This window comes from Candidatus Eisenbacteria bacterium (assembly GCA_035577985.1).
Taxonomy (GTDB): domain Bacteria; phylum Desulfobacterota; class Binatia; order DP-6; family DP-6; genus DATJZY01.
The window spans coordinates 1-57,671 of the sequence record DATJZY010000035.1 but is presented as its reverse complement, the minus strand read 5'-3'; the positions used below and the strand labels follow the sequence as shown (position 1 = coordinate 57,671).

The 57,671-nt window shown below is 71.4% G+C and carries 45 protein-coding genes (1 of these 45 running past the window's edge); 17 read left to right on the top strand and 28 right to left on the bottom strand.

The features are described from left to right. Positions 1-3,998 carry the 5' portion of an MG2 domain-containing protein gene (locus tag VMS22_05715; protein ID HXJ33521.1) on the bottom strand. 1,624 nt of this gene lie to the left of the window's left edge, so the window shows 3,998 of its 5,622 coding nt (coding positions 1-3,998); the start codon lies at positions 3,996-3,998; its stop codon lies off the left edge, out of view. A 63-nt stretch (positions 3,999-4,061) separates the two neighbouring features. On the opposite strand from VMS22_05715, the gene VMS22_05710 reads away from it, so the two are divergent. Next, positions 4,062-4,823: a methyltransferase domain-containing protein gene (locus VMS22_05710; protein ID HXJ33520.1), complete on the top strand. Its 762-nt coding sequence runs from the start codon at positions 4,062-4,064 to the stop codon at positions 4,821-4,823. Between the two features lie 5 nt (positions 4,824-4,828). On the opposite strand, the gene VMS22_05705 is transcribed toward VMS22_05710, so the two are convergent. From VMS22_05705 to VMS22_05660, 10 genes are read right to left on the bottom strand one after another with little or no spacing between them, the layout of a single operon-like run. After that, entirely contained in the window at positions 4,829-5,818 is a 990-nt protein-coding gene (locus VMS22_05705; protein ID HXJ33519.1) for a site-2 protease family protein, read from the bottom strand. Continuing rightward, the gene (locus VMS22_05700) at positions 5,815-6,573 is read right to left on the bottom strand and encodes a hypothetical protein (protein ID HXJ33518.1); all 759 of its coding nucleotides are present in this window, start codon (positions 6,571-6,573) and stop codon (positions 5,815-5,817) included. The genes VMS22_05705 and VMS22_05700 overlap by 4 nt, the downstream gene beginning before the upstream one ends. 48 nt (positions 6,574-6,621) lie before the next feature. After that, complete coding sequence (locus tag VMS22_05695) at positions 6,622-9,360, bottom strand: hypothetical protein (GenBank protein ID HXJ33517.1); 2,739 nt, start codon at positions 9,358-9,360, stop codon at positions 6,622-6,624. Between the two features lie 58 nt (positions 9,361-9,418). Further along, positions 9,419-10,522, bottom strand: a complete 1,104-nt coding sequence (locus VMS22_05690) for a chemotaxis response regulator protein-glutamate methylesterase (protein ID HXJ33516.1) — start codon at positions 10,520-10,522, stop codon at positions 9,419-9,421. Positions 10,523-10,533: 11 nt separating this feature from the next. After that, positions 10,534-11,076 (bottom strand): chemotaxis protein CheD, encoded by a 543-nt coding sequence (locus tag VMS22_05685; protein HXJ33515.1) that lies wholly within the window; start codon positions 11,074-11,076, stop codon positions 10,534-10,536. Continuing rightward, positions 11,073-11,447: a response regulator gene (locus tag VMS22_05680; protein ID HXJ33514.1), complete on the bottom strand. Its 375-nt coding sequence runs from the start codon at positions 11,445-11,447 to the stop codon at positions 11,073-11,075. The genes VMS22_05685 and VMS22_05680 overlap by 4 nt, the downstream gene beginning before the upstream one ends. 19 nt (positions 11,448-11,466) lie before the next feature. After that, positions 11,467-12,333, bottom strand: a complete 867-nt coding sequence (locus VMS22_05675) for a protein-glutamate O-methyltransferase CheR (GenBank protein ID HXJ33513.1) — start codon at positions 12,331-12,333, stop codon at positions 11,467-11,469. A 16-nt stretch (positions 12,334-12,349) separates the two neighbouring features. Then, positions 12,350-12,844: a chemotaxis protein CheW gene (locus VMS22_05670; GenBank protein HXJ33512.1), complete on the bottom strand. Its 495-nt coding sequence runs from the start codon at positions 12,842-12,844 to the stop codon at positions 12,350-12,352. Positions 12,845-12,851: 7 nt separating this feature from the next. After that, a complete protein-coding gene (locus VMS22_05665) occupies positions 12,852-14,555 on the bottom strand; it encodes a methyl-accepting chemotaxis protein (protein ID HXJ33511.1) in 1,704 nt (567 codons plus the stop codon). 13 nt (positions 14,556-14,568) lie between these two features. Then, positions 14,569-16,212: a chemotaxis protein CheA gene (locus VMS22_05660; GenBank protein HXJ33510.1), complete on the bottom strand. Its 1,644-nt coding sequence runs from the start codon at positions 16,210-16,212 to the stop codon at positions 14,569-14,571. A 193-nt stretch (positions 16,213-16,405) separates the two neighbouring features. On the opposite strand from VMS22_05660, the gene VMS22_05655 reads away from it, so the two are divergent. Beyond that, positions 16,406-16,861 (top strand): chemotaxis protein CheX, encoded by a 456-nt coding sequence (locus VMS22_05655; GenBank protein HXJ33509.1) that lies wholly within the window; start codon positions 16,406-16,408, stop codon positions 16,859-16,861. 10 nt (positions 16,862-16,871) lie between these two features. Further along, positions 16,872-17,246 carry a response regulator gene (locus tag VMS22_05650; GenBank protein ID HXJ33508.1) on the top strand — a complete coding sequence of 125 codons (375 nt, stop codon included), beginning with the start codon at positions 16,872-16,874 and terminating at the stop codon, positions 17,244-17,246. Positions 17,247-17,259: 13 nt separating this feature from the next. On the opposite strand, the gene VMS22_05645 is transcribed toward VMS22_05650, so the two are convergent. Continuing rightward, complete coding sequence (locus VMS22_05645) at positions 17,260-18,033, bottom strand: methyltransferase domain-containing protein (protein ID HXJ33507.1); 774 nt, start codon at positions 18,031-18,033, stop codon at positions 17,260-17,262. Between the two features lie 2 nt (positions 18,034-18,035). Continuing rightward, positions 18,036-19,268, bottom strand: a complete 1,233-nt coding sequence (locus VMS22_05640; protein ID HXJ33506.1) for an LL-diaminopimelate aminotransferase — start codon at positions 19,266-19,268, stop codon at positions 18,036-18,038. Between VMS22_05640 and VMS22_05635 the strand changes: the two genes are divergently transcribed. Further along, on the top strand, positions 19,267-20,439 hold the full coding sequence (locus VMS22_05635; protein ID HXJ33505.1) for an adenylate/guanylate cyclase domain-containing protein: 1,173 nt from the start codon (positions 19,267-19,269) through the stop codon (positions 20,437-20,439). The two genes, VMS22_05640 and VMS22_05635, sit on opposite strands and share 2 nt — an antisense overlap. A 206-nt stretch (positions 20,440-20,645) precedes the next feature. On the opposite strand, the gene VMS22_05630 is transcribed toward VMS22_05635, so the two are convergent. Continuing rightward, positions 20,646-21,698, bottom strand: a complete 1,053-nt coding sequence (locus VMS22_05630; protein ID HXJ33504.1) for a zinc-dependent alcohol dehydrogenase family protein — start codon at positions 21,696-21,698, stop codon at positions 20,646-20,648. A gap of 70 nt (positions 21,699-21,768) precedes the next feature. Between VMS22_05630 and VMS22_05625 the strand changes: the two genes are divergently transcribed. Both VMS22_05625 and VMS22_05620 read left to right on the top strand, forming a co-directional pair. Beyond that, positions 21,769-23,574, top strand: a complete 1,806-nt coding sequence (locus VMS22_05625; protein ID HXJ33503.1) for a hypothetical protein — start codon at positions 21,769-21,771, stop codon at positions 23,572-23,574. After that, positions 23,571-24,029, top strand: a complete 459-nt coding sequence (locus tag VMS22_05620; protein HXJ33502.1) for a GNAT family N-acetyltransferase — start codon at positions 23,571-23,573, stop codon at positions 24,027-24,029. The genes VMS22_05625 and VMS22_05620 overlap by 4 nt, the downstream gene beginning before the upstream one ends. 130 nt (positions 24,030-24,159) lie before the next feature. On the opposite strand, the gene VMS22_05615 is transcribed toward VMS22_05620, so the two are convergent. From VMS22_05615 to VMS22_05605, 3 genes are read right to left on the bottom strand one after another with little or no spacing between them, the layout of a single operon-like run. After that, complete coding sequence (locus VMS22_05615) at positions 24,160-24,732, bottom strand: NAD(P)H-dependent oxidoreductase (protein ID HXJ33501.1); 573 nt, start codon at positions 24,730-24,732, stop codon at positions 24,160-24,162. Between the two features lies 1 nt (position 24,733). Then, the gene (locus VMS22_05610) at positions 24,734-25,786 is read right to left on the bottom strand and encodes an acyl-CoA dehydrogenase family protein (GenBank protein HXJ33500.1); all 1,053 of its coding nucleotides are present in this window, start codon (positions 25,784-25,786) and stop codon (positions 24,734-24,736) included. Between the two features lie 19 nt (positions 25,787-25,805). Next, on the bottom strand, positions 25,806-26,984 hold the full coding sequence (locus tag VMS22_05605) for an acyl-CoA dehydrogenase family protein (GenBank protein HXJ33499.1): 1,179 nt from the start codon (positions 26,982-26,984) through the stop codon (positions 25,806-25,808). Between the two features lie 129 nt (positions 26,985-27,113). On the opposite strand from VMS22_05605, the gene VMS22_05600 reads away from it, so the two are divergent. Continuing rightward, on the top strand, positions 27,114-29,102 hold the full coding sequence (locus tag VMS22_05600) for an FG-GAP-like repeat-containing protein (protein ID HXJ33498.1): 1,989 nt from the start codon (positions 27,114-27,116) through the stop codon (positions 29,100-29,102). A 57-nt stretch (positions 29,103-29,159) separates the two neighbouring features. Next, positions 29,160-29,711 (top strand): hypothetical protein, encoded by a 552-nt coding sequence (locus VMS22_05595; GenBank protein ID HXJ33497.1) that lies wholly within the window; start codon positions 29,160-29,162, stop codon positions 29,709-29,711. 9 nt (positions 29,712-29,720) lie between these two features. Here the strand turns inward: VMS22_05595 and VMS22_05590 are convergent, their stop codons facing one another. Then, a complete protein-coding gene (locus VMS22_05590) occupies positions 29,721-32,393 on the bottom strand; it encodes an ATP-binding protein (protein HXJ33496.1) in 2,673 nt (890 codons plus the stop codon). 95 nt (positions 32,394-32,488) lie between these two features. On the opposite strand from VMS22_05590, the gene VMS22_05585 reads away from it, so the two are divergent. Beyond that, positions 32,489-33,718 (top strand): response regulator, encoded by a 1,230-nt coding sequence (locus VMS22_05585; protein HXJ33495.1) that lies wholly within the window; start codon positions 32,489-32,491, stop codon positions 33,716-33,718. Between the two features lie 326 nt (positions 33,719-34,044). On the opposite strand, the gene VMS22_05580 is transcribed toward VMS22_05585, so the two are convergent. Beyond that, the gene (locus VMS22_05580) at positions 34,045-35,172 is read right to left on the bottom strand and encodes an FIST N-terminal domain-containing protein (GenBank protein ID HXJ33494.1); all 1,128 of its coding nucleotides are present in this window, start codon (positions 35,170-35,172) and stop codon (positions 34,045-34,047) included. 13 nt (positions 35,173-35,185) lie between these two features. Beyond that, entirely contained in the window at positions 35,186-36,079 is an 894-nt protein-coding gene (locus tag VMS22_05575) for a glycosyltransferase (protein ID HXJ33493.1), read from the bottom strand. 81 nt (positions 36,080-36,160) lie between these two features. Between VMS22_05575 and VMS22_05570 the strand changes: the two genes are divergently transcribed. Beyond that, the gene (locus tag VMS22_05570; GenBank protein ID HXJ33492.1) at positions 36,161-37,729 is read left to right on the top strand and encodes an adenylate/guanylate cyclase domain-containing protein; all 1,569 of its coding nucleotides are present in this window, start codon (positions 36,161-36,163) and stop codon (positions 37,727-37,729) included. 15 nt (positions 37,730-37,744) lie between these two features. Here VMS22_05570 and VMS22_05565 read toward each other — a convergent pair whose 3' ends face one another. Further along, positions 37,745-38,356 (bottom strand): class II aldolase/adducin family protein, encoded by a 612-nt coding sequence (locus VMS22_05565; GenBank protein ID HXJ33491.1) that lies wholly within the window; start codon positions 38,354-38,356, stop codon positions 37,745-37,747. A 225-nt stretch (positions 38,357-38,581) separates the two neighbouring features. Continuing rightward, positions 38,582-40,744, bottom strand: a complete 2,163-nt coding sequence (locus tag VMS22_05560; protein ID HXJ33490.1) for an acetate--CoA ligase family protein — start codon at positions 40,742-40,744, stop codon at positions 38,582-38,584. A gap of 88 nt (positions 40,745-40,832) precedes the next feature. Between VMS22_05560 and VMS22_05555 the strand changes: the two genes are divergently transcribed. Beyond that, positions 40,833-42,131, top strand: coding sequence for an MFS transporter (locus VMS22_05555; protein HXJ33489.1), 1,299 nt, complete (start codon positions 40,833-40,835; stop codon positions 42,129-42,131). Here the strand turns inward: VMS22_05555 and VMS22_05550 are convergent. Continuing rightward, positions 42,103-42,717, bottom strand: a complete 615-nt coding sequence (locus VMS22_05550) for a glutathione S-transferase family protein (GenBank protein ID HXJ33488.1) — start codon at positions 42,715-42,717, stop codon at positions 42,103-42,105. The two genes, VMS22_05555 and VMS22_05550, sit on opposite strands and share 29 nt — an antisense overlap. A 110-nt stretch (positions 42,718-42,827) precedes the next feature. On the opposite strand from VMS22_05550, the gene ilvA reads away from it, so the two are divergent. From ilvA to VMS22_05535, 3 genes are all read left to right on the top strand, one after another. Further along, a complete protein-coding gene (gene ilvA, locus VMS22_05545) occupies positions 42,828-44,342 on the top strand; it encodes a threonine ammonia-lyase, biosynthetic (GenBank protein HXJ33487.1) in 1,515 nt (504 codons plus the stop codon). 77 nt (positions 44,343-44,419) lie between these two features. Further along, the gene (locus VMS22_05540; protein HXJ33486.1) at positions 44,420-46,558 is read left to right on the top strand and encodes an alkaline phosphatase D family protein; all 2,139 of its coding nucleotides are present in this window, start codon (positions 44,420-44,422) and stop codon (positions 46,556-46,558) included. Positions 46,559-46,678: 120 nt separating this feature from the next. Beyond that, positions 46,679-47,734, top strand: coding sequence for a type IV pilus twitching motility protein PilT (locus tag VMS22_05535; protein HXJ33485.1), 1,056 nt, complete (start codon positions 46,679-46,681; stop codon positions 47,732-47,734). A gap of 36 nt (positions 47,735-47,770) precedes the next feature. Here the strand turns inward: VMS22_05535 and VMS22_05530 are convergent, their stop codons facing one another. The 5 genes from VMS22_05530 to VMS22_05510 form a co-directional block, all read right to left on the bottom strand. Beyond that, positions 47,771-48,823, bottom strand: coding sequence for an SPFH domain-containing protein (locus tag VMS22_05530; protein HXJ33484.1), 1,053 nt, complete (start codon positions 48,821-48,823; stop codon positions 47,771-47,773). A gap of 11 nt (positions 48,824-48,834) precedes the next feature. Beyond that, on the bottom strand, positions 48,835-49,662 hold the full coding sequence (locus VMS22_05525) for a zf-TFIIB domain-containing protein (protein HXJ33483.1): 828 nt from the start codon (positions 49,660-49,662) through the stop codon (positions 48,835-48,837). Positions 49,663-49,742: 80 nt separating this feature from the next. Then, positions 49,743-50,735, bottom strand: coding sequence for a TlpA disulfide reductase family protein (locus VMS22_05520; GenBank protein ID HXJ33482.1), 993 nt, complete (start codon positions 50,733-50,735; stop codon positions 49,743-49,745). A gap of 47 nt (positions 50,736-50,782) precedes the next feature. Further along, positions 50,783-51,478 carry an FKBP-type peptidyl-prolyl cis-trans isomerase gene (locus VMS22_05515; protein HXJ33481.1) on the bottom strand — a complete coding sequence of 232 codons (696 nt, stop codon included), beginning with the start codon at positions 51,476-51,478 and terminating at the stop codon, positions 50,783-50,785. 44 nt (positions 51,479-51,522) lie between these two features. Beyond that, positions 51,523-51,819 (bottom strand): hypothetical protein, encoded by a 297-nt coding sequence (locus VMS22_05510; GenBank protein HXJ33480.1) that lies wholly within the window; start codon positions 51,817-51,819, stop codon positions 51,523-51,525. Positions 51,820-51,892: 73 nt separating this feature from the next. On the opposite strand from VMS22_05510, the gene VMS22_05505 reads away from it, so the two are divergent. The 3 genes from VMS22_05505 to lpdA are packed head-to-tail and all read left to right on the top strand — an operon-like array spanning position 51,893 to position 57,396. Continuing rightward, positions 51,893-54,682 (top strand): 2-oxoglutarate dehydrogenase E1 component, encoded by a 2,790-nt coding sequence (locus VMS22_05505; protein ID HXJ33479.1) that lies wholly within the window; start codon positions 51,893-51,895, stop codon positions 54,680-54,682. A 33-nt stretch (positions 54,683-54,715) separates the two neighbouring features. After that, positions 54,716-55,999 (top strand): 2-oxoglutarate dehydrogenase complex dihydrolipoyllysine-residue succinyltransferase, encoded by a 1,284-nt coding sequence (gene odhB, locus VMS22_05500; GenBank protein HXJ33478.1) that lies wholly within the window; start codon positions 54,716-54,718, stop codon positions 55,997-55,999. Further along, positions 55,999-57,396, top strand: coding sequence for a dihydrolipoyl dehydrogenase (gene lpdA, locus VMS22_05495; protein ID HXJ33477.1), 1,398 nt, complete (start codon positions 55,999-56,001; stop codon positions 57,394-57,396). Before odhB ends, lpdA begins: the two co-directional genes overlap by 1 nt. Positions 57,397-57,671: the final 275 nt, after the last annotated feature.

Below are 57,671 nucleotides of genomic sequence, written 5' to 3'. Positions count from 1 at the left end.
ACGACGCGTCCCTCGCCGGCGGCGAGGGGCAGCGACTGCGGCGCGAGGGGCGCCGCAAGGGCCGGCGCGGTCGCCCGGACCTCGACGGTCATCGGCCGCGTGGTCGCGTTGCGCACGGTGAGCTCGGCGCGGAACCGATCGCCGTCACGAACGAGCGGCGGCAGGCCGGAGAACAGCATCAGGTCCTGCGAGGCGCGGATCGATGCGGCGCCGGTCCCGAACTTGCCGAGCGCGCCGGTCGCGACCGCGACGATGCGGAAGCTCGTGAGGGAGTCGTTGAGGGGGATCTCGACCGTCGCGCGGCCATCGGCGTCGAGCGGTACGCTCGCACGCCACAGGAGCAGCGTGTCGAACAGCTCGCGCGTCGCCTGCCGGCCTCCGCCGCCGCCCGAGGGCAGCGCCTTGCGCCCGAAGTGGCGCTTGCCCACCACCTGCATCGCGGCCGTCGCCGTCGTGACGGAGTAGCCGCGCAGCGACATCATGGCGTCGAGCAGGTTCCAGCTGCGGTTCGGCGACAGCTCGAGCAGACCCTCGTCCACCGCCGCCATCGCGACCTCGCTGCCGGGCGGCGGCGGCGCGCCACCGGGCGTTCGCACGGCGACGCGCACGGTGGCGCGGTCGCGCACGCGGTAGACCTCGCGATCCGGCTCGACGCGCACCTGCAGCTCGTGGGCGCGCCAGCCGACGCGCAGCTCGGCGATCCCGAGCTTGAAGGTCGGGCGCCCGAGGTCCACCATCGCCGTCGGCTGTACGTCGCCGACGCGACCGCGCACGGCGAGCACCGACACGAACATGTTGGGCGCATAGCTGTCGCGGATCGGCACCTCGACGACGGGATCGGTCGCGTCGAGGGGCACGACCCGCGCGTCGAGCACGCCCTCGCGCTCGAGCGTCACGAGCGCCGTCGCCTGGCGGAACGGCGTCCGCACCTGGAGCCGCGCCGTCTCGCCCGGCTCGTAGCGGCGCTGCTCGGCCAGCACGTCCATGCGGTCGTGGTCGTCGGCGGCGAACCAGAACTCGTCGCCGCGCCCGACCCAGACGTGCGTGTTGGCGGCGCTCGTCCGCCCGTCGCGGTCGGTCGCCTCGACCTGCAGCACGATCTCGCCCTCGACGCTCGGGCGGCCCTCGCACTTGAAGTGGCCGCCGGCGCTCGTCGTGCCGCGGCAGAGCTCGCCGACGCGGCGCACCTCGCGCACGTGCTCGTAGGCGTAGAAGCCGCCGATCACGCGCTTGCGCGTCGAGTAGATCTTCTCTTCGAAGGCGGTGACGCGCACGGGCACGTTGCCCGCCGGCCGGCCCCCGAGATCGAGCACGACGACCTGGGCGCGGAGGTCTCCGCGCGTCTTGGCCCAATCGCGCGCCTTGATGCCCGCGCAGACGCGTGCCGGCCAGACGGTGGTGCGGGCCGACGCCGTCTGCACCTCGCCGTTCGGATCGCGGAACTCGAGCTCGGTCGTGAGCCGGCGGGGGACGTCGGTCGCGGGGAGGCTCGGGAGCTCGATGCGAGCCGTGCCGGCGGCGTCGAGCGTCACCTCGCGGCGGCCGAGCAGCATGGGCTTGCCCGCGTCTTGGCGGTCGTCGCCGTCCTCATCGTAGTCGTCGCCGCCGCGCGTGGTCTCCTCGCGAACGGGGCCGTTCGAGAAGATGTAGCCGGCCAGGCGATCCGGCGTGTCGTAGGGCTCCGGGCGCGTCTCGGCGCGCAGGACCACGGGGAGGTTCCCCGCGGGACCGCCGGCGAGGTACTGCACCGCGACGTCGGCGGCGACGACGCTCCCGCCGAGCGGCGGCTCGGTCGGCAGCCGCAGCGTGCCGCGCATGAGCGGCACGCGGAACTCCTCGACGCGGAATCCCCCACTCGTCCATTCATTGCGGCGCCAGGGCTCGTCCGGCGGCGCCGCCGTTGCGAGCACGATCTCGTACGCACCGAGCTTCGCGAATGGCGGGATGTCCCACGTCGTTTCGGCCGCCCCGGTCTCGCCCCACGCAACGCCGAGCTCGTAGCGCTCGTCGCTCCCCTCGTGACGGACGATGACCTTCGTCGGGCGCTCGGCGGCCGGCACGGCATCGAAGCCCGCCAGCGTCTGGCGGCGCAGGATGTGCTTCATGTGCACCGTCTCGCCGGCGCGGAAGAGCGTCCGATCGAGCACCGTGTGCGCGGCCACCGGACCGCTCCAGCCCCGCTCGGGCAGGCGGAAGCGCCAGGGCTCGATGCCGCGGGTCCAGGACGAGTGGACGAAGCTCACGTCGTCGTCCGTCTCTGCGACCACGAGGAGCCCGCCGGCGAGGCTCGAGAGCGCTTCGATCTCCCGCCCGTCGGTGTAGGCGTCTTCGCTCTCCTGCGCGGGATCGTTGCAGGCGGGCAGGTCGCTCGCCGACGGCAGCGCGCCCGTCCACACGAGGCCCTGTGCGTCGCTGGTGCCGGTCGCGTGCACCGTGCCGCGGCAGTCGGCGACGCGCACGCGCGCGCCCGCCACCGGCTTGCCGGTCTCGAGCGACGTCACCCATGCGAGCGACCGCTCGCGCCCCCACTTGAAGTGCACGCCGAGGTCCGTGACCAGCGCGGCCGTGGGCACGTAGAGCGGCGCCGGCTTCTCGAGGAGCGCCGTTCCGAGGCGTGTGCTCGCGAGCTCGACGACGTAGAGCCCCGGCTGCGTGAGCGGGATGCCGATCACCTCGAAGGCGTCGTTCTCCTTCGCCTGCGGGAGCGTGAACGACGTCCGTTGCGGCGCGGGCTTGGCGGATGCGAACACCGACCGGTCACGTTGCGCGCTGCCGACCCGTCGCAGCCACCCGAGCATCGCGGGGACGTCGTCGGCGGGAATGCGCGCCATGACCCCGCGGATCTGCGCGATGCTCGCGGCGGCGTCTGGCTCGAGGTTTCGTACCGTCACCGGCAGCGCGGGATCGGCCTTCGCTTCGATGATGCCGAAGCGGCCCGCGAACTTCGCGAGCGGCGGGTAGCCGTCGGTGTGGATCGGCTGGGCGAGGACGCCGGCGCCCTCGAGCGCGCGGCCCTCCTCGTCGACGAGACCGGAGGGCAGCTCGATCCGCAGCTCACTCTTGGGCGGGAAGGGCGGCACGAAGCGGACGCGGCGCACGGTGGGCACGAATGTCGCGGCTTCTTCGGGCGACCATCGGCGGCCGTCTGGGGCGACGAGCGCCATCGCGTGCGCGAGCGCCGTCGCGACGGGTGCCGTGAAGCGCACCACGATCGGCGTCAGCGGGATGCAGCCCGCGTGCGACGTCTCGTGATCACACGCGACCTCGGCCGAGAAGGCGTCGCGGACGGTGAAATCGAGGACCTGCGGGTCACGTGTCGCAACACCGCTCGGCGAACGGATGCCCGCCTCCCATCGAAGGTGGACCTTGGCGCCGTTCGGGAATCGCCGCTCGGCCTGGACCGCGATCGACGGCGCGCTCTTGTCCCAGTACGTGACGCTCCGGATGACGGCGTCGCGATCGGCCGCCGGGAGGACCCGCAGCGGGATCCGCTCCGGAAGTCCCTCGACCGCGAAGTACGCCTGCGTTGCGACCGACGCCTCGTCGACCGGCCCGTCGAGCGCGAGCAGGAACACCTGGTCCTCCACGATCGTGCCGTCGTCGGGCGGCTCCTCGGCACGGACGGCGGGGCCGCCGGTCGAGAGCTCGTAGGTGGTGGCGTCGACGATCGGGCGGCCGGCGAGCGACTGCACGCCCGCCGCCAGGCGGAAGCGGCACTGGAGCCCCGACGGCAGGTCGCGCTCGAAGTCGTAGGTCCACGTGCGCGTGTCGATCCACCGCCCCGTTCCCGGCGCCGCGCACTCGACCTGGAACGGATCGGCCACCGGCCGCGGATCGCCGAGCGCCACCATCGCTTCGGGAAAGACGGCGACCACCTGCCGCACGCGCTTCACGATTCCCTGCGGCGTGAAGCGGATCCCGGGCGTCGCCGGCCTCGCCGCGCCGGCCGCGATCCCCGCTGCCACGACGAGTACGACGACCGCACCTGCCACTCGCATGGGCGCGCACGGTTGCGCGCGGCCGCCTGGCGGTCAAGCGTCGCCGTCGTGCTAGGCTACGGCATGTCCTCGCACCGCGACCGCATCGTCGACCAGTTCACCCGCCAGGCCGTGCCGTTCTCGAACGCACCCGGCATCAAGGACGAGCGGGCGCTCGCGCTCCTGGTCGAGGCGAGCGGTGCCGGGCCGGAGGACACCGTGCTCGACGTCGCGTGCGGGCCGGGGCTCGTCGTCGCTGCGTTCGCGCGCGTCGCCGCGCACGCGACCGGCATCGACGTGACGCCGGCGATGCTCGAGCGGGCGCGCGAGGTGACGGCCGGCCTCACGAACGTGACCCTCCAGAGCGGCGACGTGTACGCGCTGCCGTTCGCCGCCGGCGCCTTCTCGCTGGTCGTATCGCGCTTCGCCTTCCACCACTTCCAGGATCCGGGCGCGGTGCTGGCGGAGATGCGCCGCGTGTGTCGGCCCGGCGGACGGGTCGTCGTGTGCGATCTCACGGCGTCGCCCGATCCGAAGAAGGCGGCGGCGTTCCATCGCATCGAGATGCTGCGCGATCCGTCGCACGCGCGCGCCCTCACGCTGGCCGAGCTCGAGGGGCTCTTCCCGGCGGCCGGGCTTTCGGCACCGTCGGCGACCTTCTACAAGCTGAAGTTCGAGCTCGAGGGCCTGCTCCAGCGCTCGTTCCCGCGCCCGGAGGACGTGGAAACGATCCGCGCCGCCTACGTCGCGTCGGCCGACGACGACGCGCTCGGGCTGGGGACCCACCGCGCCGGCGACGAGATCCGCGCGGCGTACCCGGTCGTGATCCTGCGCGCCACCCGCTGACCAGCTCAGAGCGGGGTCGACCCCGCGTTCGGCCCCGCCGCGTGGGCCAGGACGGCGAGGCCGGCGACGAGCGCGGCGTACTCGACGGCCGCGCGCTCGTCGCCCGGGCCGGGCGGTCCGACCAGGCGATAGATGGCGCCCAGCACGAGCAGGACGAGCAACCCGTTGCCGGTCGCCCAGTACGCGCCGATGATCACGACCAGCATGGCGACGCGCTGCGCGCGGTCGAGCGCCTGGAAGCCGCGCCCGCCGTCGAGCGGAACGATCGGCAGGAGGTTGAAGAGGTTCACCCAGGCGGCCGTGTGGGCGACCGCGAGCCCGAGCGGCGACGACGTCGCCAGCGCGACCGCGTAGGTGAGGGCGGCGCCGACGCCGCCCCACACGGGTCCCGCGAGCCCGACCCGCGCCTCCTCGGCCGGGGCCATGCCTTGACGGAAACGCACGACCGCTCCGATCCCGGGAAGGAACATCGGCGCGGTGGCGGCGATGCCGTAGCGACGCAGCGCCGCCACGTGACCCATCTCGTGCACGAAGATCGACAGCACGAAGCCGGCGGCGAAGCGCCAGCCCCACTGCGTCCAGTAGACGCCGAACGCGAGCAGCATCGAGAGGATGGTGGTCGCCTTGGTGAGGCCGGCGAGCAGGAGCTTGCCCTTGCCCGCGACGGCGGCGATCGCGAACACGATCCAACCCCAGGGCGTGCGCGGTCGCGCGGCCGGCGCCGCGCCGACGGTGGCGCTGAGGGCCGCGATGCGCTCCGCCACCACGGCCCGCTGGCGCGCCTGCGGCGGCAGCAGGTCGTGCGCCTCGCGCCACGCGGCGAGCGCGGCGCCGGCGTCCCCGCGCTCGGTCGCCTCGCGTGCGGCGGCGGCGAGCTCCTGCAGGCGCGCCGCATGGACCAGGCGCCGGCATGCGGGGCAGGCGAGCATCGACGGGCCGAGCTGCGCCCCGCAGCCGGCGCAGGTCGTGCCCGCCGCGTCGGCGGGCGTGCTCACGTGGCGCCGCTTGCCGGACGCGCCGAGAGCGCGAACGGGCCAGCGATCTTGAGCGGCGCCCTCCGGGTGAGTCGCCACGCCTGCTGGAGCCCGAAGAAGATGATCAGCCAGCCGATGGCGTTCTTGAAGCCGCCCATGAACGGCGAGCCGAGCACGATCGCCCCCATCGTGAGCCACGCCGCCGCGGGGAGGTGGTGCATGAACTCGTCGGCCTGCGCCTCGGCCTCGGTGCTCGGCGGCGTCTTCGCTTGCGCCGCGGCGACGTCCGGCGTCTGTCCCGCCCGGCGCGCGTCGATCTGCCGCGCGACGCCCATGCGGATCCCCTGCCAGACGTACGGCGCGTTCGCCGAGACGATGGAGAGGTACGTGAGGGCGACGGCCAGGATCTGATACGGCACGCCGCCCCGACCTCCCGAGCCGCGCTGGACCGCGACGCCGACCAGGAGACCGACGCCGATGGCGACGAGCCCCACTTCGTAGCCCGTCACCTCGCGAATCCCGTACCAGACGATTGCGCCCAACGCGGCCGCGCCGACCCCGAGCAGGGCCGCCGCGACGAGGCGGCCGGCACCGGATCCCGCTGCGCGCGCCTCGACGATGCGGCCCTGGCACGACGGGCACACGACGCGCCCGTTCACCTCGAAGTAGGTGTCGCCGATCGGGACGCCGCAGCCGGCACAGACGAGCGGCGCGTCGGGGAGCTCCGCATGCTCGAGCTGCAGAGCGTCGGTCGAGCCAGGGTCGTCCGCAGCCACGGAGCGCCTATAGCCAATGCCCCGTCGCGGTGACAAGGCGCGACGTGACTAGGCGCCGCCCGGCTTGGTCGCCGCGTCGGTCGCGCGGCGCAGCAGATTCGCGCGCGTGCGCGCCCCCTCGGCCGGGATGTGCGAGACGATCGCGTTGCTGAACGCGCTCAACGTCTCGGCGGGCCCGGGGATCACGACGAGCGCGGGGGGCGCCTGGACGCGGGACAGCTCGGCGACGAAGCTCGCGGCGCGCCGCGCGGGCAATCCCAGGTCGAGCACGACGACGTGCGGATGCACGATGTCGATCAGCTCGCTCGCCTGCTTCAGGTCCCACGCGATCGAGACCGACATGCCGGCCTTCATGAGGCCCTGCCGCAACGGGATGAAGGTCGCGCTGTCGGAGCCGACAGCGAGGATGCGCGCGCTCTTCGGCGCGATCATGGTGCACTGTGCGCGGACGGCATCGGCCTCGATCGGTCGAACGAGGATGTCGATCGGCCCCAGCCAGATCCCCCGGTCCCCGTCGTTCGCCACCACAACCGCCCAAAACGGCACCGAGACGCCCGCCGTGCGCAGCGCGACCGCGGAGGTCAGCGCGTCGGCGCGCGCGACGTTGACGATGCAGGCCCCCGTCTCGATGCCTGCGATTTCGCCCGCAACGGATTCGCCGGGCGTGAGGACGCGCACCTCGACCCCTCCCGCGGCCGCCGGCCACTCCACGCCGGCGTCCAGGACGACGAGCGTCTTCCCCTCGAGGGATACGGGCCCCACGGGCTTCGCCGGCGCGGCCGGGCGCGCCGCCGCCTTGGGCGCCGAGGGCTCCGGCGGCGTCGTCTCGCTCGCCTTGGGGTCGGCGAGGCCCGCCTTCAAACGCTGCTGCTCGGCCAGCGTCGCCTCCTGCGCGACGGCGAGACGTTCGGCTTCGGCGCGCGCCACGCGCGTCTCGGCTTCGGCCTCGAGCACGACCCGCTGTGCCGACGCCATCGCCGTGCGCAGGGCCTCCAGCTCGGCGGCGGCCGTCGCGCGCTCGCGCTCTGCGGCGTCGGCGATCTCCCGCGCCTCGCGCAGCGTCTCCTCGTGCTCGCGCATGCTCGCCTCGGTCGCGGCGAGCGCTTCCTGCAGGCGTCGTTCGCGAAGGGCCGACTGCTCGAGCGACGCGGTGCTCTGCGCGACCTCGCCCTCGACGGTCCGAACCCACCGCCGCAGGCCCTCGAGCTCGGCCTCGAGCTTCGTGACGCGCTCCGAGGCGTCGGCGTGCTGCCCTCCCGACTCCTGGTACTTGCGCTCGATCTCGAGCAACCGGGTGCGCTCGGCTTCGAGAGCCCGGATCTGGCCGCGGAGATCGTCGGTCTGCGCCCACAGGTTCGTCTCGGTCGCGTGCGCGCCGTCGAGGAGGGCAGAGGTGCGGGCGTGATCCTCCACGAGGTCGTCGTGCGCGGTGCACAGCTTGTCGAGCTGGCGTTGCGCCAGTCGCAGCTCGTGTTGGAGCGCCCAGAGCTTGCTCTCGGTCTCGGCAAGCTGTGCGCGGGCGGTCTCGGCCTCGGCGGCGGCGGCGGCGCGGCTCGCCTCGAGCTGCTGGATGATGCCCTGGGCACTCGAGAGCGCGGCTTCGCGCTCGGCGACACCCTGCTCGGCGCGCACCTGCTCGGCTTGGATCTGGTGGAGGCGGGCCTTGTCGTTCGAGAGCGCGGAGCGGATCGCCTCGAGCTCGGCGTTCGCCGCGGCGCGAGCACGCTCCGCCGCCTGAACCATCTCCTGCGCGCGCCGGACGGTCTCTTCACGGTCGGCCTCGGCCCGGGCTGTGACCTCGCGCAGCTCCTCGCGGAGACGCAGCTCGCGGCGCTCGTTCGACTCGACCTCGACCCGCTGCCGCTCGAGCTGCTCGGCCAGCACCTGCGCCCGGTCGCGCTCGCGCCCGTGCTCGAGGCGGAGCTCCGACAGCTCCTCCTGCCAGCGGGCCTCGCGCTCGGCCTGCTCGCCCTGCGCCGACCGCTCGGCGCGCCGGCGCTCTTCCGCGGCGCGCGCGCGATCGATCTCGAGGCTGCGCGCCTTCTCCTGAGCCTCCGAGAGACGCGCCCGCAGCGCCTGCGCCTCCTCCTCGAGCTTCGTCCGAGCGTGCTGCGCCTCCTCGGCAATGGCGCCGAGGCGCGCAGTCTCGCTGCGCGCGAGGGAGAGCTCGTTGCGCTGCGCGAGCGACGCCTGCTGGACGGTGGCGAGCTGGGCGCGCGCCGACTCCGCCTCGCGCGCGGCCGCGGCGCGCCGCTCCTCGGCGATGGCGGCCAGCTCGTCCGCGCGTCGCCCGATGGACTCGCGTTCGGCGCACGTGCGCTCCAGCGTCGCCGAGAGCTCGCCCCGCAGCGCGCGCTCGCGATCGCCGGCTTCGCGCAGCTCGAGCACGGTGCGCTCGAGGCGTTCCTCGAGCTGGGTTGCGCGTTGCACGGCGAGCGCCAGCGCCTGCTCGGCGTCGGCGACGCGCGCGGCCCAGGCGGTGACGCCGGGCGGGGTCGCGTGGCCTTCGAGCGACGCGCGGACGTCGCCCAGCAGGGCCCGGACGAGCGGCGCCATCGGGGTACCGTCGGTCACCCGCGTCGCGGTCGCGCACAGCAGGCGCGCGACTTCCAGGCTCACGTCACGAATCGCGGCGAGCGCGCTCTGCGCGAGCGCGTCGACGGGGGAGCGATCCCCCGCCGCAACGGGCACGTGCCCGGGTCCCGCCGACCCGGCGGGATCGCTACTCGACGTTCCGGACTGCATCGATTTGAAGGTCGACGCCGACGGCGCAGACTCCTCCACCACGTTCACAGGATAGTGTCGGCATATTCGAGTGAGAAGCCGAGGCTCGGCGTGGCGCGTGTCATTTCGCTGACAGACCGGTCGTCGTGGCGCCCGAATCGGGCGTCCCTGCACGGCCCGGCGCATGCGCGTCGTGACAGCCGAGCAGCGCCGCCTCCGCGAGACGGGCGAGCGGCAGGACGCGTTCCGCGGCCCCGATCTCGATTGCGATCCGCGGCATGCCGAAGACGACGCAGCTCGCCTCGTCCTGGGCCAGCGTCCGTGCGCCGGCCCGCCGCATCGTGAGCAGCCCGCGGGCTCCATCGTCGCCCATGCCGGTCATGATCACGCCGACGACGTTGGCGCCGCCGACCTCGGCGCAGGACTGGAACAGCACGTCGACCGACGGGCGATGGCGGTTGACCGGCGCCTCCATGCCGAGGCGGACGCGATACGTCGCGCCGTCGCGCGCGAGCCGCATGTGCTGATTGCCGGGTGCGATGAGGGCGTGGCCGGCGAGCACCCGATCGCCGTCCTCGGCCTCCTTCACGCTCACGCGGCAGAGGCGGTCGAGCCGCTCGGCGAAGGCGTGGGTGAACTTCTCGGGCATGTGCTGCACGATCACCACGCCCGGCGCGTCGGCCGGGAGCGCGACGAGGAACTCGCGCAGCGCCTCCGTCCCGCCGGTCGACGCGCCGATCGCGATGATTCGGTGGGTGGTGCGCGGCAGGGCGGGCGAGGCGACCGGTACCGGGCTCGGAGACGCCGACGGGAGGCGCACGCGTGCGGTCGACGCGGCGTGGACCTTCTCGATCAGCTCGCGCGCCAGCTCCGGCAGCCGCTCGGCGATCGACGTCATGGGCTTGGTGACGAAGTCGACGGCGCCGAGCTCGAGCGCGCGCAGCGTCGTGGCGCAGCCGGCTTCCGTCAGCGACGAGACCATGACGACCGGCATCGGATGGCGGCGCATGAGCATCTGCAGGAACGCGAGGCCGTCCATGCGCGGCATCTCGACGTCGAGCGTGAGCACGTCCGGGGCGAGGGCGCGGATCTTCTCCCAGGCGATGTACGGGTCCGGCGCCGTCCCCACCACCTCGATCCCGGGATCGCGCGCGAGCGAGCTGGCGAGGATCTGCCGCACGACCGCCGAGTCGTCGACGACGAGGACTTTGATCTTGCGCGCCATCCCGTCCGGCCTCAGAAGAGGGTCACGTCGCCGAATTGCGGCCGCGGCCGCCGGCGCTGCTCCTGCTCGAGGAGGGCGGCTTCGACCTGGGGCCCTACCACCCGGCGCACGAGCGCCTTCCCCGATTCGGTGAAGAAGTGGACCTGCCGCGGATACGTCCCACCGACGCTCTTGGCGGCGAGGTGGAACCCCTCGCGGGCGAGGAAGGTCCGGACGAACTCCACGTTGGCTTGCGGGACGCTCGCCGCGCCCTTCAGCGCGAGCACGCTGGCGCCGCCGAAGACCTTCACGGCGAACCGGCGCGGCTCGGCGCCGAGCTTCAGCATCTCGCCGATCAGGCGGTCCATGGCATGCACGCCGAAACGGGTCGCGTCTTCGATCGAGCCGTCGCCACGACCCTCGGGCAGCATGAAGTGGTTCATGCCCCCGATCCGCGCCCGCGGATCCCACAGGCAGACGGCGATGCACGATCCGAGCAGCGTCTTGATGACGGTCGGCTCGGCCGATGCGTGGACGCCGCCCACGTGCAGGGTGATGATCTTCTCGTACGTCACGCGCGCTGCTCGAGGACGCGCCGGACCGTCTGCCGGAGGACGTCGGGTTGGAAGGGCTTCACGAGCCATCCGGTCGCGCCCGCGGCGCGGCCTTGCTCCTTCATCGAGCCGCCGCCCTCGGTGGTCAGGACCAGGATCGGCGTGGCGCGGAAGCGCTCGCTCGCACGCAGCGCGCGCGTCAAGGCGAGGCCGTCCATGCCGGGCATCAAGAGGTCCGTGATGACGAGGTCGGCGTTCGCCTGCTCGAGCGCGGCGAGCGCCGCAGCCCCGTGCGAGGCCTCCAGCACCTCGTGGCGATCCTCTTCGAGCGCGCGCCGTACCATGGCGCGGATCGTGGTCGAATCGTCGACGATCAGGATGGTTGATGGCATGACGTCTCCATGGCGCGCCTCATGCGGGAGGCGCCTCGGCGTGCCGATAGATGGTGCTGGTCACGCGCCGCATGTCGGTCGCGAGACCGAGGAGGTTCTCGGCGTGCCCCAGCGCGAGCAGCCCGCCCGGAACCAGGTGCTGTGCCAGGCGCGTGACGATCTGGATCTGGGTCGGCCGGTCGAAGTACATGAGCACGTTGCGGCAGAAGATCAGGTCGAAGCGCGAGCGGATCGGCCAGGGCGTTTCGAGCAGGTTGATGTGGCGGAACGTGACGAGCGACCGCACCTCGGGGCGGACGCGGACCATCCCGCTGCGCGGCCCGACCCCGCGCAGGAAGAAGCGATGGAGCAGCGGCGTCGGCACGACGGCCGCCGCATCGTTCGTGTAGACGCCTGCGGCGGCGCGGTCGAGGACGTCGGTGTCGATGTCGGAGGCGAGGATCCGCACGTCCCAGGCGAGGGTGTCCATGCCGGCGAGGATCGTCATGGCGATCGAGTACGGCTCCTCGCCCGTGCTGCAGGCCGCGGCCCAGATGCGGATCGTGCGGTCGCCGGTCGCCGACGCGCGCGCGCGGCGCGCCGGGAGCCACTCGGACGCGAGGTAGGTGAAATGGACCTGCTCGCGGAAGAAGGCCGTCTCGTTCGTCGTGATGGCGTTCACGAACCGCGTGCGCTCCTCGCCCTGGGGGTCGTGCCGGCGCAGCACCTCGAGGTAGGCGCTGAACGACGGCAGGCGCAGCGCCCGCAGCCGCTTGGTAAGCCGCGCTTCGAGCAGCGTGCGCTTGTGGGGTCCGAGGGCGATGCCCGTCTCGCGATGCACGAGATCCCGGAAGACCTGGAACTCCAGGCCGGTCATGCTGCTCGGCTGCGTGGGCGCGTCGGGCATCATGCGGGCCGGCCGATCACGAGGCGGGAAGGGGCGCTGGCAACTCCTCGCTGCGGAGCACGGCGTCGACGTCGAGCAGGACGATCAGCTTCTCGCCCGTCTGCGCGATGCCCGCGATGTAGCGGACGTCCACGCCGCTACCGAAGTGGGGCGTCGTCTGGATGTCGTCGCGCGGCACGTCGACGACGTCCGAGACGCTGTCGACGATCGCGCCCACCACCTTGGTGCCGACCGCCATCACGATGATGACCGTGAACGGCGTGCACTCGGCCGCGGGCATGCCGAGCCGCAGACGCAGGTCGACGACCGGGACGATCGTGCCGCGCAGGTTCATGACGCCCTTCACGTACGGTGGCGTGCTCGGGATGGGCGTGATCGTCGTGTAGCCCTTGATCTCCTGCACCTTCAGGATCTCGACACCGTACTCCTCGGCACCGAGCGAGAAGGTGAGGTACTGGACGCCGTCGGCGGCGGAGGAACCGAGATTGTGGAGCGGATCGAGTCGAGCCATGGCGCCCTCAGAACTCCTCGAAGTCCGAGTCGAGGCTGGCCGCCCAGCCCTTCACGTCCGCCGCGGGCGCCGGCATACGCGACGGCGGGGCGGTGGGGGGCAGGGCGGATGCGAGCTCGGGCGTCGCCGGCGCGCTCCCGGTGGCTTCGACCGCTCGCGCCCGCGTAGACCCGAGCTTGAAGCGTCCGACCAGCACCTGGAGCTGCTCGGCTTGCGCGGCGAGCGACTGGGCGGTCGCCGACACCTGCTCGGTCTGCGCCGCGGTCGCCTGCGTGACGTTGTCCATCTGCGCGACGGCGCGGTTCACCTGGTCGATGCCTTGGGACTGCTCCTGCGAGGCGGCGCTGATCTCGGCGATGATGTCGGTCACGCGTCGCACGGAGACGACGATCTCCTCGAGCGTACGGCCCGAAGTGTCGACGAGGCCGGAGCCCGTCTCCACCTTCGTGGCGGAGTCCTGGATGAGGCCCTTGATCTCCTTGGCCGCCGTGGCCGAGCGCTGCGCGAGGTTGCGGACCTCGGCCGCGACGACGGCGAAGCCGCGCCCCTGCTCGCCGGCACGCGCGGCTTCGACCGCGGCGTTGAGCGCCAGGAGGTTCGTCTGGAACGCGATCTCGTCGATCACGTTGATGATGTCGGCGATCTGCCGGGCGGCGTGGTTGATCTCGCCCATGGCGCCCACCGCCGAGGTGACGACCTGCCGTCCCTTGTCGGCCGTCTCGCGCGAGGCCGTCGCGAGCTGGTTCGCCTGCCGCGCGTTGTCGGCGTTCTGCTTGACGGTGGCGGTGATCTGCTCGAGGCTCGCCGCCGTCTCCTCGAGGCTCGAGGCCTGCTCCTGCGCGCCGCTCGAGAGCTGCTGGCTCGCCGTGGCGAGCTGCTGGGCCGTCGCGCCGGTCCACTCCGCGGATTCGGCCACCTGCGCGACGATGCCATGGAGCTTCTCGACGAACGTGTTGAACCAGCGCGCCATCTGGCCGATCTCGTCGTCGCGGTCGGCGGGCAGGCGCCGGGTGAGATCGCCGTCGCCCTGGGCGAGCTCCTGCAGCAGCGCGCAGGTCTCCTGCACGGGACGCGTGACGAGGCGGCTCGTCAGGTAGCCGAACGCGATGGCGAGCGCCATCGCGATGATCGAGACCGAGATCATGAAGACGTGGGCGCTCCGCACGGTCTCGCGCGCCTCCGCCGCCGCGAGCTGGTCGCGCGCCTCGTGCCGGTCCCGCAGCTCGTCCGAGAGGCTGATGAGCTTCTCGGCGATCGCGCCCGAGCGGGTCGTCGAGTGGAAGATCGCCGCGTCGGTCTTCTGATCGGCGATCATCTGCTGGACCTGGTCGAAGCTCTCCTTGTATTCGTTGTACGAGCCCGCGAGCGCGCGCAGCGTCGTGGCCTTCTCGTCGTCACCGTCCGCGGACGTCTGGAGCGCCTTCAAGAGCTCGTCGTTCTCGTGGGCGAGCTTGCGGTGGACGTCGACGTACTTGCCGTAGCCGGAGAGGAGATAGTTCTTCTCGGCCTCGATCTGCTGCAGCATGCCGGTGCGCAGGCGGCTCTGCTGCGCCATCTCCTGGTTGCCCTGGACGATCTCCTGCAGGGCGTTGCCGATGGCGTCGACCCGCCGGCTGGCGAGCAGCCCGACGACGGCGACGAGCGCGCCGACCACGACGAAGCTCAAGAGCAGCTTCGTCCGGATGGTCCAGTTCCCAATGCCCTGCCTCATTCCTCGCTCCTTGTCAGGCAACGGCCCGCAGCCGGGCCGAGTCGGTGTTGGCGAGCGCGATCAGACCCGCGACGTCGAGGATCAGCGCGACGCGGCCGTCTCCCAGGATCGTGGCGCCGGCGACGCCGTCGACCTTGATGAAGTTGGCCTCGAGGCTCTTGATCACGACCTGCTGCTGGCTGAGCAGCTCGTCGACGAGCAACGCGGCCAGACGGCCGTCGTACTCGACGATCATGAGCAATCCCCTCGCTGGATCCTCGGTCCCGGGCGTCACACCGAACACGCGGTGGAGCCGCAGGACGGGGAGGGGCTTGCCGTGCACCACCACCAGCTCGGCGCCGGGGCCGACCGTGTGCACGCTGCCGCGCTCCGGGCGAATGGTCTCCCGGATGGCGACCAGGGGAATGATGTACTCCTGCGAGCCGACCCGGATGGCCTGGCCGTCGAGGATCGCCAGCGTGAGCGGCAGCTTGATGCGGAAGCTCGTGCCGCGGCCGGACTCGGTGTCGATGGTGATGATCCCGCCGAGCGCTTCGACGTTCTCGCGCACCACGTCCATGCCGACGCCACGGCCGGAAACCTGCGTCACCGCCTCCGCAGTCGAGAACCCGGGCTGGAAGATGAGTGCCCAGACCTCGGCGTCGGTGGCCTGGTGGCCGGGGGCGATGAGGCCGTGCCGCTCCGCCTTGGCGACGATGCGGTCGCGGTCGAGGCCGCGCCCGTCGTCGGAGACCTCGATGTAGATGTTGCCGCCCTGTTGGTAGGCGTTCAGGCGGATGCGGCCCGCGGCGGGTTTGCCGGCCGCCGTGCGCTCCTCGGGCGGCTCGAGGCCGTGGTCCACGGCGTTGCGGATCAGGTGCGTCAGCGGATCGCCGATCCGCTCGATGACGGTCCGGTCGAGCTCCGTGTCCTCGCCCGAGATCTCGAGCACCGCCTCCTTGTCGAGCGCCGCGGCGACGTCGCGCACCAGGCGCGGAAAGCTCGCGAACAGCGATCGAACGGGAATCATGCGGACGGCGAGCACGTGCTCGTGCAGGGCGCGCGCGTGCCGGTCCATCTGGGCGACCGATTCGGCGAGCGCGGCCAGCCGGTCGGGCGAGAAGTTGGCGACGCCCTGTGCGACGATCGACTGCGTGGTGACGAGCTCGCTCACGAGATTGATCAAGCGGTCGACCTTGGCGATGGGGACGCGGATGCTGGTGATCTGCGCGCCCGCGGTCGGACGCGCCGACGCCTTCGGATGGTGCCGATCGGCGGTCGCCACCTGGCCGTGGGTGACCGGTGCGGCCTGCAGGCGATCGAGGACCGCCTGCGCGACCTCGATCTCGGTCGTGCTCGGCTCGGCGCCGGTCTGCTGCGTGCGCAGCATCCGGCGCACGACGTCGGCGGCCGACAGCAGGGCCTCGATGACGTCCGTGGTGACCGAGCGTGCGCCGCTGCGGATCTGCTCGAGAAGGAACTCGAGCCCGTGGGTGAAGCGGGCGAGTTCCTCGAACCCGAGCATGCCCGCGTTGCCCTTGATCGTATGGGCGGCGCGGAAGATGCGGTTGAGGAGCTCGGCGTCCCCGTGCGACTCCTCGAGCTCGAGCAGCCCGGCCTCGAAGTCGGCGAGCAGCTCGGCCGCCTCCTCGAAGAAGATCTCCACCACGGGATCCATGCTCGACCCCCCCAAAGGCAAGAGTCGTGCCGCGTCGGCGCTGCGTTTTCGACCAGAAGCGGCGTGGTGGGCGTGCCGCCCCCGTCATTCGCTTGGCGGGCGGGTCAGGGATCCGGATTGCGGCATTGCCACATTCCGCGCGGCGCGGGCAGGGGATGCGCGGCACGACGGTTGCTTCGAAGCGGTTGGAAGCATGAGTGCCCCGCTCACGAACTCGATCCAGCAGGTGGTCGAGACCGTCTGGTCGACGCTGCTCGGGCTCGACGTCCAGCGGCTGCCGGCGCCGCCGGCGTCCGGCGTCGACGACGCGTGGGCAGGGACGGTTCGCATCAGCGGCGCGTGGGACGGCGAGGTCCGCGTGCAGTGCTCGTCCGAGCTCGCGCACCGGGCCGCCGCCATCATGTTCGCGCTCGACCGCACCGCCATCAGTGCGGCGCAGGCCGAGGACGCGCTGCGCGAGCTCGCGAACGTCACCGGCGGCAACCTGATGGAGGTGCTCCCCGGTCCGTGCGAGCTCTCGATGCCGTCGGTGTGGAGCGGATCGACCGTGCCGCGCCAGCCCGGCAGCCTGATGCTCTCCCGGGTCTTTTTCGACTGCGAAGGTGAGCCACTGGCGGTCGTCATCATTCGGACCGCCTCGGCGAGTTGAGGTGCCAACGATGCGAGCGATCATCATCGACGATTCCAGGGCCATGCGTGCGGTCCTCGGACGCATTCTCGCCGAGCTCGGCTTCGAGGTGTTCGAGGCCGACAACGGTCGCGAGGCCCTCGAGCGCCTGCACGAGATCGGCTGCACCGACCTGGCGCTCGTCGACTGGAACATGCCAGAGATGAACGGGTTCGAGTTCGTGCAGGCCGTGCGCGCCGAGCGCGAGTTCGACGCGCTGCGCCTCGTCATGGTGACGACCGAGACCGAGATGACGCGCGTCGTGAAGGCGCTCGGCGCCGGCGTCGACGCCTACATCATGAAGCCGTTCGCGAAGGCGGCGGTCGTCGAGCAGCTGAAGCAGATCGGGCTGCTGTCCGCGGCTTGAGCCCCGCCCCCGCTCACTCGAGACGCCGCGCGACCAGCGCCGTCTCCCACAGCGAGAACCAGGCCGTGCCGTCGTCCGCGAAGCGCGGCGCCAGGAGCGGCCGCGCCGACGCCGGCAGGTCGCGCAGCATCTGGAGCAGGTGCGCCTTGTCCGCGTCGCCGACGTGCATGCGGTCGGCCCACGGCCCGAACTCGAACTCCTTCGCGAAGGTGCGCGTGGCTTCGACGTGCAGGCCCGCGGACTCGACGAGCGCGACCAGGCGCGAGAACGGCAACACCTCGTGGTGCGACGGATCGCGCAGCCGCTCGTAGTCGTTGTAGGCCCGCGCACCGGCGGGATCTTCGACCGCGATGTTGTCGGCGAACCCGAGCGTGCCCTGCGGCCGCAGCACCCGGGCGAACTCCCGCATCGCCGTCGCGGGATGGGGGAAGTGGTGGAAGGCGAGCCGGCATGTGACGAGGTCGAAGCTGGCGTCCGCGAAGGGCAGGGCTTCGGCGTCGGCCAGGCGCGTGTCGACGTTCGCGAGCTCGCGCTCGCGCGCGAGGCGCGCCGTCTCGGCGAGCATCTCCGGGGTGATGTCGGTCGCGACCACGTGCGCGACGTGCGGCGCGATCGCGCAAGCGGTGTGCCCGGCGCCGGTCGCGACGTCGAGCGCCTGCCAGGTGGCGGCCGGCGCGAGGAACTCGAGGAGGATCGTGAGGCTGTCGCCGCGCGCGTGCACGTCGCTCGTCGCGTAGGCGCGCGCCGACCGCCCGAACTGCTCGCGCACGAGGTGTCGCGAGTCCATGCTCAGAAGACCGGGCGGATCTGCTTCAAGCGCTCCTCGGCCGCGGCCATGAGCGCGTCCTCCGCCCGCTCGTCCGCCGCTTCGTAGGTGACCGAGAAGCGCAGGTGCGGTCCCGCGTCGTCCCAGGGCACCACGACGATCGAATGCTCGCGGATGAGGAACTGGCTCGCCGCCTCGGCGTCCTCGAAGCGCAGGCCGCCGGCGGTGCCCTTCGGCGACGGGGTGTACAGGAAGTAGGAGCCGCCGGGCATCTCGCAAGTGAAGCCGCAGCGCCCGAGCATCGCGACGAGCTTGCGGAGCCGCCGCTCGTACTTCGTCTTCGTGCGGACGGGAATCGACGGGTCGTCGAGCGCCGCGATCGCCGCCTTCTGGATGGCGATGAACTGTCCGGAGTCGCTGTTGTCCTTCACGTCGGCGAGCGCCTGGACGAGGCGCGGGTGGCCGCAGAACCAGCCGATGCGCCAGCCGATCATGTCGAAGCCCTTGGAAAGCGAGTGGATCTCGATCCCGACCTCCCTGGCGCCGGGCACCGCCAGGAACGAGAGGGGCGCGCCCTCGAAGGTGAGGCAGGTGTGTGCCGCATCCTGCACGACGACGACGTCGTTCTTGCGCGCGAAGTCGACCACCTTGCGGTAGAAGTCGACCGTCGCGACGCGGCCCGTCGGGCTGTTCGGGTAGTTCAGGACGAGCAGCTTGGCGCGCCGGCGGACGTCGGCGGGAATGCCGTCGAGGTCGGGGAAGAACTGGTTCTCCCGCAGGAGCGGCAGGCGATGAACCTCGCCGCCGTAGTACTTCGTGTGCGTGCCGGCGACCGGATAGCCGGGCACGGTCATGAGCGTCACGTCGCCGGGGTTGATGAAACAGGCGGGAACCATCGCGAGCGCCGGCTTCGAGCCGATGCAGTGGTTCACCTCGGTCGCCGGATCGACGGTCACGCCGAAGAAGCGCTGCATGTAGCGCGCGACGGCCTCCTTGAAGGCGGGGATGCCGTTGTCGGCGTAGCCGCGGTTCTCGGGCTTGGAGATCTCCTCGACCATCACGCGGCGCACGTTCTCCGGCGCCATGCCGTCGTTCTCGCCGATCCCGAAGTCGATGAGCGTCCGCTCCGGATGCTCGGCCAGGGCCTGCCGCTTCGCGCGCTTGATCTTCTCGAACTTGTAGATGTCGGTGCCCTTGCCGTAGCCCGCGCCGCCGATGCGTTCGGCGAACAGGCGCTGGAAATAGGGATCGCTCATGATGAGCGTGTCCTACGACGCGGCCGGCGGCGAGGCAACCTTGCGTTGCTCCCGTGCGAGTCGTATCGGCGCGTTCATGGACGTCGCTCCCTACGAAGCCGCCGGCCTGTACGATCCCAAGGCCGCCAACGCGAGCGAGCGCCAGGAGCTCCTCGAGTGGCTCGCCGCGCGCGGCATCACGATCGAGCAGATGGTCCACGCGCAGCGCGAGACCTCGCTCACCGGCCTCGCCGCCGACCTCGCCCTGCGTCCGGGCCGTCGCTTCACGGCGGACGAGGTCGCAGCGCGTGCCGGTGTGCCGGTCGAGCAGGTGCTCGGGTTGAGCCTCGCCGCCGGTCTCAACGTCGCGCGCGACGAAGCCGTGTACTCCGAGGGCGACGTGCAGATGTTCGCGGGGTTCGCGGTGGGGCGGACGCTGTTCGGCGAGACGGCGACGCGGCGGTTCACGCACACGATCGGGTCGGCCCTGGGCCGCGTGGCCGAGGCGGCGGTCACGCTGTACCAGGTGAACGTCGAGGGCCCGATCCGGGCCGCGGGAGGCACCGAGCTCGAGTTCGCGCAGCAGAACCTCCGCGCGATCGAAGCGCTGCAGGTCGTCGAGCGCATCATCCACGTCCTCTTCCGCGCCCACGTCGAGTCGGCGATTCGGCGCCTGCGTCTGGCGCGTCCGCGCAAGTCGGCCGACACGGCGCTCCTCGCCGTCGGCTTCGTCGACATGGTCGGGTTCACGACGCTCTCGCACCGCATCTCGACCCAGGAGCTGGGGGAGGTGGTCGAGCGCTTCGAGGAGACCGCCCACGACGTGGTGACGGCGCTCGACGGCCGCCTCGTGAAGGTCATCGGGGACGAGGTCATGTTCGTCGTGCGCGATCCGGCCGCAGCCTGCGACATCGCCCTCACGCTCGTCGAGCGATTCAAGGGCGACCCCGCCGTCACGCCGCGCGGCGGCGTCGCCGTCGGCGAGCTGCTCGTCCGCAGCGGCGACTACTACGGCCCGATCGTGAACCTCGCCTCCCGCGTCGCGCAGCTCGCGGTGCCGAACGAGATGCTCGTGACGGCCGAGGTCGCGGCCGCGGCGAGCGGGAGTCGTCTCCGGTTCGAACCCGCCGGGAAGCGCATGCTGAAAGGGCTCGACGAGCCGGTGACGCTGCTCGCCGTCGAGCGGGCGTGACTCGTCATGCGCGGGCGGGTGAGGGCGCCGGGTGGGAGTGCCGGCTCACGGTCCTCGCGCACCCCCGCCCCGCCCGCAGCCGCCACCCACCGCGCTGCGGAGATCGCCTGCACCCCCACCCGACACCCTCACCCGCCCTGGCAATGACAGGATGCTCGCCGCGCTCCACCCTCGGGCCCGACCCGAGCCGTGGCTCGGGTCGGCGACTAATATTGGGCGATGACCGTGACGCCGAGCGTGCCGAACTTGTCCATCGACTCGAGCACGCCGCTCGCTTCCTCGAGCTTGATCTTGCGGTGGACGAGCTTGCCGGGGTTGAGACGGCCGGCTTCGACCATCTGCAGCATGCCGCCGAAGTGCGAGGCTTGCATGCCCATCGAGCCGAGGATCTGCACCTCTTTCAGGACGATGATGTCGATCGGGAGCGAGATCTCGCCCTTCTCGGCACTCGAGGTGAGACCGATCTGGACGTGGCGACCGCGTTTGCGGACGCACATGACGGAGTTGCGGCAGGTCGCCGCCACGCCGAGGGCGTCGATCGAGACGTGCGCGCCGCCGTTCGTGAGGCCCATGATGGCACCGATGGGCTCGTCCTTCGACGCGTTGATCGTGTGCGCGGCGCCTTCGCCGCGGGCGGCGGCGAGCTTCTCCTCCGACACGTCGACGGCGATGACGCGCGCCCCCATGGCGGAAGCGATCTGCACCGCCGAGAGCCCGACGCCGCCACAGCCGTGGACGGCAACCCACTCGCCGGGCCGCACGCAGGCCTGATCGACGACGCCGTGGAACGCCGTCATGTAGCGGCAGCCCATGCTGGCGGCCGAGACGAAGTCGACGGCGTCCGGCAGGCGCACGAGGTTGACGTCGGCGTAGGGCAGGCCGACGAGCCGCCCGAAGCCGCCCCAGTATGCGACGCCCGGCACGAGCGGCGTGTCGCACACGTTGTGGTGGCCGGTGCGGCACCACTCGCAGGTGCCCTCGCCCTGGCTGAACGGCACGAGGACGCGGTCGCCCTTCTTCCAGTTGCGCACGTTCGCGCCGACTTCCTCGACCACGCCACAGAACTCGTGGCCGAAGACGTGCGGAGTCGGAAGCTGGATGCCGACCCAGCTCCAGTCGCCCGTCCACAGGTGCCAGTCGGTGCGACAGATGCCGTTCGCCTCGACGCGGATGATGGCGCCGTCGGGCGCGCAGGTCGGATCGGGCATCTCGCGGACGACGAGGGGCTTGCGGACTCCTTCGAAGACGGCTGCGCGCATGGGTGACTCCTTCTGCGGGTGGATTGTCGCCTGCTTACACCTCGCCGGTCGGCCGGGTAAACCCCGGGCGATGCCGCGCCTTCGATGGATGGTCGCTGCGCTCGCGGTCGCGCTCGGGTCGGCGCGCGCCGAGGTGGTGCTGCGCCGCCACGGCGACGTCGTGCTGTCCGGCGTCGAATTCGAGATCGGCGCGAACGGCCACGACACGTCGGGGCTCGCGTGGCGCCAGTCCGGGGACGCAGCGGTCGGAACGCTTCACACCCCCGTCGTCGACGCGACCGTACGCCTCGCTCCCGCGGGCGGGGCGATCGGGCTCGACGTCGAGCTCGCCTACGTCGCGCCGGCGACCGTCGACCACGAGGTCGTGCACCTCCGGCTGGCGGGCCCGGCGCGCGCGCTCGGTCGTGACCTGCGGCTCTCGGCGCTGACGTCGCCGGTTCGCGTCGGACCGGGAACCCCGGCCGTCGTCCTCACACCCGCGCTCGCCGTGACGGCCGACGGCGGCTTCGCCGCCGCGCGCTTCGCGCCCCATCGCGACGAGGTCGACGTCGAGCTGATCCTCGACGACCGCGCCGCGCATCCCTTCTCGGTCTACGACACGTGCCTCGAGCGGCTGCCGAGCCCGCCTGATTGGAGGGCGCTCGAGCGCCGACATCCGGAGGATCGTCTGTCGCGGGCCGCGGGCGAGCGCGTGCGGGCGCACGCGACGCTGTACGCGCTCCGCGACGGCCGGGGCGCGCTCCCGCTCGTCGTCGAGCGATGGCCGGCGGGAGCGAAGGCGGCGCTCGTCTTCACGGATCACGCCGACCGGACCGATCCGGCGGCGCTGCGCGCCGTCCTGTACGGCAGCTCGACGGGCGGCGGCGCCGCCCAGCGCGGATTCATCGGCCGCGGCCTGGCCCTCACCAAGACGTTCTTCGCCCGTGGCGGCGTCGGCACGCTCGCCGACGACGAGTCGGCGCGCCAGCTCGCCGACGCGCTCGCCCAGTCGGGCAGCGAGGTCGGCAACCATTCCATCACGGCGCACGCCGACGCGCGCGAGCGGGTGCAGGACGCGCTCGACGTCTTCGCGCCGTGGCACGCGACGACGTGGGTCGATCACGAGCCGTACACGAACTGCGAGGCCGTCTCGAACCAGGGATGGGACGACCGGCCGCCGTTCGGCGTCCGCGACCTCCTCGCCGCGCGCGGCTATCGCTGGCTGTGGGCGGCGACCGACGAGAAGAGCGGCGAGCTCGACCTCTTCGCCGTCGAGACGCCGGTCGTGTTTCCGCTCCCCGCCGATCCGCGGCTGTGGGTGTTCCGGAGCACGTGGTTCGCGGCGGCGCCCGACGCGCTCGCGCATCGCCTGCGCGACGAGGCGCTCGACGATCTCGAGCGCCGCCGCGGGCTCGCCGTGCTCCACACCTACCTCTCGCCGTCGGCGCAGACGACGCCGACGCCGGCGTATCGGCGCATGCTCGTCGTGCGTCCTGCCGCGAGCGGCGGGCTCGAGATCGCCCCCGTCTTCGACGCCATGCTGGCACGTCTCGCGACGCGCGCCGCGGCGGGAACCCTCCTGGTCGCGCCGTGGCGGGAGGTCGGCGACCGGCTGCGGGCGCTCGCCGACGTCGTCGTCCGCTACGCGCCCGACGGAACCGCCGCGGTCGAGAACCACGGTGCGTCGCGCATTCGCGGCGTGACGCTTGGCGTTCCAGGCCAGGGTCTCGACCTCGACGTCGGCGGCGCCGCGGTCGCCGGCCGTCGCGCCGACGCGGACGGGACGTCCGTGTGGCTCGATCTCGACGCGGGCGCCGCCGTCACCGTGCGCGCATCACGGGCGGGAGCGCCGGTGTCGTTCTTCCGGCTCGAGGACGTGGTAGTGGAGGCGCGATGACGATACGCCCCCTCGTCGCGGCGGACGTGGCGGTGCTGGCGCCGGCGATCGCCCGACTGCCGCTCCTCGCCCGCTACCGGCGCGACGCGGCGGCGCTCGGACGCGATCTCGCCGACGCGCTCGCGCGCGGCGACGGCCTCCTCGCTGCGGACGACGGCGGCGGTGCGTGCGGGCTCGCCTGGTTCCTCCCGCGCGGGACGCTCGCCCTCGGCGGCTACCTGCGACTCATCGCCGTCGCACCCGGACGCGAAGGTGCGGGCGTCGGCGCGGCGCTACTCGCCGCCTTCGAGCGCGCCGTCGCCGCCGAATCCCGACATGCGTTCCTGCTCGTCAGCGACTTCAACACGGACGCCCAGCGGTTCTACGAGCGCCACGCCTACCGCCGCGTCGGCACGCTCCCGCGCCTCGTCCTCCCCGACGCCGACGAGCTGCTCTACTGGAAGCAGCTCGCCTGAGCCGACTCCCGAACCCACCATGCGTACCCAGCATGTCGCGCCGGCTTTGCCGGCCGCGACATAGCGCTCGCGCGTGCCACCCGCGCCACACCCTCGCCCCCGACCCGAGACGAAGTCTCGGGTCGGCACCTCAGTAGGGGACGCCGCGGGCGCGCTCGGCGGCGAAGGCGCGCGCGTACCACTCGAGCTCGTCGAGGAAACGTTGCACGCGGCGCTCCCACGCCGGATCGCGCGGCGTGCCGTCGTCGTCGAAGGCGTCCTGCACCTTCGGGACCGGGACCGAGCTCGGGATCGAGGGCATGCCGAGCTCGGCGAGCGTGTCGCGCAGGTGCGAGGCGGCGCGCACGCCGCCGAACGATCCCGCGGAGTACGACACGATCGCCGACGGCCGCCAGAACCATTCCTCGAGGAAGTGGTCGAGGACGTTCGTCAAGCCGGGTGGCGGCATGTGATTGTACTCGCCCGTCACGACGACGACGCCGTCGGAGGCCCGGATCCAGCCGGCGATCCGCTCGAGCAGCTCGGGCGCGGTGCCCTTGGGATACTCCTTGTACATCTTGTCCAGCAGCGGCAGCCGGACGTCGACGGGATCCACCAGGACGACCTCGTGGCCGCGGCCCTGGAGCTGGCGCAGGACGAAGCGCGCCGCCTTGATCCCCTGGCGCGCGGTCCGTACCGACCCGTAGACGACCAGGAAGTGCAGATCAGTATCCGGCGGCGGCGAGCACGCGCTCGAGCTGCGCCTCGGTCGACCCGTAGTGCATCTCGTAGGTCTTCGCCCGCTTGAAGAAGAAGTGGACGTCGAGCTCCCAGGTGAAGCCGATGCCGCCGTGCATCTGGATCGTCTCGGCGCACACGAGGCGCGCCGAGTCGCCCGCGTAGGCCTTCGCCGTGGCACAGGCGAGCGCGGTCTCGGGATCGTTCTCGGCCAGGCACCACGCCGCGCGATAGACGGCCGAGCGCGACGACTCGGTGCGCAGGAGCATGTCGGCCATGCGGTGCTGCAGGGTCTGGAACGTGCCGATGGGTCGCTTGAAGGCTTCGCGCGTCTGCAGATAGCCGAGCGTGATCTCGAGCGACTTCCCCATGATGCCGAGCAGCGTCGCGCTCGCGCCGACGGCCGCGAGCAGGTCGGTGCGCTCGAGCAGCGAGGTCGGGCCGAGGAGCGTCGCAGGGTGATCCAGCGCGACCTCGCCGAAGCGCTGTGCGAGATCGATCGTCTGGAGGGCCTTCACCTCGAACGGACCTCGTGCGAGCGCGAGGCCCTCGGGCGTCGTCACGAGAAGCGCGTCGGCCGAGTCGGCGAACGGCACGAAGTACTTGGTGCCCTTCACGCGACCGTTCGCGAAGTGCGTGGTGTGCTTCGCCTCGCCGGCGAAGGGCGCGTTGCGCCACGCGATCGTGACGATCTTCTGCCCCGCCGCGATCTCGCGCAGGAGGCTCTCCTGCTTGCCCGCCGTCGCGAGCGTCGCCGCCGCGAGCTGCACGTCGAAGAGGGGCCCGGGCAGACAGGCGCGGCCGGCCTCTTCGCACACGATCGCGAGCTCGAGCGGGCCCAGCCCCTGGCCGCCAGCCGACTCCGGAACGAGCAGGGCGGGGTACCCCATCTCGGCGACCTGGCGCCACGCCGGCGTCTCGAAACCGCGGGCCTCGTGCTCCATCACGCGGCGGGTCTTCTCGAGCGGGAACTCCTTCGCGAAGAAGTCCCGCGTCGAGCTCTGGAGCAGCGTCTGGTCTTCGGAGAGGTCGAACTTCATCGGCGATCCTTCGGCGCGTTCAGCGCGGGTCCTGCGGCAGGTTCAGCACCCGCTTGGCGATGATGTTGCGCTGCACCTCGGACGACCCCGAGTAGATGGTGCCGGCGCGCGACCACAGGAACTCGCGCGCCCAGTCGACGTCGGGACGCGCGTGCGGGCTGAGGCGCAGGAGCTGGCCGCCCGGGCCGAGCAGGTCGATCGCCGTCTCGCGGAAGCGCTTGTCGAACTCGCTCCAGTAGATCTTCTCGATCGACGATTCCGGGCCCGGCACCTTGCCGTCGGCGAAGTTGGCGAGCGTGCGGATGCCGTTGGCGCGCATGACCTCGTTGTCGACCATGAGGCGGGCGATCTTCTCGCGCGTGGCCGAGTTCATGCGGCCGTGCTCCTTGCACGCGTCGGCGAGGAGCTTGATGTCGCGCCCGAAGCGGACCGAATACGCGAGCGACATGGCGCCGCGCTCGTAGGCGAGCACGGTCATGGCGATGCGCCAGCCCTCGCCGATCTTGCCGACCAGGTTCTCCTTCGGAACGCGCGCGTTCTCGAAGAACACCTCGCCGAACTCGCTCTCGCCCGTGATCTGGCGCAGCGGTCGTACGGTGATCCCCGGCGTGTCGAGCTTGGTGAGGATGAACGAGATGCCTCCGTAGCGGTCCTTGGGGTCGGTGCGGGCGAGCACGAAGATCCAGTCGGCCCACGGCCCGAACGTGGTCCAGACTTTCTGGCCGTTGAGCACGAAGTGATCGCCCTCGATCGTCGCCGTCGTCTTGAGCGACGCCAGGTCCGAACCCGCGCCCGGCTCGCTGAACCCCTGGCACCAGATCTCCGTCCCCTCGAGCATGGGCGGGATGAAGCGCCGGCGCTGCTCCTCGCTGCCGTGGTGGATGAGCGCGGGACCGAGCAGCCCGATGCCCAGGATGTTCAGGATCTGCGGCGCGTCGGCGAGCGCCATCTCCGCTTCGAAGATCGACTTCTCGACCTCGGTCGCGCCGCGGCCGCCCCACTCCGCAGGCCAGTCCATTCCGAGGTAGCCGGCCCGGTAGAGCTTCTGCTGCCAGGCGCGGCGGAACTCCATGAGGCTGTCCTCGGTGTGCGTGGGATCGCGGAGCTCCTCGCGCCACGGTCGCGCGAGGTTCGCCTTCAACCAGGCGCGAAGCTCGTCGCGGAACTTCAGATGCTGGGGGGTCAGCTGGAGGTCCATCGAGGTTCTGTACGTTCGGCTGCTGCGCCGTGTCAACGGGGCGTCGCGTGGCCGGCGGCGGGGCACCGCGGGCGCGCCATGTCGCGAAAAACGCTCGGCACCCGCGCGGCGGCGTGGTAGAGGCGCCACATGCACTTTCGGAACGGGCGTCGGGTTTCGCTTCTCGTGGTCGCTGGGAGTCTCGTCGCGCGCCTGGCGGCGGCGAGCGAGCCGGTGGTCGTGTCGACCAACCCGGTGCGACACACCTTCGCGCCGGCGGGGACGACGATCGCGATCACGTTCGACCAGGCGATCCTGCCGTCGTCGATCGACTCGGCGAGCGTACGGGTCTTCGGGCGCGCGACCGGGACGGCGGCCGGGTCGTTCGCGCTCTCGAACGCGAACAAGACCGTGACCTTCACCCCGACGCGGACCTTCTCGGCGGGCGAGACCGTGCTGGTGAACCTCTCGCACGACGTGCGCGCGGCCGACTCGACCCCGCTGCGCAGCGCGGGCTATGCCTTCGAGTTCATCGTGCGCTCGGCGGCCGTCGCGCGCGTCTACGAGCCCATCGACGTCATGTCGAACCGAACTGGCGGCAACGGCGGCCCGCACACGCAGATCTACGGCGCCGTGCAGACCGATCTCGACGGCGACGGCTGGATCGATCTCGCCACCGTCAACGAGACGAGCGCCGACCTGCGCGTCTTCATGAACCGAGGCGATGGCACGGGCCTCTACCAGCCGTTCCTCACGCCGGTGCCGATCGGCGTCGAGTCGAGCCCGAACGAGCCGGCCGACTTCGACAACGACGGCAAGACCGACATCGTCGTCTCCGCGACCGACAGCGGTGGGGTGTGGATCCTGCACGGGAACGGGGACGGCACCTTCGGCGGGTCGCAGAGTATCCTCACCGGTACCACGCCGCACGGCGTCGTCGTCCTGGACGTCGACGGCGACGGCGACTTCGACATCGTGGACGCCGTCGAGGGCGACAGCCAGCTCGCGCTGCTGCTCAACGACGGCAGTGGGACCTTCGGGTCGCCGAGCTATTTCGACCCGGGCTGCAGCGGTCCGTGGGGCCTCGCCTCCGCCGACATGAACAACGACGGCATCATCGATCTGGTGGCGGGCTGCGTGATCGACGAGCGCGCCGCCGTTCTGCTCGGCAACGGCGACGGCACGTTCACGGGCATGCCATCGCAGGACGCGGCCGGACCACCATGGCAGGTCGCGGTGGGCGACGTCGACGGTGACGGGAACGTCGACGCGGCGCTCGGCAACGCAGCCCCGGCGAGCAACGGCGCGCTGCTCCATGGGAACGGCGACGGGACGATGGCGCTGCCGGTGACGGTGCCGATGCCCGGGCACGTACCGGCGAGCGACCTCGGCGACCTCGATGGCGACGGCGATCTCGACTGGGTGCTGTCGAGTTACGGTGCCGGGCTGTGGCGCATCTACGTCAACGACGGATCGGGGACCTTCACGTTCGACCAGGACATCCCCGCGGTCTCGAACCCCTCGTGCGCGGTGCTGCTCGACTTCGACAACGACGGCGACATCGACCTGGCGCTCTCCGACGAGATCGCCGACGTCGTGCTGCTGCTGCGGAGCACGAACGGCCCGAACCCGCTCTGCCCATCGGCACCCGCCGCGTGCCGGACCACCGTCCTTCCCCGCAAGTCGTCGTTCACCCTGAAGGACAAGTCGCCGGACACGCGCGACCAGCTCGTGTGGAAGTGGGCCGGGCAGGCGACGCCCAAGGCCGACTTCGGGTCGCCGGCCACGACCGACGATTACGCCCTGTGCATCTACGACGCCGCGGAGCTGGTCGCGAGCGCCACCGCAGGCGCCGGCGCGTCGTGGACCGACAAGCCGACCAGCCTCGTCTACAAGAACACGGCGCTCACGCCCGACGGCACCCAGAAAGTCCTGCTGAAGGAGGGGCTGGTCGACGGCAAGGCGAAGATCGCGTTCAAGGGCAAGGGCGTGCCCCTGCTCATGCCGGCGCCGATGTCCTTCACGGGTCCGATCGCCGTGCGCCTGCACCGCAGCGGCGGCGCGACCTGCTGGGGCGCAGATTTCAGCCCGCCGTTCTTGAAGCAGGACACAGCCAGCTTGTCGGACAAGTCGGACTGATTGCACCTCCGCGAAAGTGATTGACAGGGTGGGGGGACCAGTTGCAGGGTGTTCGCGGTGGTCCAGCCAGGCGCCGTCGATCCCCTCGAGGCCCTCAAATGGGTGGTGGACGCCGCCCACAGCCTCGCGCGCGATCTGCAAGGCGACGAGCTGCTGGCGCGGCTGGTGAAGGTCTTCGAGAAGATGCCCCCCGACGATCGGCCCATCGTCGTTGGCGCACTCGAGCGTGAAGTCCAGATCCGGACGCTGTCGCAGGACGTGGCGGAGACACTCACACAGGTCGAGCTGCGCCCGAACCCGAACGCACGCATCTACCTCCGCGTCATCGACCAGGAGAACGCCAACAACGAGGTCGAGACGATGGCCATGATGCGCGCCGTCCACAGCGTGCAACGCGGGATCGACGCGCTCGATCCGACCTGGAGCACGATGATGGCGACGACGCTCCGGGAAATGGATCCGACGGCACGCGAGCGGATCGACGACTTCAACCGCGCCATGCGTGTTCTCCTGGACGAAGCCGCCAGCAGCGCGCCGCCGGCCCGCGAGGCCGCCCCGCCGAGCGAGGTGACCCGGACGCCGGACGACGCCGCGCGCGTGCGAAAGTAGCCGGCGCGGCTACCAGCGCAGGTTGCCGAGGCCGGAGAGCGAGGCGTCGAGGCAGGCGACCAGTCGCTCGCAGAGCGGCCCGGTCTCGTCGGCGCGGCCGGCGAGACACGCGGCCTCGACGCCGCCCGTGAGCTCCGCCAGCGACGTGAGCCCGACGTTGGCCGCGATGCCCCCGAGTGCGTGGGCCGCGGCGCGCATCGCCGGCAGATCGCGCCCGGCGCACGCGGCGGCGAGACGCTCGCGATGGGGTCGGGCGTGTCCCGGCAGGTCGGCGATCAGCTGGCGCACCTTGTCGGCGCCGATCGAGTCGGCGAGCAGACGCAGGTACGCCTCGTCGATCGTCGCGTCGCCGCGCTCGGTCGATGCAGGTGGCGGCGCCGGCGCGGGTGGCACCGGGCGACCGGACGGCGCATGGCGCGCCAGCACACTCGCGAGCAGGATCGGGTCGATGGGTTTGGGCAGCGCGCCGTCCATGCCGGCCGCCTGCGCGCTGTCGGCCTCGCTTCGCATCGCGCTCGCGCTGAGCGCGAGGATCGGGACCCGTCCCTTGTCGCCCGGCAGCCGGCGGATCGCGCGCGTGGCTTCGATGCCGTCCATGCGCGGCATGTGCACGTCCATCAACACGACGTCGTAGGTCTGCGCGCGCACGGCGTCGACGGCCGCCGCGCCGTCGCCGACCACGTCGACCACGTGACCGCGCCGGCCGAGCAGGCCTCGCGCCACCTGCTGGTTCACGAGGTTGTCCTCGGCGAGCAGGATGCGCAGCGGCGGCACCGGGACCTCGGCGCGCGCGCTCGCCGCGACCACGGGGCCCTCGGCTGGCGGGAAAGGGACCTCGATCCAGAACGTGCTGCCGCGTCCGGGTGTACTGTCGACGTCGATCGTGCCGCCCATGGCTTCCGCGATTCGCTTCGAGATGGCGAGCCCGAGGCCCGTGCCGCCGAAGCGCCGCGTGATCGAGCGGTCCGCCTGCGCGAACTCCTGGAACAGGGTCGACCGCGCCTCGGGGTCGATGCCGATCCCCGTATCGGTGACGGCGATCCGCAGGCGATGGCGCCCGGCGGCCTCGCCGAGCGCGGTCACCTCGATGCGGACCCATCCCGCCTCGGTGAACTTGATGGCGTTGCCGACCAGGTTGAAGAGGATCTGCCGCAGGCGTCCGGGGTCGCCGCGCAGCGCGCGCGGAACGCCGGACGCGAGCGTCGACGTGAGCGAGAGTCCCTTCTGGCGCGCCCGCGATCCGAGCAGCGTGGTGACGTTCTCGACCACGGCGCCGGGGTCGAAGTCCGTCTCCTCGAGCTCGAGCTTCCCGGCCTCCATCTTCGAGAAGTCGAGGATGTCGTTCAGGATGGCGAGGAGGGCCTCGCCGGAGTCGCGGATGATCTCCACCTGATGGCGCTGGGTCGCATCGAGCGGCGTGTCGAGCAGCAGGTGGATCATGCCGAGCACGCCGTTCATCGGCGTGCGGATCTCGTGGCTCATGACGGCGAGGAAATCGGACTTGGCGCGCGTCGCTGCGTCCGCCCGTTCCCATTCGGCGCGCAGCCGCGCCGCGACGTCGTTGAAGGACTGCACCACGCGGCGCAGCTCGTCGCGGCTCTCGACCACGACCGGCCCCGTGAACTCGCCGGAGAGCATGCGTTTGGAGACGCCGTCGAGCGCGTCCACCGCGCGCGTGAGCGCGAAGTAGAAGCCGAGCCAGAGGTAGACGACGACGAACACCGTCGTCACGATCAGCATGAGGAGCATGGTGCGGTGGCGGACGAGGCGCTCGATGCGGGCGGCGAGCAGGCGATCGAGCGCCGCGGCGTCGGCCACCGCCTGGTCGCTCACGCTGTCGAGCGTCCGCGTGACGACGTCGAGCGCGTGGGCGGGGTCGATCCGCGACGGTCGCGCGGTCATGCCCATCCCCGCCTGGTCGACGAGGGCCGCCAGCGCGATGACGGCGCCGCCCGTGACGGTCAGGCGTGGCTCGAGCTCGCCCTCGAGCGACGGGCTCTGCCCGAACGCGACGCGAAGCCCGCGCTCGATGGCCGTCATGTTCGCGCGGACGAGGCCCAGGCGGGCGAGGATCGCGCCGCGGCGCTCCTCGTCGCCCGCCTCGCCCTCCCGCACCGCCAGCACACCCGTGCCGACCGTCCCGACGTGCTCGAGCAGCGCCGGCAGGCGCGTCACGACCGCTTCCATGAGGTAGTACGTGTCGAGATCGGGGTCGAGGATCAGGTTCGAGCTGTCGCCGACCTGCGAGAGGAGCGCGCGGATCGCCGCCACGGCCGGCTTCGTCGACGGGTCGCGATCGACGAGCATTCGGGTGACCTGCGATTCCACCGACGACCACGCCTCGCCCGTATCGAGACGGTCGCCGAGACGCGCATCGACGTCGGCGACGTTGCGCGCCGCGGTCGCCACCTGCGCGCGACTCTCGTCGACCAGCGCGGGGGGCGCGGGCTGGACGATCCGCGCGTCGAACAGCTCGATCTGCGCGAGCAGGCGCGTCAACGGGACGACGTACTCGACCCCGGCGCGTTCCTTGCGCGCGAATGCGATCCGCTGATGGAGCTCCGCGAGCCAGAGATACATCATCAGCGCGATCGGCACCGCGAACACGAGCGAGACGAGGGCGAATTTGCGCGGATAGCTCAGGCGGTTCATGAGGGCGACCGCAGGGCCGAGCCAGCGCATGCGCCCAATCATCGGCGCGCCACCCCGTCGCGCACAACCCCCCCTTGCGTTGGCGCTCGGCCTCTGGGCATGCACCCTCTCGATGGGGTGGCAGGATGCCTAGACAGCTCGACGTCTGCGTCGTCGACGACAGCCCGGTGCAGGCGGACATCGTGCGCGCGCTGCTCGAGCGGGCGGGCCACAAGGTCACCGTCTACCCCGCGAGCCGCGACGCCCTGCGCGAGATCCCGGCCCGGGCGCCGGACTGCGTTCTCACCGACCTCATGATGCCCGAGGTGGACGGCTACGAGCTCTGCCGCCGCCTACGCGAGGTGCCCCAGCTCGCCACGACCAAGATCGTGATGATGTCGACCAAGGCCTACCCGTTCGAGCGCAAGCGGGCGTTCGACCTCGGCGCCAACGGATACTTCGTGAAACCGCTTCATCCCTCGACCTTCGCGCACGAGCTCGAGCGGATCGTCACCGACGCGCTCACGATGACGTTCTGGGGCGTGCGCGGCACGCTGCCGGTCTCGCGGCCCGACGCGCGGCGCTACGGCGGCAACACCGGCTGCGTCGGCCTGGAGTTCGCCGACGGCCACCTCTTCGTGTTCGACGCCGGCACCGGCATCAAGGCGCTCTCGGATGCCCTCATCGCCGCGAAGCGCAGCCGGATCGAAGGGACGATCTTCATCACGCATCCCCACTGGGACCACATCAATGCGCTGCCGTTCTTCGTGCCCTTCTACGTGCCGGGGCACAAGTTCGAGATCTGCGGCTGCAAGCACGGCGACGTCGGCGTGCGCGAGCTGCTGTCTGCGCAGATGGACGGCGTCTACTTCCCGGTGACGGTCCGCGAGTTCTGCGCGAGCCTCACGTACCGCGACCTCGCCGAGGGCACGTTCGAGATCGCGGGCGTGCGGGTCTCGACCATGCTCCTCAGCCACCCCGGCAACTGTCTCGGCTATCGGGTCGACCACGGCGGCAAGTCGTTCTGCTACGTGACCGACAACGAGATCTACCCGCCGCAATCGGAGTTCTACTCGCCCGAGTACGTCGAGCACCTCGCCGACTTCACGCGCGGCGCCGACGTGCTCATCACCGATTGCACGTATTCCGACGAGGAGTATCCGCGCAAGCTCGGCTGGGGCCACTCGTCGGTGAGTCAGGTGGTCGACCTCGCGGCACGCGCGTGTCCCAAGAAGCTCTATCTCATCCACCACGATCCGGATCAGAGCGACGCCGCGGTCGACGCGAAGCTCGCTGCGGCGCGCAGCATGCTGGCGGCGCGCGGCACGCCGACCGAGGTCGTCGCGCCGGAGGAAGGGGCCTCGTTCGACATCTAGGAGGCCGAGCCAAGACTCCGTCTTGGCTCGGGGGAGGACGCGAGAATGTCGCGTCGGTGGTACGCGCGACCGGCATGCCGCGGCCGGCGAAGCCGGCGCGGCATCCGAGGTACGCGCGACGTTCCAGGACGCCGGCGCTGGACCAGGGCGCCGGTCATCGTCGTTGCACCACGACCGCCGGCGTTCGGCCGGTGTGGTGGCCGTCGCCCCCCATGCGTTCCTCGGGTGCCGCGCCGGCTTCGCCGGCCGCGGCATGCCGGTCGTGCGTGCCACGCACGCGACATTCTCGCGTCCCCCCCGAGCCAAGACGTAGTCTTGGCTCGGTCCTAGCTGCGCGGGCGGAAGAGACCGAACGCGCTCGTGTAGCCGTGCAGGAAGGTCGTGCCCTGGACCGGGCCGATCTCGCCGTTGCAGAAGAAGCCGCCGAGCGGCACCTCGCCCAGGTGGCGCCGGACCGCGTCGGTGTCGTGATCGGGCCGACCGTAGAGGTGCGCGCCGCGGCCCAGACACGAGAAGAGGAGCGAGCCGGCGGGCTTGCCGCGGTAGCGCCCGAGCATGGCGTCGAGGTCCTCGGCCGAGGTGCGGGCGTCGCGCAGGTGGAACTGCACGACCATGCCGGGCCGCAGGAGCGCGCCGACGGCCACGGCACCCGTCTTGCCGTCGAGGCCGAGCACGTTGCGGATGAGGAAGTCCCCCTGGTGATACTCCTGCTGCTCGCGCATGACGATCCCGAGGAAGAGCGAGCTGCGGAAGAGCTCGCGATCGCGCGGCGTCGCCCGCCGATGCAGATCCGCGAGCACCGCGGCCGGGCTGCGGCCGTCGATCTCCTGGAGCAGGTTGCGCTCGCAGCGCGTGACGAACATGGGCTCGCCGATCTGCCGGCAGCCCTGTGCGACGATCGTGTCGATGACCACGTCGCCCGCGAGCACCACGCCGACGAGCCCGTCGCGATGCACGGCCCCGTCGAGGAAGAGCGCGTTCTCCCCCGGATGCCGGGCACCGCTCGCGACACCGCCGATGACCGTGCTGCCGGGATAGGCGCGGTCGAGCGCGTGCACGAACGATTCCGCGTCGAACGAGAACGGCTCGGGACAGATCACGAACTGCGCCGGACCGTCGGGGGCGACGCGCGGCGGCTCGGGCTCGCTCGTGTGGAACGGCGTGAGGCGCACGCCTGGCAGCACCGCCGCCGTCAGCGAGAACCCCGGCGCCTCCTCCACCTCGTGCCCGCCGCCGATGACGCCGCCGGCCGAGCAGCCGAGTAGCGTGCGGCACTCGAGCCCGGCGCGGACCAGCTCCGGCACGGCGTCGTAGCTCGCCTCATGGTGCGGCGACACGAACACGACGGCGAAATCCGGCGCGACGTCGCCGAGCTCGCGACGCACTCGGGCCGTCGCCTCCGCCACGGCGTCGGCGAGCAGCGGCGCCGTCGACACGGCGGAGCTCCACTTCATGTGGGATCTCCTATCACGACTCCGCCCGCTGGGCGCCAGTGCGAAGACGCATCCACTGATAGCGGGGATGCAGCGGACGGAGAGCAGCCGCGCGCGAGAAGGCGGCGCGCGCGATGCCGACGTCGCCGCGCGCGAGCCGCAGCTCGCCGATCCGGAAGTGGTGACGGGCGAGCCGGGTCTCGACGCGACGCGATCCGACCTCTCGCACGGCTTCCGGCACGCGGGCCGCGAGCTGCTCCAGGATGTAGGCCAGATCCTCGCGCACCTCGAGGCGATCGCGCGTCGTATTGGCGTCGTGCCAGCGGTAGTGGAAGACGGGCCGGTCGACGTAACCCGCGCGACAATGTGCCAGCAGGCGGTAGCCGTACTCGAGGTCGGGCTGCGTACGCAGCCGGGTGTCGAAGTCGCCCACCGCGGCGAACACGCGCCGCGGGACGAGCGCCGTCTGGAAGTACACCGGAAAGCCGTCGAAGAGATCGGCGAAGCCGAGGGGACGCGCGGCGCAACGTGCCCCCAGCTCGCGCGGCACGAGGTGCGCATCGGGCTCGCCCAGACGCGTGCCGTCGGCGAACACCGCGTCGACCTCCGGATGCGCGCGCAGGTACGCCCGCAGGAGGGCCAGGCGATCGGGGAGCGCCACGTCGTCGGCGTCGTGGAAGGCGACCCACTCGCCGATCGCGTGGGCCAGGCCCAGATTGCGTGCCGCCGCCATGCCGGCGTGGGCACCTCGCACCGTGCGCAGCCGGTCGCCGTACGCCGCGAGGATCGCCGGGGTGTCGTCGGTCGACCCGTCGTCGACCACCACGATCTCCCGGTCGGGGTCGGTCTGGGCGAAGATGCTCTCGAGGCTCGCCCGCAGGTAGCGACCGCAGTTGTAGGTCGGAATGATGACCGAGACGGCCGGCATGCGACCGCGCCGACACTAGGGGGTGGGCGGGGGAGCGTCAACGATTGCGTCAGGGTGCCCGCCACGGGCAAGAGGGAGTGGATGGGAAGGCCCGTCGTCGTACCCGGGTGGTTGCTCCTGTCGCTGGTGGTCGTGATCGCGGCGAACCTCGTCGCGGGCGCCGCGACCGCCGTGACCGTGAACCTGATGCACGGCGTGACGCCCTTCGCGATCGCCGTGCGCGAGCACGACGCCGCGCTGCTGCCCCTGTGGCGATGCTTCGCCTACCCGGCGCTCACGGCGGTCACCCTGATCTACCTGTGGCCCCTCATCGCCTACTTCCGTTGCGGGAGGTCGGTCGAGCCGTCGGTCGCCGTGAAGCGCCGCGCCGTCAACGGCCCGTTCGTGATGGCGAGCGTCGGCTTCTCGGGGTGGGTGTCGAGCGTCGTCGTCTTCCCGCTGATCACGATCGCCCACTTCGGGCGCTGGACGCCGGAGCTGATGTCGCAGCACGTGCTGTCGCCGCTCGTGAACGGGTTTCTCGCCGCGACCACGTCGTACCTGGTGGTCGACTGGGTCTTCCGCACGCGCGTCGTGTCGCACGTCTTCGCCGACGGCCGGGCGAGCGCGGGCGCCACGGCGACGCTCGGCGTCGGCGCGCGCCTGGGGGTCTTCCTGGTCGCGGTCGCGTTCGTGCCCTTGTTCACGATGCTGGGGCTCATCCGGGCCGCGGCGGCGCGGCTCGACGCGGGATGGGACATCGGGAAGGTCGTCCCGGAGCTCGTACAGTCGAGCGAGAGCACGTTCCTCCTGTACGTGGCGCTGGGCCTCGTGCTGACCGCGGTCCTCGCGCGCACCTTCACCCGGCCGCTCGCCGAAGTGACGGGAGCGCTGCGTCGCGTGCGTGCGGGTACGCTCGATCAACCGGTCCGGGTCACGTCGGCCGACGAGATCGGCATCCTCGAGGAGAGCGTCAACGCGATGGCAGCGACGCTCCGCGAGCGCGAGCGCATCCTGCAGACGTTCGGACGGGTGGTCGAGCCCGTGGTGCGCGACCGGCTCCTCGCGGGCGACCTCCGCGGCGAGGGCGAGGTCCGTACGGCGTCGATCCTGTTCTGCGACCTGCGTGACTTCACGACCTTCGCCGAGCGCACCGCGCCGCGCGAGCTGGTGCGCACGCTGAACGAGTTCTTCACGACCATGACGACCTGGGCGCGCGAGTGCGACGGCTTCGTCAACAAGTTCATCGGCGACGGCCTCCTGGTCGTGTTCGGGCTCCTCGACGACGCGCCGGGGCGCGGCCCGTCGGACGGTGCCGCGGCCGCGGTGCGTTGTGCGCTCGGCATGCGCGAGCGGCTGGCGCGCCTGAACGAGGATCGGATCGGCCTCGGCCAGATGCCGCTCGGCATGAAGGTCGGCGTCCACACGGGGCCGGTCGTCGCCGGCACGATCGGCGCCGCAGACCGCCACGAGTACACCGTCATCGGCGACACCGTGAACGTCGCCGCGCGCCTGGAGGAGCTCTGCCGGGAGCACGGCTGCGAGGTCATCGTGTCGGCGGCGTCGTGGGAGCTGGCGCGCAGCGGCGGCGCGTGGCTCCCCGAGGCGCACGCCGACGCGATCGTGCCGCGCGGACGCGGCGAATCCGTCAGCGTCTATCGGATCGGCTGATTCCGACCCGAGATTTCAAAAGTCGAGCTTCGGCTCGCGGCCCAGGAGCTTGCAGTGCAGGTAGGCCTGGGCGGAGTCCTCGACGATCTCGGCGCGGTTGTAGGCTTCGAGGAGCGTCGGACCGGACGCTGCGAGCCCGTGGTTCGCGAGCAGCACGATGCGCGTGTCGGGGGCGCGCTTGTAGACGTCGACGACGAGGTCGCGGAGCTTCTCCGAGCCGGCGTCGGCGTAGGGGACGATCCGGATCTCCTTCAGGTGCGCGCGCGCCTGGCCGGTCATGTGCGGCGGCGTGATGCCGCAGATCCCGAAGGCCATGGTCGCCGTCGAGTGCGTGTGCACCACGCCGTTCACGTCCGGGCAGGTGGCGAACACGCCCGCGTGCCAGCGGAACTCCTTCGACGGCTTGAAGTCGAAGTTGTCGAGCTGCTTCCCTGCGAGGTCCATCAAGACGACGTTGTCCGGCTCGGTATCCCGGAAGGTGACGCCGGTCGCCGTACACAAGTAACGATCGGTTCCCGGCACGCGGATCGAGATGTTGCCGCCGGATCCGGCCGTGAGCCACCGCTCGCTCGCCCGGTGGCAGATGTCGGCCAGCTCCTTGCGGAGGTCCTGCAGCGCGCTCCCCATGCCCACCACGACTATCGACGCCCGCCGCGTTTCTCAAACGCCGGCGGACGTCAGTCCCCGGCCGGCTCTTCGTGCCCGCGGCACTTCACGACCGGCAACCGCGGATAGCGGACGTAGTGGGGATCGGCGTCCGCGCGCAGGCAGCGCCAGAATCTGCTGCCGCGCGCCGTGGTCTGGAGGCGGGCATGGCGGCAGATCGAGCACAGGCCGACGTCGGGATCGAGATCACCCGTTCGATCGTCGGAGGTCCGCGTACGCGACGAGCGCGGCGAGGGCCGAGACGGCACGATGCCCGCTCGGATAGCACAGACGTCCCCCGGCGCGAACGGCCGTCGGACCGGGGTTGCCCTCGCCGTAGTAGCGGTCGGCGACGGCGAGCTCGGTCGCGACCAGCACGGGCTTTCCGTAACGCTCCGACGCCTCGCGCGCCGCCTCCGCGTAGCGGCGGTCCTGTCGCTCGTGGAACTCGACGATGCGCTCGAGGCCGTGGTCCGGAAAGAACGGGCCGGTGCGGAGCACGTGGGCCTGGTTCGCCTGCACGCCGAGGCCGAGGAAGACGACCGCATCGACGTCCGCGTGCGCCACCGCGAGATCGAGCACGGTCGGGATCGTTTCGCGCGTCTCGCCGCCCGCGAGGTCGATCGGGTTCTGCCGGCTCCATCGCGACGGCACGAGCGGGTCGATCGCGGCGCGGAGGTCGTCGGGCAGCGGGACGAGATCGAGCCCGGATGCCGCGATCGCGTCCGCCGTGAGCACGCCCCATCCTCCGACCGTCGTCAGCACCAGCACGCGACGGCCGTGCGGCGCGGGCTGGGTCGCGAACGTCGCTGCCCACTCGAACGCCTCCTCGACCGCCCGGGCGCGCAGCGCGCCCGTCTGCCGGCAGATGCCGTCGAAGACGCGATCGTCGCTCGCCAACGCGCCGGTGTGGCTCGCGGCCGCGCGCTGACCCGAGGCGGACGCGCCTCCCTTCAAGAGGACGACGGGCTTGCGCGCCGTCGCCCGCCTGAGCACGTCGACGAAGGCGGTGCCGTCGCCCACGCCTTCGACGTAGGCGACGATGACGGCGGTCTCGGGGTCCGCTGCGAAATAGGCGACGTAGTCGGCGACCGTCGTCTGGGCGGAGTTGCCGGCCGAGATCGCCTTCGACACGCCGATTCCCGTCAGGGTCGCGTAGTTGAGGAGCGACGAGAGGAGGTTGCCGCTCTGGCTCGCGATCGAGATCCGCCCCGCGGGCGGGTAGGGCGCCACGATCTGCGCGCACATCGATTCGGTCGTCGAGACGAGCCCCTGGCCATTCGGGCCGGCGAGGACGAGGCCCGCCTCGTTCGCTGCCGCCACCAGCTCCCGCTCGCGCGCCGCGCCCTCGTCCCCGGCCTCGATGTAGCCGCCGCTCGCGACGAAGGCCGCGCGCACGCCGCGCGCCGCGCACGCCCGCACGAGGGCGGTGTTCGCCGCCGCCGGCGTGCAGACGAAGACGAGATCGGCCGCGCCCTGCGGGACCTGTGCGACGTCCGGGAGCGTCGGGCGTCCGAGGATCTCCGTACCCTCGCGGGCGTCGCGATTCACCGGGAAGATCGTGCCGCGGTAGCCGAACGCGAGCAGATTGTGGAGCGCCGCGAAGCCGAACTTGCCGGGATGCGACGACGCCCCGGCGACGATGATGCCGCGCGGGTGGAAGAGGGGCGCGAACCGCGCGCGGAGCTCGTCGTCGCCCGGCGCCCGCCGGGCCTTCGCTGCGGCGGCCGGCCCGATCTCGACCAGCGCGTCGACGGCCACCGGCGTCGCGCCGCGCACGATGAGCGGATTCACGTCGACGCTCGCGACGTCGGGCCGCTCGGCGGCGAGCCGCCCCAGGCCGACCAGGACCGCGGCCAGCGCGTTGCGGTCGACCGCCGGCTCGCCGCGGAAGGCGCCGAGGAGCTTCTGCGTCCGCAAGCCCGCCACGACACGGAGCGCTTCGGCGTGCGACAGCGGCGCGGACGCGAACACGACGTCGCCGAGCGCTTCGGTGAAGACGCCGCCGAGTCCCAGCATGACGCACGGGCCGAACTGCGGATCCCGAACGATGCCCGCGATCAGCTCGCGGCGCCCGGCCACCATCTCGGCGACGAGGAGCTCCACCGCGCCGTCCTCGGGACGGCGCCGGGCCCACAGCTCCTCCGCGGCGCGGCGTGCGCCGTCCGCGTCGGCGATGCCGAGCCGCACGAGGCTCCGCTCCGTCTTGTGCGCGATGGCGGGGCCGCAGAGCTTCACGACTGCCGGAAACCCGATCGCGCCGGCCGCCTCCGCGACCAGGGAGGGATCGGCGACGAGCCGCTCGCGCGCGACCGGAACGCCGTAGCGCGCCAGGATCTCCTTCGAATCGTGCTCGGAGAGCGTCGGCATGCAGCGGACTTCTATAGGCCGAAAGACCCGGCCGCCGAAACGCCGGGCCTTCCCCGCCGGCCCACGGCCGTCCTATGGTGCGGCCCCGGTGCCCGCCCCGAGCCACTCGCCGGCCTACGCGCGCTACGTGCTCGGGATCCTGTTCGTCGTCTTCGTCTTCAACTTCGTCGATCGCCAGATCCTCGCGATCCTGCTCGAGCCGATCAAGGCCGACCTGGGCGCGTCGGACACCGCGATGGGGTTTCTGACCGGCATCGCGTTCGCGCTCTTCTACACGGTCGCGGGGATTCCGATCGCGCGGATGGCCGATCGCGGCTCGCGCCGCACGGTGATCGCGGTCGGCCTCGCGCTCTGGAGCGGCATGACCGCGCTCTCGGGCATGGCGCAGACGTTCGCGCAGCTCGCCCTCGCACGCGTCGGGGTCGGCGTCGGCGAAGCGGCGTGTAGCCCGCCGGCGCACTCGCTCCTCGCGGACTACTTCCCGCCCGAACGGCGCGCGACGGCGCTCGCGATCTACGCGATGGGCATCCACGTCGGGATCCTGGTGGGGTTCATCGTCGGCGGATGGGCGAACCAGCTCCTCGGATGGCGGCAGGCGTTCTTCATCGTCGGGCTGCCCGGACTCGTGCTGGCGATCGTCGTGCGCCTCACGGTGCGCGAGCCGGTGCGCGGCATCACCGACGGCCTCGCGCACGCGACCGAGATGCCGTCCGTTTCGGAGGCCCTCGGCATCCTGCGCAAGCTCGGCTCGCTGCGGCACATGGCGATCGGCGCCGGCCTGCACTCGTTCGCGGGCTACGGGCTCGCGGCGTGGGGGCCGGCGTTCCTCGCTCGCGTCCATCACATGGGGAGCGCGGAGATCGGCACGTGGCTCGGGCTCATCACCGGCTTCGGCGGCATGATCGGCGCGATCCTCGGCGGCACGCTCGCCGATCGGCTGGGCGCGCGCGACGAGCGATGGCGGCTGTGGGTCCCGACCCTGGCGTCGATCGTCGAGGTGCCGTTCCTGGTGGCGTTCCTCTTGTGGCCGACGCCCGGCCCGGCGCTCGCGATCGCCGTGCCCGGGATCCTCGCGGGAGCGATGTGGCTCGGCCCGGTGTTCGCGACCACGCAGACGCTCGTGCGGCCCGACATGCGCGCGCTCACGTCGGCGGTGCTTCTGTTCGTGATCAACCTGATCGGCCTGGGGCTCGGCCCGCAGGCCGTCGGCGTGCTGAACGACGCGATGAAGGGCACCTTCGGGGCCGAGGCGATCCGCTACTCGCTGCTCCTGGTCGGTCTCACGAACCTCTGGGCGGCGGCGCACTTCGCGCTCGCCGCCCGGGACGTTCGCAAGGATCTCCGCCGGACGACGCGGCTCAGGCCTGCGCGCTCGGGCGCTGCTTGAACGTCTCGTACCAGCGCGCGAGGTTCGGGGTGGCCGAGAAGTCGAGCGCGTTGCCGCCGAAGGCGGCGAACTCGGTGGCCGCGAAGAGCGTACAGTCGGCGATGGTCGGGCGATCGCCGCACAAGAACGGCTTCGCGCCGACCTTGGCGTCCAGCACCTTCAGGTTGTTGGCGAGGCGGCCGCGGGCGTTGTCGGCCGCGTCGGGCGACTGCTTCAGGCGCCCGGCGAAGAACGGGCTCGTGTTCTGGAAGATCGTCGCGACGTTGCCGAGCACGCCGAGCTCGCAGATGCGCTCGGTCTCGCGCACGCGCGCGCGCTCGAGCGGCGTCGTGCCGATCATGGGCGGCGTCGGGTGCAGCTCCTCCAGGTACTGGATGATGGCGAGCGACTCGGTGAGATTGCCGCCGTCGTCGAGCTGCAGCACCGGCAGACCGCCCAGCGGGTTCACCTTCTGGAGGAACTCGGGCGTGCGGTTCTGTCCGCTCATCAGGTCGACCGGCTCGACCGGCAGATCGAGTCCCTTCTCCTTCAGGTAGACGCGGACCTTCTTCGGGTTGGGCGCGATGGCGAAGTCGTAGAGTTTCATGTGCGGCTGTCCTCCCGTGCGCCGTGGTGACATCCGCGAGGACCCGACTCAAGACGGTTCGGGAGCCGCGCCGGCGGCGTGACCGGGCTGCGATGTGATAGACGAGGCGTATGGACGACCTGCTGCGACGCGCGCTCGACGCCCGCGTCGGCGACGTGCTCCCCACGCCGACCCCGCTCGATGAAGCGCCGAGCCTCTCGGCGCGTCTCCGCGTCCCGGTGCTCCTGAAGCGCGAGGACCTGACGCCGATCTTCGCGTTCAAGATCCGCGGCGCCTACAACCGCATGGCGCAGCTCCGGCCGGCGGAGCGGGCCGGCGGCGTCGTCGCCGCGTCGGCGGGTAATCACGCGCAGGGCGTCGCCTACGCCGCGCAGCGCCTCGGCGTCACGGCACGGATCGTGATGCCGCTCACGACCCCGTCGATCAAGGTACGCGCCGTGCGACGGCTCGGCGCCGACGTCGTGCTCGCGGGAGACGGGTACGACGCCGCCGCGGCGCACGCCGCCGACATCGCACGCACCGAGGGGCGCACGATGATCCCGCCGTTCGACGACCTCGACGTCATCGCCGGACAGGGCACGGTCGGGCTCGAGATCCTCCATCAGGCGCCGCGCGACCTCGCGACGATCTTCGTGCCGATCGGCGGAGGCGGGCTCGCGTCCGGCGTCGCGGCGGTCGTGAAGGCGGTCCGGCCTGGCATGCGCGTCGTCGGCGTCCAGCCCGACGACTCCGACGCCATGCGCCGCTCGCTCGCGGCCGGGAAGCGCGTCGTGCTCGAGCACGTCGGCTTCTTCGCCGATGGCGTGGCGGTGAAGCAGGTCGGCGAGCACACCTTCGCGCTGTGCCGTCGCTACCTCGACGACTGCATCACCGTCGGCGTCGACGAGATCTGCGCCGCGATCGCCGACGTGTTCGAGGACACGCGCTCGATCCTCGAGCCCGCAGGCGCGCTCAGCGTCGCCGGCGCCAAGCGCGCCGCCAAAGCAGGCGGCCTCGCGCCGGGATCGGTCGTGGCCGTCACCTCGGGGGCCAACATGAACTTCGCGCGGCTCGCCTACGTCGCCGATCAGGCGCAGGTGGGCGAGCACCGCGAAGCGATCTTCGCGGTGACGATCCCGGAGCGACCCGGCGCGTTTCTCGGCTTCTGCGCCGCCATCGGCGAGCGCAGCGTGACCGAGTTCAACTACCGGCTCGCGACACGCGCCGAGGCGCACATCTTCGTGGGGCTCGAGGTGGCCGGGGTGGAGGAATCGCGCGCGATCGCGGCCGACCTCGAGCGGCGCGGCTACCCGTGCGTCGACCTCTCCGACAACGATCTCGCCAAGACGCACATCCGGCACATGGTGGGCGGGCGCACGGCCCAGGTCGGAGACGAGGTGCTGTACGGCTTCGAGTTCCCGGAGCGTCCCGGCGCGCTGCTGCAGTTCCTCACCCGGCTCGGCAGCCGGTGGAACATCTCGCTCTTCCACTATCGGAACCACGGCGCGGCGTTCGGCCGGGTGCTGTGCGGCCTCGAGGTGCCGCTCGCGGACCGGGACGAGCTGCGGGATCGTCTCGATGCGCTGGGCTTTTCCTACCGCGAGGAAAGTGACAACCCCGCCGGACGGTTCTTCCTGCGTTCCTGACGGCCGCGAGCCCGGTTTTTTGCCTTGCCCCGGCGCGCGCGACTTTGTTAGCGTCCAGCCCGACGAAGGGGGGCTTCATGTCGCGCCGTATCGTCTCTGGGGTCGCTCTGCTGGTCGCGCTCGCTCCGGCGCCGGGGCGTGCGCTGACGCCGGAGCTCGGCTGTCGCGATCGCATCGCGAACGCCGCCCGCACGTATTTCAAGGTCCGCTACGACACGCTGCGCGCGTGCCGCGACCAGCAGGCCGAAGGGCAGCCCGTCCTCTGCGGACCGGCCGATCCCGAGGTGGCGCCGACGCTGGCCCGGGCCCTGTCGCGCCTCGAGAGCCAGCTCGCGACGCGCTGCACGGACGCGCTCGTGGCGCAGCTGCAGCTCGGCATCCCGTGCCAGAGCGTCACCACGGTCGCGGACCTCGTCACCTGCATCACCGACGACGCGCACGGTGCCGACGCCGACAACCTCGTGACCAGTGTCTACGACGCTTCCGCGACGCTTCCCGACCCCGGGATCCAGCTCTGCCAGAAGACGATCGGAAAGCAGGCCGGCAAGTACGCCCTCGCGCGCCTGAAGCAGCGCGCGGCGTGCGGCAAGAAGCTCGAAGCCGATCACCTCGCGCCGCCGTGCCCGACGCCGAAGACGCAGCTGAAGCTCGACAAGGCGCGCGAGAAGATGATCGGCGCGATCCAGCTCCGCTGCACCGACACACAGATCGCCGACCCGAGCGTCGATTTCGGCTTTCCGTGCGAGGCCTTCGACCTCATCACCTTCGATCGCGACGGCGCGACGGTGAACAACCTGATCCCGCCGGTGACGCGCCTCGTGCGCTGCCTCGCCGCGGCGGCCGCCGGCGATGGCGATCTCGGCAACGAGACGGCGTACCCGCTGCGCGACGCCGCGCCGTTCTCGTACGGCGTGGCGGCCGGCGACGCGACGGACACGGCCTTCGTCGCCTGGACGCGTACGGACGGCCCCGGTGCGGTGACGCTGGACGTGGCGATCGACGACGCGTTCCGGGGCATCGTCGTGACCCAGCCGGGGCTCACGCCGAACGCCGCGGCCGACGGCGTCGTCAAGACGGAGGTGACGGGTCTCGCGCCCGACTCCGTCTACTTCTATCGCTTCGTGCAGGCCGCCGAGACGAGCCGCACCGGTCGCATCCGCACGGCGCCCGCGCCCTCGTCGACGGCGCCGATCACCTTCACGTGGACCGGGGATTCGAACGCGTTCTTCAAGCCGTTCAACGTGCTCGACAACCTGCTCGCCGACGATCCGCAGATGTGGCTCTACATCGGCGACACGATCTACGGCGACGACGCGCGCAGCGGCACGGGCGTCGCCGTCACGCGCGCGGACTACCACGGCAAGTACAAGGAGAACCGGGAGGACAACGGGCTGCGGAACGCGCTCGCCGGGTTCGGCGTGTACGCCATGTGGGACGACCACGAGGTGACGAACGACTTCTGGGGCACCGACCCGTCGCTCGCGACGCAGATGGCGGACGGCAACCAGGCGTTCCGCGACTACATGCCGCTGCGCGAGAATGGCGGCGATCCGACGCAGCTCTATCGCAGCTTCCGCTGGGGACAGGTGGCGGAGTTCTTCCTGATCGACGACCGGCAGTACCGCTCGGCGCCCGCGTACGTGACGCAACCCGCGTGCCTCGTCGCCGGCGAGCCGGCGACGCTCCCGGCCGGCGCCTGCGTGGGGGAGATCCAGAATCCGGCGCGCACCTACCTGGGCGCGGCGCAGAAGGCATGGCTCGAGAACGGCCTCCTCACGTCGACGGCGACCTTCAAGTTCGTGATGAACGGTCCCCTCATCTCGTCCCTGCTGTTCGTGCCGTACGACCGCTGGGAGGGCTACGCCGCCGAGCGGACCGAGATGCTGAACTTCATCACCACCAACGACATCAAGAACGTGGTGTTCCTGTCGACCGACATCCACGCCGCGATCATCAACAACCGGCTCACCCCCGGCACGCCGACCATCCGCGAGCTGGTGTCCGGCGCGATCGGCATGGACCCGATCTTCCGCGAGCTGCCGGCGAGCGTTCTCCCGGCCGTGCCGGGCCTCCCGGCGCTCTTCCCGAGCATCCAGTACTACGATCTCGACCGGTTCAACGTCGCCACCGTGCGGGCCGACCAGACGCAGGCGGTCGTGACCTATCGTGACAACACCGGCCAGGTCCTGAAAACGTACACCATCCCGGCCGAGTGAACGCGACGTAGCGACACGATTGCACCGAGGGTGTTACGGGGTCGTCGGTGGCGTGCCGGCGAGCCCGAGCCCCGTCGTCGCGTGGCATGGTCCGGGTCTTGCACCGTGCGGAGCGCCATGGTGACGATGGAACAGCTCCTGCGCTGGGCGAACGACAACGAGGCGTCCGACCTGCACTTGTCCACCGGCGAGCCGCCGGCGCTGCGCGTCCGGGGTGACCTCAAACGCTCCGAGAATCCGCCGCTCTCGGGGTCCGAGGTCCTGCGGCTCGTCGAGTCGATCATGAACGACGAGCAGAAGGCCGAGCTGAAGGACAACTGGGAGTGCGACTTCGCGACCGCGCTCGAGGGCGTCGGCCGCTATCGCGTGAACGCCTTCATCCAGCACCGGGGGCCGGGCACGGTGCTGCGCCTGATTCCGACCGAGATCCCGACCATCGAGTCGCTCGGTCTCACGCCCATCTTCAAGGAGCTCTGCACGCGCGAGCGTGGCCTCATCCTGGTGACCGGCCCCACGGGCTCGGGCAAGTCGACGACGCTCGCGGCCATGGTGCGCGAGATCAACGAGACCTGGGACGCGCACATCCTGACGGTCGAGGATCCGGTCGAGTTCGTGCACCAACCGCTGCGCTGCTTCGTCAACCAGCGCGAAGTCGGCATGCACACGAAGTCGTTCTCGAACGCGCTGCGCAGCGCGCTCCGCGAAGACCCCGACGTCATTCTGGTCGGCGAGATGCGCGACCTCGAGACGATCTCGCTCGCGATCACCGCGGCCGAGACGGGCCACCTCGTGTTCGGGACGCTCCACACCTCGAGCGCGCCCAAGACCGTCGACCGCATCATCGACGCGTTCCCCGGCGATCAGCAGGCGCAGATCCGCTCGATGCTCTCCGAGTCGCTCGAAGCCATCATCGCGCAGACCCTCCTCAAGAAGAAGGGCGGCGGCCGGATCGCGGCGCAGGAGATCCTGATCGGCGTCCCCGCCGTGCGGAACCTCATCCGCGAGCAGAAGCTGCACCAGATCCCGTCGATGATGCAGACGGGCAAGGGCGTCGGGATGTGCACGATGGACATGGCGCTCCAGGAGCTGCTGAAGAAGGGCCTCATCGAGGCCTCGCAGATCCCGAAGTCGCCGATGGCCGGCATGGCCGGCGGCGCCGCGGCAAGCGCGGCCTAGCACGGCCGACCCAAGACGTAGTCTTGGCTCGGTCCTCTAGGGTAGCGGCGGCGGGAAGAGCGCCTGCAGCGCCGTCACCCGCGACGCCGGCTCCCACGCGGCCATCCCGGCCGTCCACACGAGCGTCTCGCGCGAGACGCGCCCCGCGGCGATCTCGGCCGCGAGCGCCGCGAAGTCGAGCGGCCCGACCGAGCGGCCCTGCTCGGCGACGTGCCAGCCCGGAAGGGGCGGCGGCGTCGCCGACGATCCGCCCTGCACGTACGCCATGCCCATGCCGAGCCCGACCCCGGCGGCAGCGAGGCCGCCGGCTGGATTCGCGGCCGCGACGGGCGTCGCGCGCCCGAGCTGATACTGGCGGTAGCCGTCGACGTCGCCCACCGCGGCGCGGCTCGAGCGCGCGTCGAGCGCCTCCTCGACCTCCGACGGAACGGAGACGTTCACGAGGTAGAGCTGCGGCACGTCGAGGCCGTACTCGTCGTCGATGCGCTCGACGACGGCGCGGCGCAGGCGCTCGGAGAGCGCCGGATACGACGCCGCGAGGTCGACGACCGACGTCGCCGTCGTGCCGACCAGCTCGGCGAAGGCGTTCACGATGATCGAGCGCACGAGGGTCGTGACCTCGTCCGCGACGAACGTGGCGTCGCTGCCGACGAGCTCGGTCAGGAGGCGCCGCGGATCCCTCGCCTTCAGCGTGAAGGTGCCGAACGCCCGCACGCGGACCGGCCCCAGACCCGGGTCGCGCACGATGACGGGGTTCGGAGTGCCCCACTTGAGGTCGGCCACCTGGCGCGTGGCGACGAAGCACACCTCGGCCTTGAACGGGCTGTCGAAGCCGTACTTCCAGCCCTGGAGCGTCGAGAGGAGCGGCAGGTTCTTCGTCTCGAGCACGTGCGTGCCGGGCTCGAAGACGTCGGCGATCTTGCCGCCCGAGACGAAGATGGCGACCTGGCCGGGACGCACGACGAGCTTCGCGCCGTTCTTGATCTGGTTGTGATAGCGCGGGAAGCGCCACACCAGCGTCTGCGGCACGTCGTCGAGCCACTCGACGACGTCGACGAACTCGGCCCGCAGCTTCTCGATGAGTCCCATGGTGCTCTCCTTCACTTGAGCAAGGCGGTCAGCAGGTCGGCGAACGAGTCCGATTCGGCGACGCCGACGGGCGGCGCCTGCATCGTCTTCAGCAGCTCCATCGCGGCGCGGTCGCGTTCCTCGGCCTTCTCCAGCTCGGCGGTCCGCTGCATGCCGCCGTCGGCGACGAAGGCGGCGATGTGCTCGAGCTCGTTCGCATCGAGCCAGGTGCCATGCGCGCGGCACCAGTCGACGATGACGCCCGAGACGCGCGCGAAGTTCTTGCGGTTCATCGGCTGCCGGCACACGGGGCAGGGGCGATACGTGACCGCGTTCGCCGCCCGGGGCCTGTCGATCGGCGCCGCGTGGAGCCCGTCGGTCGCGTCCGGGGCCTGGTGCTCGCGCGCCTGTGCGACCAGCGCGTCGAAGTTCGCCGTCGGCACCCAGAGGCCGCGACACGTCTCGCACTCTTGCACCGCGAGCCCCGCGACGCTGCGCATGGCGAGATCGGTCTTGCAGACGGGGCAGGCGACCGGATCGCCCTGGCTCAGCACCGGCTGCGGGCGGAAGGCGACGCCGCAAGCGGAGCAGAAACGCGCCTGGCCGGCGTTGCGCGCGAAGCACTCGGGACAGACGAGCCGCCCGGCCCCCGCGCCGACCGGCGACCCGCAATAGCCGCACTTCTCCGCGCCGGCCTCGAGGGTGGCGCCGCAGGCGCTGCACCGCCGCACCGGCGCGTCGACCGCCACGGGCGCCGCGCTCTTCACCCGCGCGCCGCAGTGACAGAGAAATGACTCGCCCCGGACACCCGTCGCGTCGAACTGCGCGTGGCAGCTCGGGCAGGCGACGAGACGACCCACCGGCGATTGGGCTCCGGTCGACACCACCACGACTATCGGCGGTCGCCGGGGCGGACTTGATCGAACGGCTCGTGACCCGATCAGCCGCGCGGCTTCATGGGAGGATAGTACGGCATCCCCGCGGCGGCCCATTCGTTCCAGAGCGGGATCAGGGCCTCGCCCATCGGGTCGAGGCCGCGGATCGGCATCGAGCCGCGGCGGATCGTCCAGTCGTGGGGAGCGAGCTCGCCCGCCCGCAGGAAATGCCGCTCCGCCGCTTCGATGCGTCCGCGGCGGTGCAAGTGCCAGGCGAGCGTGAACTCGGCGCGGGCCAGTTGCTCCTCGGCGGTCGGCAGCACCTGGTGGGCGCGCACGTCGTCGGCGGTGGCGAAGGGGGCGGCGCCCGCCGTCACCCACGCGCGGAGCGCTTCCAGATGCGGTCCGGACGCGATGCCGTGCATCTCGACGAACGTGTCGGTGCCGAAGACCGCGTCGTTCGGGCGGACGATGCGGCCGCGCTCGTCGATCCAGATGCCGGTCGGCACGTTGACGATGCGGAAGAGATCCGCCACCACGTGCTCGCTGTCGACGAGCGAAGGATGCGTCGTCTTCGCGGCCTCGATCCACGGACGGGCGTCGTCGGCGCTGCGATCGAGCGCGACGGTGAGCACGACGAGGCCCCGGTCAGCCAGCTCTTCGGACAGGGCCTGCCAGACCGGCAGGTCGTAACGGCAGCCTCACCAGGAGGCCCAGGCGACGAGCAGGACCTTCTTGCCGCGAAAACCCGACAGCGTGTGCGGACGCCCGTTCACGTCGGGGAGCGTGAAGTCGGGCGCGTCGAGCGACCGCAGGCGCTCCGCACGCTCGTCCGCGGCGGCGCCGAGACAGGCCGCGCCTTCCGCCGCATCGAGCGCGAGCGGACGGCCGAGCAGCTTCGCCAACGCCGCGAGGTCGACGTCGCCGTCCCGGATGAGCTCGGCAGGGGCCAGGACGAGCACGCACCGCTCGCCGCGACAGAGCCCCTGCGGTTTCAGCTCCCAGCCGAGCGCGTCACGGACGGCCGCTCGGGGGAGACGCACGCGGTCCCCGTCGATCCGCGCATCGACCGTGAGCGGGCGCGTCTCGTCGAGGAGCGTGAACGTCACTTCTTGTCGGCGGCGGGCTTGTCGCCGCCGCCTCCGACCTCGAGCAGCTCGACCTCGAACACGAGCGTCGAGCCGGGCTTGATGTGCGGCGGCGCGCCGCGCTCGCCGTAGGCGATGTCGGAGGGGCAGACGAGCTTCGCCTTGCCGCCGGGCTTCATGAGCTGCACGCCCTCGGTCCAGCACTTGATGACGCCCGAGAGCGGGAACGTCGCAGGCTGGTTCCGCTTGTACGAGCTGTCGAACTCGGTGCCGTCGATGAGCGTACCGCGGTAGTTCACCTTCACCGTGTCGCTCGCCTTCGGGGAGTCGCCCTTGCCGGCGGTGATCTCCTGATAGATCAGGCCCGACTCGGTCTTCTTCGCGCCCTTCTCCTTGGCGGCCTTCTCGAGGAACTCCTGTCCCTTCTTCTTCTCGGCTTCGCCTGCGGCGGCCCACCGCTTGGTCGCGATCTCCTGGATCTTCGGCCCGAACGTGTCCGGGTCAGCCTTGATGGGCTTGCCCTCGAGCGAATCGGCGAAACCGGTCGTGATCATCTGGATCTCTTCCGGCGACAGGGGCTGGATCTTGGTGAGCTGCTTGGAGAGCCCGACCCCGAGGGCGTAGAACGCCTTCTGATCGTCGGTCTGCGGATCTGCTGCGAGGACGGGGTGGACGAGGACCGCGGTGAGCGCCAGCACGAGAAGGTATCGCATCCGGCCCGCTTAGCGGCGACTCGCCCCGGGTGCAAGCCGCGTGTTCAGATGCTGCCCTGTCGCTCCTGGCGCCGATGGTAGACGCCGGCCGCCTCGAGGCACGCCTGCAGCGCCTCTTCCGGCGACGCGCCCTCGCCGAGCGGGCGGAAACCCGTGGACGCATCGTCGCGCCGCTCGCCGGTGGCGAAGAACGGCGCACCCGATCCCTTGAGGACCCGGTAGACCCTCATCTCGTACGTGGCCCGCGGCCCCGGCGAGAAGTCGAGCACGACCTGACACTCGGCGACCAGGGCGGCCGCCTCGGTCATGTGCTTGGTGAAGACGACCCGGCTCCAGTCCATCGCCGGCCCGGAACTACCACGGAGCGGCCAGGGTGGCGACTCATCTGCGCGCTGGCTAAAAGGGAGACCGCACATGCGTGGCTTCGAGGCCGTCTCGCTCGCGAACAAGGATTACGTCGCGGATCAGTATCGTCGCTGGAAGGAGGATCCCGCGTCGGTCGACGAGCGCTGGGCCATCTTCTTCGCCGGCTTCGACCTCGGCGTCGACGGCAACGGGCACGGACCCGCCGCCGAGCTCGGGAACGGCGCCGGCGCGCAGGCGATCGTCGACACCGGCGAGGTGCGGGTCCTCGGCGTGTACGGGCTCGTGCAGGCGTACCGCGAGCTCGGCCACTTGATGGCGCACCTGAATCCGCTCGCGCCGGCGCCGCCGGTCCACCCGATGCTCGACGCCGACGAGTTCGGCTTTTCCGACGCGGACCTCGATCGCGTGGTCGACGCCGCGCCGTTCAAGGGTGCCGACCGCCTGCCGCTGCGCGAGCTGATCGAGCGCCTGCAGGCGACCTACTGCCGGACGTTCGCGGTCGAGTACCTCCACATCCAGCAAGCCGAGCAGCGCCACTGGCTGCAGGATCGCATGGAGCCGACGTGCAACACGCCCGCGCTCTCCGCCGAGAGTCGGCTGCAGATCCTGCAGCACCTGGTCACGGCCGAAGGCCTCGAGCAGTTCTTCCAGCTGAAGTATCCGACCGCGAAGCGCTTCTCGCTCGAGGGCGCCGATGCGCTCGTGCCGATGCTGCACACCCTCATCGAAACCGGCGCCGAGCACGGCGTCGTCGAGATGGTCTTCGGCATGCCGCACCGCGGGCGCCTGAACGTGCTCGCGAACGTGCTGCGCAAGCCCTACGAGATGATCGTCGCCGAGTTCGAGGGCGCGCTGCTCGCCAGGGAAGCGACGGGTGACGGCGACGTCAAGTACCACCTCGGCTACTCGCGGGATCACACGACGGCGGCGGGACAAAAGGTGCATCTCTCGCTGTCGCCGAACCCGAGCCACCTCGAAGCCGTCAATCCGGTCATCGAGGGCATGGTGCGCGCGAAGCAGAACCGCATGCAGGACAAGGAACGCGCGCAGGTGGTGCCGATCCTCATGCACGGCGACGCGGCGTTCACCGGACAGGGCGTGGTCGCCGAGACGCTGTGGCTCTCCGAGCTCACGGGCTACCGCTCCGGCGGCACGATCCACATCATCGTCAACAACCAGATCGGCTTCACGACCCCGCCCGAGTTCTACCGCTTCACGGGGCAGCCGAGCGACGTGGGCAAGATCATTCAGGCGCCCATCTTCCACGTGAACGGCGACGATCCCGAGGCGGCGGTGCAGGCGGCGCGCCTCGCGATCGCGTTCCGGCAGGCGTTCAAGAAGGACGTGTTCATCAACCTCGTGTGCTACCGCCGTCACGGCCACAACGAGCTCGACGATCCGACCTTCACCCAGCCCGTCATGTACCGCCAGATCGCCGCGCATCCGACGCCGCTCGCCATCTACCGCCGGCGTCTCGAAGCCGCCGGCGTCGCGAGCGCCGACGACGCCGACCGCCGCATCGCGGAATTCCGCGAGCTCATGGGCGACGCGCAGAGCTACGCGCGCGACTTCATGCCGCGCCAGCCGGTGTTCGCGTTCGGCGGCCTGTGGAAGGGGCTCACCTGGGCCGGCGACGACTGGACGGCGGACACGCGCGTGCCGGCCGAGCTGCTCGAGGAAGTGGCGGCGGCGCTGCCGCGCGTGCCGAGCGGCTTCACGCCGCTGCCGAAGGCGGTGAGGCTCCTCGAGCAGCGGCGCGACATGGTCACGCCGGACGGCAAGATCGATTGGGGGTGCGGCGAGGCGCTGGCGCTCGGCACGCTCGCGCTCGAAGGTGTCGGCATCCGCATGAGCGGCCAGGACAGCGGGCGCGGCACGTTCAGCCATCGCCATGCGGTGCTGCACGACGTCGAGACCGACGCACGCTTCACGCCGCTGAACGCCATCCGCCCCACCCAGGGCCACGTGCTGATCCTCGACAGCATGCTCTCGGAGAACGCCGTCCTCGGGTTCGAGTTCGGCTTCAGCGTCGCCGAGCCGCACAAGCTGGTCGTGTGGGAGGCGCAGTTCGGCGACTTCGCCAACGGCGCGCAGGTGATCATCGATCAGTTCATCGCCTGCTCGGAGTCGAAGTGGCAGCGCTGCAGCGGCATCGTCCTGCTCCTGCCGCACGGCTACGAGGGCCAGGGGCCCGAGCACTCGAGCGGGCGCCTCGAGCGCTACCTGCAGCTCTGCGCCGACGACAACATGCAGGTCGTGAACCTCAGCACGCCGGCCAACTACTTCCACGCCCTGCGCCGGCAGATGAAGCGAAGCTTCCGCAAGCCCCTCGTCGTGATGAGCCCGAAGAGCCTGCTCCGTCACAAGGCCGCCGTCTCGAGCCTGCGCGATTTCACCGACGGCGCCTTCCAGACGGTGATCGACGACCCGGCACGCACCGGCGCGCCCGAGGCGGGGTTCGCGCTCGACGCGACGAAGGTGACGCGCGTGCTCTTGTGCAGCGGCAAGGTGTACTACACGCTGCTGCACGAGCGGCGCGAGCGCGCGCAGGCGAGCGTGGCGATCGTGCGGGTCGAGCAGCTCCATCCGTTCCCGCACCAGGAGCTGAAGGCGATCCTCGCACAGTATGCGGGCGCGCGGCAGATCTGCTGGGTGCAGGAAGAGCCGCAGAACATGGGCGCATGGACGTTCATGGAGCCGCGCCTTCGCCGGCTCCTGCCCGACGGCGGCACGCTCACGTACATCGGTCGCGACGCCGCGGCGAGCCCGGCAACCGGCTCCTACAAGGTGCACCAGGCCGAGGAGGCCGAGTTCGTGGGGCGCGCCCTCGCGCGCTAGCGCGCGCGAGCACGACGCACCAGGGAAGGGCGCATGGCGTTCCAGGTACGGATTCCGAGCCTCGGCGAATCGGTCACCGAGGGCACGATCGTCCGGTGGGCGAAGGAGAACGGCGAGGCGATCGCGGTCGACGACGTCCTGCTCGAGCTCGAAACCGACAAGGCGAACATGGAGATCCCGTCCGACCACGCCGGCGTCGTGAAGATCCTGAAGCCCGCCGGCTCGACGGTCCAGGTCGGCGAGCTCGTCGCCGAAATCGAAGACGGCGCCGCCGCCAAAGCGATTCCACCAGCGGCGCCCGCACCTGCTGCTGCCGCCCCCTCGCCGCCGAGCGAAGCTCGGCCGGCGAGCAAACCGGCACCTGCTCCGACACCGAGCACACCACCACCAGCTCCAGGCCCAGCAGCTCGCCACCTCCTGGCCGAGAAGGGGATCGACGCCGCGGCGATCGCCGGCACCGGCAAGCGCGGCCAGGTGACGAAGGCCGACGTCCTCGCGCGCGCCGCCGCGCCGGCACCGGCGGTCGCGGGGGCACCGGGGGGGCGCCGCCCCGAGCGATTATCGGGGAGCGAAGGCGGCGCCCCCCCGGTGCCCCCGCACCCCGCCACGGCCGAACCGCGCTCCGAGCGCGTCGTCCCGATGACGCGCATCCGCAAGCGCATCGCCGAGCGCCTGGTCGCCGCCCAGCACACGGCGGCGATCCTCACGACCTTCAACGAGATCGACATGAGCGCCGTGATGGACCTCCGCGCCCGGTACAAGGAGCGCTTCGAGAAGAAGCACGGCATCGGGCTCGGCTTCATGTCGCTCTTCTCGGTCGCGTGCATCGCCGCGCTGCGCGAGATCCCCGCCGTCAACGCGGAGATTCGCGGCGACGACGTCGTCTACAAGGACTTCGTCCACCTCGGGGTCGCGGTCGGCACCGAGCGCGGGCTCGTCGTGCCGGTCGTGCGCAACGCCGACCTCCTGTCGATGGCCGGCCTCGAGCGCGAGATCGCGCGCCTGGCCGGCCTCGCGCGCGACGGCAAGCTCCTGCCCGACGACCTCGCGGGCGGCACGTTCACCATCTCGAACGGCGGCGTGTACGGCTCGCTCCTCTCGACGCCCATCCTGAACCCGCCGCAGTCCGGCATCCTCGGGATGCACAAGATCGAGAAGCGGGCGGTCGTGATCGCGGATCAGGTCGTCGTGCGGCCCATGATGTACGTCGCGCTGTCGTACGATCACCGGCTGGTCGACGGCGAGCAGGCCGTGACCTTCCTCGTGCGCGTGAAGGAGCGGCTCGAAGACCCCGCGCGGCTCGTCCTGGACGTGTGATGGCGCGCGTCGACCTGGTCGTGATCGGCGCCGGACCCGGGGGCTACACGGCGGCCATCCGCGCCGCGCAGCTCGGGATGTCGGTCGTGTGCGTCGAGAAGGACCCGACCCTCGGCGGCACCTGCCTCAACGTCGGCTGCATCCCGTCGAAGGCGCTGCTCGACTCGAGCGAGCACTACGCGCACGCGCTGCGCGGGCTCGCAGACCACGGCGTGAAGGTGGCCGGCGTGACGCTCGACCTTCCGACCATGATGACGCGCAAGGCCCAGGTGGTGCGCGGCCTCACGCAGGGGATCGTCGGCCTCTTCAAGAAGCACAAGATCGAGAGCGTGCGCGGTACGGCCCGCATCGCGGGCCCTGGACGCGTCGTGGTGAAAGGGGAGGGCGGCGAGCAGGAGCTGGAGACGGCGCGGATCCTCATTGCGACCGGCAGCGAGGCGACGCCGCTCCGGGGGCTGGCATTCGACGGCGACCGCATCGTCTCGTCGACCGAGGCGCTCTCGCTGCCGAGCGTTCCCAAGCGGATGCTCGTCGTCGGCGGCGGCGCGGTCGGGCTCGAGCTGGGATCGGTGTGGCGCCGGCTCGGCGCCGAGGTGACGGTGGTCGAGTTCCTGCCGCAGATCGTGCCGGCCTTCGACAAGGCCGTCGCGCGGCTCCTCCAGCGCTCGCTCGAAAAGCAGGGCATCGTCTTTCGGCTCGAGACCGGCGCCACGGGCGCCGAGCGCACGACGGACGGCGTGCGCGTGACGCTCGCGGCGAAGGGCGGCGCGACCGAGACCGTGGAGGTCGACGTCGTCCTGGTGGCGGTCGGCCGCCGGCCCTACACCGAAGGGCTCGGCGCGCGCGAGGCGGGCGTCACGCTCGACGAGCGCGGGCGCATCGTCGTCGATGCCCGCTTCGAGACGAGCGTCCCCGGCATCTTCGCCATCGGCGACTGCATCCCGGGGCCGATGCTCGCGCACAAGTCGGAAGAGGACGGCATCGCCGCCGTGGAGATGATGGCCGGGCAGCCGGGGCACGTGGACTACGACCTCGTGCCGAACGTCGTCTACACGTTCCCCGAGCTGGCGAGCGTCGGCATCGGCGAGGACGAGGCGAAGCGGCGGGGGCTCGCGGTCACGGTCGGGATGTTCCCGTTCACGGCCAACGCCCGGGCGCGTGCGCTCGGGGAGACCGAGGGTCAGGCGCGCATCGTCGCCGACGCCACGACCGATCGCGTGCTCGGCGTGTGCATCCTCGGGCCGCGCGCCTCGGACATGATCGCCGAGGCGGCGATCGCGATGGAGTTCTCGGCCAGCGCCGAGGACATCGCGCGCACCTGCCACGCGCACCCGACGCTTCCCGAAGCGGTGAGGGAAGCCGCGCTCGCGGTGGGAAAACGCACCATCAACATTTGATCCGGCCCAAGACTCCGTCTTGGGCCGGGGAGGACGCGAGGGTGTGGCGTCCGGGGTACGCGCGACCGGCCTGTCGCGGCCAGCAAAGCTGGCGCGACACACGAGGTACGCACCCGAGGTCGCGCGGGCGTAGACGTCGTGCGCAGGACGCATGCCGCGGCGACGCCCCCGCGCTTGAGAGTGACGACGCAGGTCGCGCCCGTCCGCAGTCAGGTCCTGCCGGGCGGCGTGGCGGGCGTGCCAAGCCTGTCGCGCCAGCTTTGCTGGCCGCGACA

Coding starts and splice junctions, on each gene's coding strand:
- VMS22_05600 (HXJ33498.1), top strand. CDS start 27,114: ATGCACTTTCGGAACGGGCGTCGGGTTTCGCTTCTCGTGGTCGCTGGG.
- VMS22_05635 (HXJ33505.1), top strand. CDS start 19,267: ATGATGAGCGTGTCCTACGACGCGGCCGGCGGCGAGGCAACCTTGCGT.
- VMS22_05645 (HXJ33507.1), bottom strand. CDS start 18,033: ATGGACTCGCGACACCTCGTGCGCGAGCAGTTCGGGCGGTCGGCGCGC.
- VMS22_05710 (HXJ33520.1), top strand. CDS start 4,062: ATGTCCTCGCACCGCGACCGCATCGTCGACCAGTTCACCCGCCAGGCC.
- VMS22_05690 (HXJ33516.1), bottom strand. CDS start 10,522: ATGGCGCGCAAGATCAAAGTCCTCGTCGTCGACGACTCGGCGGTCGTG.
- VMS22_05530 (HXJ33484.1), bottom strand. CDS start 48,823: ATGGGACTCATCGAGAAGCTGCGGGCCGAGTTCGTCGACGTCGTCGAG.
- VMS22_05610 (HXJ33500.1), bottom strand. CDS start 25,786: ATGAAGTTCGACCTCTCCGAAGACCAGACGCTGCTCCAGAGCTCGACG.
- VMS22_05625 (HXJ33503.1), top strand. CDS start 21,769: ATGCCGCGCCTTCGATGGATGGTCGCTGCGCTCGCGGTCGCGCTCGGG.
- VMS22_05620 (HXJ33502.1), top strand. CDS start 23,571: ATGACGATACGCCCCCTCGTCGCGGCGGACGTGGCGGTGCTGGCGCCG.
- VMS22_05540 (HXJ33486.1), top strand. CDS start 44,420: ATGTCGCGCCGTATCGTCTCTGGGGTCGCTCTGCTGGTCGCGCTCGCT.
- lpdA (HXJ33477.1), top strand. CDS start 55,999: ATGGCGCGCGTCGACCTGGTCGTGATCGGCGCCGGACCCGGGGGCTAC.
- VMS22_05560 (HXJ33490.1), bottom strand. CDS start 40,744: ATGCCGACGCTCTCCGAGCACGATTCGAAGGAGATCCTGGCGCGCTAC.
- VMS22_05675 (HXJ33513.1), bottom strand. CDS start 12,333: ATGCCCGACGCGCCCACGCAGCCGAGCAGCATGACCGGCCTGGAGTTC.
- VMS22_05680 (HXJ33514.1), bottom strand. CDS start 11,447: ATGCCATCAACCATCCTGATCGTCGACGATTCGACCACGATCCGCGCC.
- VMS22_05590 (HXJ33496.1), bottom strand. CDS start 32,393: ATGCGCTGGCTCGGCCCTGCGGTCGCCCTCATGAACCGCCTGAGCTAT.
- ilvA (HXJ33487.1), top strand. CDS start 42,828: ATGGACGACCTGCTGCGACGCGCGCTCGACGCCCGCGTCGGCGACGTG.
- VMS22_05660 (HXJ33510.1), bottom strand. CDS start 16,212: ATGGATCCCGTGGTGGAGATCTTCTTCGAGGAGGCGGCCGAGCTGCTC.
- VMS22_05510 (HXJ33480.1), bottom strand. CDS start 51,819: ATGGACTGGAGCCGGGTCGTCTTCACCAAGCACATGACCGAGGCGGCC.
- VMS22_05670 (HXJ33512.1), bottom strand. CDS start 12,844: ATGGCTCGACTCGATCCGCTCCACAATCTCGGTTCCTCCGCCGCCGAC.
- VMS22_05605 (HXJ33499.1), bottom strand. CDS start 26,984: ATGGACCTCCAGCTGACCCCCCAGCATCTGAAGTTCCGCGACGAGCTT.
- VMS22_05580 (HXJ33494.1), bottom strand. CDS start 35,172: ATGAAGTGGAGCTCCGCCGTGTCGACGGCGCCGCTGCTCGCCGACGCC.
- VMS22_05550 (HXJ33488.1), bottom strand. CDS start 42,717: ATGAAACTCTACGACTTCGCCATCGCGCCCAACCCGAAGAAGGTCCGC.
- VMS22_05570 (HXJ33492.1), top strand. CDS start 36,161: ATGGGAAGGCCCGTCGTCGTACCCGGGTGGTTGCTCCTGTCGCTGGTG.
- VMS22_05565 (HXJ33491.1), bottom strand. CDS start 38,356: ATGGGGAGCGCGCTGCAGGACCTCCGCAAGGAGCTGGCCGACATCTGC.
- odhB (HXJ33478.1), top strand. CDS start 54,716: ATGGCGTTCCAGGTACGGATTCCGAGCCTCGGCGAATCGGTCACCGAG.
- VMS22_05515 (HXJ33481.1), bottom strand. CDS start 51,478: ATGCGATACCTTCTCGTGCTGGCGCTCACCGCGGTCCTCGTCCACCCC.
- VMS22_05665 (HXJ33511.1), bottom strand. CDS start 14,555: ATGAGGCAGGGCATTGGGAACTGGACCATCCGGACGAAGCTGCTCTTG.
- VMS22_05585 (HXJ33495.1), top strand. CDS start 32,489: ATGCCTAGACAGCTCGACGTCTGCGTCGTCGACGACAGCCCGGTGCAG.
- VMS22_05575 (HXJ33493.1), bottom strand. CDS start 36,079: ATGCCGGCCGTCTCGGTCATCATTCCGACCTACAACTGCGGTCGCTAC.
- VMS22_05655 (HXJ33509.1), top strand. CDS start 16,406: ATGAGTGCCCCGCTCACGAACTCGATCCAGCAGGTGGTCGAGACCGTC.
- VMS22_05630 (HXJ33504.1), bottom strand. CDS start 21,698: ATGCGCGCAGCCGTCTTCGAAGGAGTCCGCAAGCCCCTCGTCGTCCGC.
- VMS22_05650 (HXJ33508.1), top strand. CDS start 16,872: ATGCGAGCGATCATCATCGACGATTCCAGGGCCATGCGTGCGGTCCTC.
- VMS22_05505 (HXJ33479.1), top strand. CDS start 51,893: ATGCGTGGCTTCGAGGCCGTCTCGCTCGCGAACAAGGATTACGTCGCG.
- VMS22_05640 (HXJ33506.1), bottom strand. CDS start 19,268: ATGAGCGATCCCTATTTCCAGCGCCTGTTCGCCGAACGCATCGGCGGC.